Below are 57671 nucleotides of genomic sequence, written 5' to 3'. Positions count from 1 at the left end.
CTTCGGAAATGCCTTTAATCTCGCATAAGATCCGCTTGGCCTGATCGACCCATTTGCGCTCCTCCAGCTTGGAGAGGAGTTGTTCTCGTTCTTGCTGCCACTCTGTACGTTGGAAATAATGGTTCACGCCAAGAAGCAATGCGCAATGAATTTCGAGAGAGCTCATGGTGGAACCGATTAAACCGTCTATACCTGCATCCATTCTGCATTCATTAGAAGGAAATGTGTGAGCATCGCACCACCAGAAGAGAGGAAGGCTGCGCTGCGCCAGGATACGCGTACGCCAGGCTTCCACTTGATTCGGGCCTACACTTAATAATACAGCATCGACCTTCGGAATGATAAAGGAAACTTCCTTTATTGTGGATGCTGTATAGACGCGAAAGCCCAAATCTTTCAGCACTTCGTCAGGTGAGGATACACGGACACGGTCAGGATCGTTCTGCTGGATTGTAGACGCCGAGGAGGTAGCTGAGCGAGTTCGTTTCAACTCGTCGATCAGTATAAATGATTGCAACATTTGATTACCTCCATCGTTGTAAACATTATGAATCATGGCAACTTCATGTTAGGTTTATTCGTTGATTTGAATGATTGCACGGCATAACTATAGCATATGTATTCCTTTTTTGTCGATATAATAGAACAAATCTCACACAATAAAAATTTTGTGTTATGTTTATTGACATATCCCGAGAAGTCATACTATAATCAAGTTAGAAATCGGCACAATGATGTGCCACTTCCTCAGGCAATGGCGCCTATCCCCTTACAAATACGTAACCGGATAGGCGATTTATGTTTATTTCACGAAATATAATCTAACATGCCGTTCACGAAGATGTGGCGGCAGTGGCAAAGAGGCCGACGAACGTTCCGCGCTATGGCGGGGTCATGTTCGTCGGCCTTTTCTGTCCATCGGCAGTTCTTCTGGAAGATTAGGGTAGGAAAAAAAGAAGGCGCAAAGCCTCACAAAAGGAGAGAAGCACATGGTTGATCGGAAGAGTTTCTTGCAAGTGGGTCACAAAGGGTCTTTGTTCAGTTCATTCTTGTATTTTGACATGAGCTTCATGGTCTGGGTGCTTCTCGGTCCGCTGGCGGTTATTCTCGCTAACGATTTCCAATTGGATGCGGCGGAGAAAGCCAATCTCGTTGCGCTGCCTACTCTGGGGGGAGCGGTGCTCCGGCTGGTGCTCGGCGTCTTGACCGACAAAATCGGGCCGAAGCTTACCGGGCAGATCGGCTTGTCGCTGACGCTGGTCCCGCTGTTCTGGGGATGGCAGTTCGCTGACTCCATGGGCGATATGTATTTCGTCGCGCTGATGCTCGGCATCGCCGGAGCCAGCTTCGCGGCTGCACTGCCGCTGGCCAGCTCCTGGTATCCGCCGCAATATCAAGGTCTGGCGATGGGGATCGCCGGGGCGGGAAATAGCGGTACGATCTTCGCGACGCTGTTCGCTAACCGGATCGCACAGCATTACGGCGACTGGCACGTTGTTTTCGGTATCGCTATGATTCCGATTGTCATAACGCTCGTTATCTTCAGCCTCTTGGCCAAAGACAGTCCGAATAAACCGGCACCCAAAACGCTCGCTGAGTACGGTAAGGTGCTGAAGCAAAGAGATTCCTGGTTGTTCTGCATTTTATACAGCGTAACGTTCGGCGGTTTCGTCGGCATGTCCACATACTTGACCATTTTCTTCAACACGCAATATGGACTTTCCCCGGTTCGCGCGGCGGATTTCACAACGCTATGCGTGATCGGCGGCAGCTTCTTCCGTCCGGTCGGCGGCTGGCTGGCCGATAAGCTCGGCGGTATCCGCATGCTGATGGTCCTTTATGGTGTCGTCGCCATCATGATGGCAGGCATCTCGACATTGCCGGCGCTGCCCATCACCACTGTATTGCTCTTCATCGCCATGATGTCTTTCGGGATGGGGAACGGTTCGGTCTTCCAGCTCGTGCCTCAGCGCTTCAAGACGGAAATCGGCGTTATGACGGGGATTGTCGGTGCCGCAGGAGGTATAGGCGGCTACTTCCTGCCTAAGATTCTAGGAAATGTGAAATTAGCGACAGGTTCGTTCACACCGGGTTTCCTTATTCTCAGCGCTATCGCCGTATTCTGCATCATTATGATTGCGGTTGTTCAAGGGCAATGGAAACGCAGCTGGATTGGCGAAGGCGGCAAAGTTAAAGTCGCTCCTTCAAGCATTGACAGCGTGCATGCTTAAAGATTAGGATGCGCTGCCGGTCTTGGAACGTGTTCATCCTCAAGACCGGCAGCACCATGTAAAAGTTTTTGCTCATGCAGCCTGGCCGACCACACAGGCTGTATGGGCAAAGACGTTTACGACTTACCGTCTTTGGTAGTTCTATTTAGAACTACTCAAGCTCCATATCCCAAATCTGCCATTTGGGAGTCATCGCGAGAGCGCTGCTCCCAAGTGGACCTTTTTTAATGGATATGGCTGACCAAACATTGGGATATAGAGAGACATAATAGAGAGGAAGATGAGTCATGGCTCAAAAGGAAAAGTTAGTTTTAGTCGGTAATGGAATGGCGGGTGTTAATGCGGTTGAACATTTGCTCAAACTTGCACCCGATAAGTACGAGGTGACGATTTTCGGGAGCGAGCCTCATCCGAACTATAACCGGATCTTGTTATCCTACGTGCTGGCGGGGGATTCCAAAGTTGAGGATATCGTTATACATCCATACGAGTGGTATGCAGCCAATCATATTACCTTATATACAAATCAAACGGTAACGGAAATTAACACAACGGCCCAAACGGTAACAAGCGATAAAGGCGTAACGGTTGCCTACGATAAATTGATTTTGGCGACAGGGTCCAACCCTTTCATGATCCCGCTGCCCGGTGCGGACAAAGAAGGCGTGATGGCCTACCGGACGATTCGTGATTGTGAAATCATGATTGAATCCGCCAAGAAATTCAAGAAAGCGATCGTCATCGGCGGCGGCCTGTTGGGTCTGGAAGCGGCCAGAGGCTTCCTCAACTTGGGGATGAAGGTGGATGTCGTGCATATCGTCGACACCATCATGGAGCGGCAATTGGACCGTACCGCTTCCAAGATGCTGCAAGCGGCGCTGGAAGAGCAAGGCATCAACTTCCTGCTGGAGAAGCAATCCGCCGAAATCGTCGGCGACAAGCGGGTGACCGGCTTGAAGTTCAAAGACGGTACGGTGGCCGAAGCGGATTTGATCGTGATGGCCGTAGGAATTCGTCCGAATGTGGCGCTGGCGAAGGAATCCGGCATTGAGTGTAATCCGGGCATCATCGTGAACGATTATATGGAGACGAACGTTCCAAACGTGTACGCCGTCGGGGAATGTGCGATGCACCGCGGTGTAGCCTACGGGCTTGTAGCGCCGCTTTACGAGCAGGGCGCCGTGCTGGCGAAGCATTTGGCCGGCGTGGAGACGGGGCCGTACGAAGGTTCCGTTCTGTATACGAAGCTGAAAGTATCGGGGGTTGACGTATTCTCCGGAGGTCAATTCGTAGACGGGGAAGGCACGAAAGCGATTCGTATTCATGACGAGTTCACGGGCGTGTACAAGAAGGTCGTCATTAAGGATAACAAAATTATCGGCGCGGTGCTTTTCGGCGATACGGCAGACGGCACGCGGCTTATGCAAATGATTAGAGAAGAAACGGATGTCAGCGGTATGGCCAAGACATCGATTCTGACGGATTCGGCCTCAGGCGGCGGCGCCGCTTCCGGCGTAGCGGAGATGAAGGACGATGCGATCATTTGCGGATGTAACGGCGTTACCAAAGGAACGATCTGCTCCGCAATCAAAGAGCAGGGCTTAACCACTGTCGAAGAGGTGAAAAACTGCACGACGGCATCCCGTTCTTGCGGCGGCTGTAAACCGCTCGTCAGCGATTTGTTAGCTTTCACGTTAGGCTCCGCTTACGACAAAAATGCGGCCAAAGAATCGATCTGCTCCTGTACGGACCATACACGGGATGAAGTCGTCGAGGCGATCCGCACGAAAGGCTTGTCGCACGTGCGTGAAGTGATGAGCGTCCTCGGCTGGAAGAACGAAGAAGGCTGTTCCAAGTGCCGCCCGGCGCTCAACTACTACTTGGGCATGGTCAGTCCGGAAACGTACAAAGACGACAGCACATCGCGTTTCGTGAACGAGCGGATGCACGCGAATATTCAGAAGGACGGCACCTATTCCGTCGTTCCGCGAATCTATGGCGGCGTCACGAATCCGACCGAATTGAAGCGGATCGCCGAAGTGGCTGAGAAATTCAATGTTCCGACAGTGAAGTTCACAGGCGGACAGCGCCTTGACCTCCTCGGTGTGAAGAAGGAAGACCTCACCGCGATGTGGGAAGCGCTCGACATGCCGTCTGGCTATGCATACGGCAAAGCGCTGCGTACCGTCAAAACGTGCGTCGGCGAAACGTTCTGCCGGTTCGGCACGGGCGATTCCATGGCGGTGGGCATTGAGCTGGAGAAGCGATTCGAGCGCTTGAACACGCCGGCCAAGGTGAAGCTGGCCGTGTCGGGTTGCCCGCGGAATTGTGCGGAATCGGGCATCAAGGATCTCGGGGTCGTCTCCGTGGACGGCGGCTGGGAGCTGTATGCCGGTGGTAACGGCGGCGTGAAGGTGCGTGTCGGCGACCTCCTGACGACTGTGAAAACCGAGCAAGAAATTATTGAGTATACCGAAGCGTACCTGCAATACTACCGCGAAACCGGCAAATACGGCGAGCGCACGAGCGAGTGGGTACACCGCCTGGGTATTGAACATATTCGCGATGTCGTAAACAACGAAGAAGAACGCAAGGCATTATGCGAAAGAATGGATCTGGCGCTTTCCGTAACGAAGGATCCTTGGAAGCAGGCTATCGAAAGCAAAAAAATTCAACGTGACCTATACGAAGTCGTAGAGCTTTCCTAATAAATCACTCAGGAGGAGAAGACCATGAAAACACAAGAAGAGCAAATGATCTGGGTTGAGGCCGTATCTTACGAGGATTTAGCGGTGAATACAGGCAAAACGATCCGGTATCAAGGGGAAGAGGTAGCTCTCTTCAAAATGAAAAGCGGTAAAATTCAAGCGATTCAAAACCGCTGCCCGCATAAGGAAGGGGTGCTTGCGGAAGGGATCGTCTGCGACGATCATGTGTTCTGCCCGATGCATGACCGCAAAATCCATCTTCCATCGGGTCTTGTCCAGGCACCGGACACGGGCTGCGTGCAAACGTATTCGACCAAAATTCATGAGGGCTATATTTATATCGGATTTCCTGCGGAGAAAGAATTGGCCAGTTAATTAAATAGATAAGATGGGGTGGGGAGCAATGAAGTCAATGAAGTCACCGTTATTGACCGTTCCGACAGATCAACCCTCCTCCCATTGCTGCTTTTGCAGTATGCAGTGCGGACTGGAGATCATACCGAGCGAGAAAACGTCCGGTCTCGTTACCAAGCCTAGTCCGAATTTCCCGGTTGCGACCGGCCGCCTCTGCCAAAAAGGGCTGAATGCGCTGGATCACGTCTTTCATGCCGGCCGCATTACAGAGCCTCTCCGGCAAGCCTCGAGCGGTGCGGAGCGGTGGCAAGCCACGACATGGGAAGACGCCTATGCGGACATCGCCGGCCGCATCATGAGCCTCCAGGCCGAGCATGGCGCCGATACCGTCGGCGTCTACGGCGGCGGCTCCTTAACCAACGAGGTGTGTTACCTGCTGGGTAAATTTACGCGGGTAGCGCTGAAGAGCAGATATATCGACTACAATGGGCGTTACTGCATGTCTTCCGCAGCGGCGGCGTCCAATCAGGCTTTCGGGATTGACCGCGGGATGACGATGCCCTTAACTGAAATTCCGAATGCCAAATATATTATTCTTGCCGGCACGAACATCGCCGAATGCCAGCCGACCATGATGCCTTACTTGCTGGAAGCCAAGAAGAAAGGCGCCATCATCGTCACGATCGATCCGCGCAACACGATGACCTCGAAGGTTTCCGACATTCATGTCCGGCTGCAGCCCGGCTTCGACTCCGTACTTATCAATGGCCTGCTGCACGTCATGGTGGAGGAAAAGCTTGTGGACGAACGCTTCATTCGCGAGCGCACGTCGGGCTTCGAGCATCTGCGGGAAGCGGTCAAGGCTTACACGCCGGCCAGAGTGGAAGAGCTGACGGGCGTTCTGGAAGCTGTCGTACGCACTATCGCCCGCGGCTTTGCCAAGGCGGAGACGGGGATCGTGCTGACGGCGAGAGGGCTTGAGCAGCAATCCAACGGTGTGGAAAATACGCTGAATTATATTAATTTATCGCTGGTCACCGGCAAAATAGGGCGCACCGGCTGCGGCTATGGGGCCGTTACCGGCCAAGCGAACGGTCAAGGCGGACGCGAGCACGGGCAAAAGGCGGATCAGCTGCCGGGCTACCGGCTGATCGAAGATCCGGCAGCCCGGGCGCACGTCGCCAACGTATGGGGCATCGACCCGGACGAACTGCCGGGCAAAGGCGTTTCCGCTTACGAGCTGCTGCAGAAGGTGGATCAAGGCGAGATCAAAGCGCTGATCGTGCTCGGCTCCAATCCGCTCGTCTCTAGTCCGAATAACCGGATGGTGGAGCGGGCGCTCCAGAAGCTGGAGCTGCTCGTCGTCATCGATATGTTCGAAACGGAAACGGCCCGCTACGCGCATTATCTGCTCCCGGGTTCGTCTTTCGCAGAAGCGGAAGGGACGATGACGAATCTGGAGGGGCGCGTCTTCCATCGCCGCAAGGCGGTGGAGCTGCCGGGCAATTGCAGGCTTGATTACCGCATCATTTCCGAGCTGGCGGAAGCGCTGGGACGCGGAGCCTATTTCCAATATGCAAGCATTGAAGAAGTGTTCAACGAGCTCGCTGCCGCGACTGCCGGCGGGAAAGCCGATTACAGCGGCATCACGTACCGAAGACTGCAGGAGGAGAAAGGCCTCTTCTGGCCTTGCCCATCCCCCGATCATCCGGGAACACCGCATTTATTCGCCGATCGATTCCATCATCCCGACGGCAGAGCCAAACTCTTCGGCATTCAGCCGAAAATGCCGGCCGAGCCGATCGACAGCGATTATCCGTTCATCCTGACAACGGGCCGCTTGGCCAACCATTACTTGAGCGGCGTACAGACACGCCGCACGGAAGCTCTGCACAAGAAAGCTCCCGTCCCTGTCGCTGAGGTGCATCCTTGGCTGGCGAAGCGGATCGGGCTTGGCATGGATAACAAAATCCGCATTACAAGCCGCCGGGGCTCACTCGTTGTCGAAGTCAAAGTGACGGAAGGCATTCAACCGCGCACGGTATTCGTCCCGTTCCATTGGGGCGACGAGCATTCGATCAATGTATTGACGAATGATGCGCTCGATCCGACGAGCCGGATGCCGGAATTTAAAATATGTGCCGTACAAGTGGAACGTGCATAGACCGTACTCAGCTTAGTTGGCTTGGCCAAAGCACTAAGCTGGTGCGGTCTTTTTCTGCGCCGAGAAGCTTTAATGCTGCCTGCTCGGGCGCTTCGGTGATGGGGACGCCGTTCCATGCGTCGACCACGATTTTGCGCAGCTGATGCTGCTTGAGCAGCTGCCGGAACATCAGCTTCAGCTCCTGTGCGGTAGCGGCATCGTCCTGAGGCTGGTCCGAGCCTGATGCCAGCCGGTAGACACGTTTGCCGTTATTTTCGATCCAATACAGCCACTCGCTGCCCCTAAGGGCCAAGTAGTTGCCGCTCTTGCGCGAGAAGGCGATACCGGATAGCTCCGGCCATGGGACCAGCAAGCCGAAGGGGTTAGCCGGATCGACGGCGCTTACGAGCGTGAAGGCGGGAGGGCGGTCGGGCACCGGTTCGGCCTTCTGCTGCAGCTGGCGGATGAATGTTTTAGAGGCGAACTGCAGAGCGTGCAGGTCGGCGATAAACAGCCCCCGGACGACAAGTCCCCATTCCTCCAGCTGGCGCAGTGCCGTATGAATCGCTTCCCACGGATACGGACAAAGCGTGGAAACGAGCTCTTTGGTCACCAAGCCGAAACGCTCCAGCAGGTGGTGCGTCCACTGCATGGCGGACGACTGGCGGTCGAAAGCCGGGTTATGCCAGGTGCTGAGGGCATACCACCGGCCTAGGCCGGACTGGAACTTATCCCCCTTCTTCGAGGGGGACGGTCCGGTTGCGTGCAGCCGAAGCGGCGCGAACTGATCGTTGGCGGCATGACCGTCCCAGACGAGCTGAAGAAGCTCTTCCAACAGGACGGACGGAGTTTGGCCGGTTTCCAGACCGAGCTTGCTCAGGAAGACGGCGCCCTTATTCTGCAGGAGGCCGAGCAGCTCCGGGCGGGATGGCGGCCTATGCTGCATGGCGGCGAGCCAAGGCTCATAGAGCGCTGAGCTTTCCGTCAGGAAGAAGGCGATGCGCCCTTCTTTCTCATCGGGGTCCTTGCGCCCGATCCATAGGATTTCACCGGAGGAACATAAAGTGTCGAGATCCTGCTTGCGGTAGCTTATCTGTCTGGCGGGAAATAGCACGGATTCCCAAAGTGAGACCGGAAGGAACAGTCCTTGCAGATCGGCAATGATGTCCCGAAGCGCTTCCATGCCCGGAGTTTCTACGCGGTCTGTCAGCTTTCGCATAAGCGGCATACGTGTCAGCATGGCGAGCGGGGAGATAGCCGAGCTATCCCGTCTGAGAATCTGCAGCGACTGGCGCACCAGGCGCGAGGCGACTTTGGAGCTTGTCCACAGCTCTTCCGTGTCCGGATCGGCGAAAGGTGCGGCTTCAATGGCCCGGGCTTGGACCGCTTCCGCTATCCATGCATCAACAGAATCAGTATCCAGTCCATAGCGGACCTGAAGCTCCATCGCGGTGAAAGACATTCTTCCGTCGGCATATCTTTGGAAGATGAACGTTCTGGCAAGAGGATCTTGGGCCAAGTCTTTGTAAAACTCCTCTTCATCCCGGCATATATACCGGATTACGCCGGCTGTAGAGACAGCTGCAGTTCGGCCCTGCGCCGTCAACTCACGCATCCACACCTCGATTTGCCCCTCCGCCAACGCTCCCGCCTTAGCAAGCTCGGAAGCCGATGCATCGCCTCTCTCTTTCAAATAACGGTAGACTTCCTGCGAGGAAGCCCACGGTTCATCTGCGCTCGTGAGCTTGCTTGCTTCTTGGGCTGCGACTTCGGGATCGATGGCATTGCGCACGGTTGCCTCTCCGAAAATATCGGCCGCCATCTGCCTGCTGAAGCCCAATAACTCCACTTGCAGATCCTGTGATAAGGCATCGGATTCATATATTTTCTGCGCTACATAATCGGCTTGGAACTGTGCCGCCAGCGGTGAAGGGAAGTGATTGCGGTGAAGAGCGAATTCGATGCCGCCTGCTTCGATGTCGTGCAGAATCGTGCGCAGATGCTCGAGATCGACCTGCTCTTCCAGACATTCGCGCATCGCCTCCTGAAAAAGCGGAAACCGCTCTTTGAAAGGCAGCGCTTCCTTCATCAGTTCCTGCCCGCGCAACCGCTTCAGCCAAGCCGGCATCCGGGTAAAGCTGCGGGATAGCAGCAGGGACGTCTCAGCGAGCCGCTGAAATGCTGCGCCGAACATGCCGGATTCCGCGACCGCCCCGATTATGTGAGGCTCCGCCTCCTCATAAGTGAGCGACATGACGGACTGGATGACCGCTTCCTGAAAGCTCGGGAAGATCAGCTCGATACCGTTGTCTTTGGCATTCGTATATAGGGCTTGGTGGCCTTCACGCTCGAGCTGTTTCTCCAGCGCCATGAGCCAAGTGCGGTTCACTTTGCGCCCGAACAGGCTGTGCAGCACATAGTGGGTCTGATTCTGCTCATCGGCGAACGATTCGATGACGACGGTCGTATCGCTCGGAACCGTATTCACCGCGATTTGATTGCGGATGAGGCTGATCAAGGCGCGGCTGGCTTCCGTATCGAAAGCGTAGCTTTCCATCAGCCATGCTTGCACGTCAAGGTCCCCTTCGGTGTGTGATTGCGCATGCAACCGGTCACGAAGCTCGCGCCACAGCTGCCCCGTCTGAACGCCTAGCTGGAACGATTTCCCACCGGTTTCCCCGCGCCAGAAAGGGATTTCGCTGTACCGGTTCTCGGCTTCCTGGACATAGATCCGCTCAGGCCGTTTGCGCACGATGCGCCATGAAGCCGTTCCAAGCTGGAATACGTCGCCGACCGACGATTCGTGAATGAATTCTTCATCCAGCTCGCCTAGATGAAGTCCGGTTTCGTTATGGTGCACGGGATAGGCCGTGCTCTGCGGTATAGTGCCCGCGCCTGTCAGCGCGGCCATCTGGGTGGCCGCCACCCGTTCGAGGCGGCCGGATTCGCGGTCCCATGCGATAAGCGGGCGCACGAAGGGGTATAATCCCGCGAGCACCTCCAGCATCGCGAGCCAGCGCTCCTGCGGCAGCTCGCGGAAGGAGTCGCTCCGGGCGAGCAGACGCGCGAGGCGCGTCACATCCAGCTCGTCGCCCAAGGCGGTCATGGCGACGAGCTGCTGCGCCAGCACATCGAGGCTGCCGCGCGGGATGCGGATCGCCTCGATGTCGCGCGCGGCAATGCGCCGGCTGAGCACCGCGAGCTCCGGCAGCAGGCTGCGGCTGCGCGCAAGCAGCACGCCGCGCGATACGCTGCCGACGGCGTGGCCGGCGCGGCCGATCCGCTGGATGCCTGCGGCAGCGGTGAAGGGCGAGTCGATCTGGATGACCAGATCGACATGGCCGACGTCGATGCCGAGCTCCAGCGACGACGTGGCGACGAGGCAGCGGAGCTCGCCGGCCTTCAGCTGGCGCTCGACCTCGAGCCGGATCTCGCGGGCGACGCTGCCGTGATGGCTGCGGGCGATTTCATGACCGACATGGTCATTGAGCCGCAGCGTGATCCGTTCGCACAGCCTGCGGCTGTTCGCGAAGATGAGGACCGTGCGGCAGCCTTCCATGAGCTGCAGCAGGCGATCAACCAGAGGCGTCCAGACTGCCTCCTGGTCAGCTCCTGCTCCTGCCCGCGCCGGCTCCGGCATGGTCACCTGCAGCGCGTAGCGCTTCTCGGCGCGGCTCTCGATGATCGCGACGGGGCGCGGCGTGTCCGCCTCCCATCCGCCGAGAAAGCGCGCGACCCGCTCGATCGGCTTCTGCGTCGCGGACACGCCGATCCGCTGAACGGCTCGTCCGCACCAGGCGTCGAGCCTTTCCAGCGTCAGCGACAAATGCATCCCGCGTTTGTCCGCCGCGAGATCGTGGATTTCGTCGACGACGATTTGTTCCACGCTCTTCAGCATCTCCCGCGCCCGCAGGGACGTGAGCAGCAGATAGAGCGATTCCGGCGTCGTCACGAGCAGATCCGGCGGATGCTTGAGCATGGACGCCCGCGTGCTCTGCGTCGTATCGCCGGTGCGGACGCCGACGCGAAGCCCTTGCCAGTCTTCTTGGGTGTCGAGTGTGAGCGTGGCGACCAGTTCCTCAATCTCCCGCATGAAATGAAACAGATGGTCGTGTATATCGTTATTCAGCGCTTTGAGCGGTGTCACCACCAGCACGCGTACGCCGGCCGCATAGCTGTCGCCCTCGCGCTGCTTCTTATGCAATGCGCTGTCCATGCAAGGCAGCAGAGCCGCCAATGTTTTGCCTGAGCCGGTAGGGGATGAGATCAGAGTGTGGGTACCGCTGCGAATTTGTTGCCAAGCTTGCTTCTGCACGTCGGTCGGCTCGCCGAAGCGCGATGTGAACCATAATTGTAGAATTGGGTGAAAATGGGCCAATGATTCATCCCGTGCCTGTTCTTGTTCCTGTGCCATTCGAGCGTCGCTCCTTACATGCAATTTCTTCCAACATAGCATAATGGCGGTGCTTACGCCAATCGGTTGATAGTGAAAATTTTATCCGACACTACCCTCCTAAAAATTACCAAGTCGACGAACCCATTTGATGTAGTCATTCGCTAAGAAGGAGAGTGTGTGTAGCTTGAAGCTCAAAAAAATCATCGCGACAGGCCTTGCCGTTGTTACGATCATGGGGAGCAGTACAGCCGTTATGGCCAAAGACAATGGGAATGGCAATGGAAACGGCAATGGTAATGGCAATGGCAATGGGAACGCTTATGGCAAGTGGAAAGACAACGGGAAAGCTGAAATTCATCTCACGTTTGAAGATTTGAAGAATGCAGAGTGGGCCATACGCTATATTGCAAGTTTAGCTTCGAAGCGTGTATTTGAAGGTTATGAGGATGGTACGTTCAAACCGCATAATACCGTGACGCGGATAGAAGCGATCACAGCAGCCGTTCGTCTAATGGGACTTCGCAGCCAAGCGGAATCATCGGCCGAAATGAGCACACGACTCAACTTCAAAGATGCGGATAAAATTCCTGCTTGGGCCGTAGGCTATGTGGCCGTTGCGTTAGAGAACGATCTGTTCTCGGAAAACGACGACATGGTGCAGCCTTCGAAGGAAGCGGACCGGCTGTGGGCGACGACGCTTCTCGTCAAAGCCTTGAAGCTGGAAGCCCAGGCCAAAGCGAAAATGAATACGACGCTGCCTTTCAAGGATGCGAAGCAAATTCCGGCCGGCTCTGTCGGCTATGTCGCTGTGGCGTTGGAAAAAGCGTTGATCGACGGCTTCGAGGACAACACCTTCCGGCCGAATCAGCCTGTGACGCGAGCGCAGCTAGCCGCATTGCTTGATCGGACTGGCGGTCAATTGCCGGATCAAACGAACGGCACGATAACAGGAACCGTGAATAGCGTTACGGGTACTTCCTCCTTGGTGATGACAAGTTCGGGCATAACGACGACGTATGCTCTGCATCCGGACGTTTTTGTGTACCGCAACGGAACCAAGGTAAGCCCGTCGGCCCTGCTGGCTGGGGACGAAGTGAAAGTGCGCACTTTTAACAATCAAATCATCTATATTGAAGTGACCAAATCTGTACAAACGACAATCTACAGCGGCATTATCAGTGCGGCGGTAGCGAACAATACATTGACGCTGACGAAGTCTGGCGTTACCTCTACATTAGCTTTCCATCCGGATATCGTCGCTTACCGCAATGGGGTTCGTGTGAGTCCGTACGAATTGAAAATCGGCGATGAAGTGAACATCCGCACGTCCGAGAACAAAGTCATTTACGTCGAAGTGATCCGTCCGGTCGTACCTGTTTCCACCAGCGGCACCGTTGCGGCGGCCGTAAGCGGCAATGTGCTGAAGCTTACCAAATCCGGCGTGACTTCCGATTATACGCTGCATTCAGATGTCGTCGTATATCGTAATGGTGTGAAGGTTGCCGTATCCGCTCTGCAGGTTGGCGATGAAGTCAATGTGCGGACATCGGAGAATAAAGTGATTTTCATCGAAGTGACGCGCACGGCGCAAGCGATCACCAATAGCGGGACTATTACAGCCGCTGTCAGCAGTAATGTGCTCAAGCTGGTGAAAGATGGCGTGAATTATGAAATCGTCGTGCATCCGGATGCGATCATATACCGCAATGGAGTGAAGGTTACCGCTGCCGCTCTGCAGGTTGGCGATGAAGTGAACGTTCGCACCTCGGAGAACAAGGCTATTTATATTGAAGTGACTAAAATGGTGCAGCCTATCATAACCAACGGGACGGTTAGCGCCACTGTTGTCAATAATGAGCTTAGGCTCACGAAATCGGGTGTAACTACGACATTTGTGCTGCATCCGGACGTCATCGTCTATCGTAACGGAGTGAAAGCGGGTGTGGGTGACCTCAAAATCGGCGATGAGGTCGATATTCGCACCTCCGACAATAAAGTCATTTATATTGAAGTGACGAAAATGGTGGATGCGAATGTGTCCTTCGATGTGACCGGCAAAATGAAAGGAACGACCCTCAATTCGGCAGGCGGCCTGGCGACGATTTCAATTGAGCGATCCGTAAACGGCAGTGTGCAAACGGTGGTCTATCAAGTCGCGTCCACTGTCACGATCTCCGGCAACCTGTCCTTGTTTAAGGAAGGGCAGCAGATTCAGCTGAAAGGGACGAATAATGTTGTTACTTCGATTACGGTTAAGTAATGGCGCGTTGGGAGTAGGAGTAGGAGTAGGAGTTCCAGGTTAAAGTGAGAGAGCAGGTGTAGAAGTTGGGGTTGTCGAGGAAGAGCAAGGGTGAGTGTAGGGGGAGTAAGGCAGGAGTGAAGTAGGAGTGAAGTAGGAGTAAAAGTAGTATAGCAGTAGCAAAGCAGTAGTGAAGAAGGTGTAAGTAAAAGTAAGGGTAAGAGTAGGAGTAAGTGATCGAGAGCAAGAGTAAGTGATCAAGAGCAAGAGTAAGTGAGCCGAGAGCAAGAGTAAGTGATCGAGAGCAAGAGTAATGATAGAACGGGGCAGGTACAAGTAGATAGAGAAGCAAGTGGAGTATGGGAATTTCGGTTAGCTTACGTACGGGTAGTAGAAGGAGCTAGTAGAACGGTGGTATGGGAGTAGGTAAGTGCAAGGGTAGAAGCAGAAGGCAAGGACCAGAGCAAAGCATGGACAGAAGTAGGAGTAGAAGCAGGAGCAGCAGCAGCAGCAGCAGGAGCAGGAGCAGCAGTAGCAGTGGCAGCAGTAGCAGCGCAGCGGAAAGTAGGAGCAGAAGCAGAAACAGAAGCAGAAGCATGAACAGTAGCAAAAGTATAAACAGTAGCACATCAGAAGCAGAAGCAAGAGCAGGACCAGCACAAGCAAAAAGCAAGAGCAGGAGCAGCACAAGCGAAAGTAGAAGCAAGAGCAGGAGCAGCACAAGCGAAAGTAGAAGCAGAAGCAGGAACAAAGATAGAAGTAGAATGAATTAGAAGTAGAAGTAAAAGTAGAAGTAGACTCAGGAGCAGCAGTAGCAGCAACATCAGTAGCGGCAGTAGCAGCAGCATCAGTAGCGGCAGTAGCAGTAGTAGCAGCAGAAGCAGCAGAAGTAGCAGAAGTAGTAGCAGAAGCAAGGACTAGAGCAAAACATGGGCAGAGCAGGTGCCGCAGCAGCGAGTAAAAGAAGGAATAGAAGTAGAAGCAGACGCAGGAGCAGGAGCAGAAACAGAAGCAGGAGCGAGTAAAAACAGTAGCAGTAATGGGAGAAGTAGCAAGAGCGGCGCAGGTGCGAGGAGCAGGAATGGAAGTAGAACGACAGTGGAAGAAGTCCCATGCGGGGCTTCTTTTTTTTGTGGCTACCTGGTGATGCATGGGTCCGCCCCCGCTAACGGACTGAGCGGCCCTTATTCATTGGGAGAGGGCCACGTTACCAATGTAACGGACACCAGTGCCGTTATTTGACCTAGTTGAACCCATTCTCGCCTAGGAATTGGCGAAATAAGGTCGCTGCTGTCCGTTAGAAAAGAAGCGGGATGCATTTCGCCCATATAACGGCTGCTGTGTCCGTTAGAGCTGTCACAGAGCTCTAGTCTTAGGTCGATGACCCATACGACATGGTTGAGAGCACAGCGACAAGGAAATAGGATGCGCTATTTTACAAAAAACAGTTAATCAGCCGTCGAAGGGGAAATAGGATTCCTTATTTCATTCAAAATGGCATGCCTGAGGCTATATTCCTGCAAATAAGGCACTATATTTCCGCTTAGCCAAGAAATCAGCCGATTTTATCGCAAATAGAGGAACGTATTTCCGCGCGCGCGCACGCAAAAAAATTAGCCCTCAATAAAGGGCTAAAATAACGGCGATATCATTATCGTTAAATTCAAAGGCGCCTTCCGCTGATTTGGTGAACTGGTGGCCTCTAGACTCAATATATTGGCAGAGCCGGAGCAGAATGCCAGGTTCCACGTTCAGGAGTTGTGACAGGGAAAACACGTTTTTTTGTTCGGCGATCACGTCTATCATGCGGGGTAAAAGCCTCCTAAAGATGAAATGTACTTGCTCTTATCATAGTACATGCCTGAGATCGGTTGTTGTCGAAATGTTGGGTTAACAAAACGTTCACATAGTGCGGGAGATCTTGTCTGCAACATAAAAGCCCTCGAATCCTCCAATGGAGGCTCGAAGGCTTACATGGATCCCTCTGCTGACGGAATCAGATCTTTAATTCCCCAAGCTTGATCAGTTCTACAACCGCTTGTGAACGACCCTTTACGTTCAGCTTTTGCATGACATTCATGATATATTATCAAATACCAACACGGAAAATGCTTATTTATCAAGGGAAAGGTTGATTTCACGTGACCAGGAACACTCCATTCGCGGGACCGATCACACCAGAACGGCAGAAGTTTAAGTTTATGCTAAAGCGTAATGAGGCGTTACAGCGGCGTGGATTACTGAAGTTACATATGGAGCAGAAGTTGAAAAGGATGATGAGGGATAAGTAAAGGAGCTGGAGCGTATGGATTTCGATTTTAAAAAGTTAGCGGAATAGACTTCTCCTGAGTTTGTAGAACACATTCAATCCTGTTTTATGGGGGATACGTATGGAAGTAGCATAATATCATCAGAAGTGTTGAGGGATTCGGAAAGGCTCTTTAAGATCAGAATCTTGGAGCGTTGGATGACCTCTCAAGAAAAACATCCTGCATTTACGATTTATCAGTTTTGTTTCAGGTATAAGAACAAAAGTTTCGAAACAACATTCAATGCATCATTGAACGAGCTGAAAGAACACCTAATGTGGGCGGAAAACCAACTCGCAACGAAATGAAACGGTTTTAAAGTGGATTGTGTGTGTGTTGTTTGGTTTTTAACATGGTATATTTATAGCATAGGAAATCGAGATGAGGGCAACACCCGAATAAACAATTGGTAAGCAGGCAGCGCCGCTGCATTGGTGAGAGAAGTAAGCACCGATGGCCGCGCATAAGCCCTGCTCTTTTTATTTCAGCGGGGATCGTCGCCCTCTTTTTGTTTTCCTTAAATCGCAGCGATTGAACAAAAATCTATGGTTGCTTTTCAGACGAGTAAAACCAGCTCGTTGCGATATGCGGTCCTGTAAAAACCATCTCCGTGGGATGACTCAGGACCGCGTTTTATAAAACTGCATTTAGAAAGTGAAATGATCTCTTCGTTCCACTCTTTAAGTGCGGTTAATCACGAATTGGAGGTTTTTAGAGTGAACACACGCTTTAACTCTACAACACTCAGAATCGACGGAAAGGAAGTCGGGAAACTTTACTCGTACACTTATCTCAACATTAGCAATGACACCGTGATTCATTTTCATGACGGTTCTAGCATGAATCTTACTCGATTGTCTAAATTGATGCATGAGGCATTCTTGAATAAGACCTTGAGAGGATGATTAGATATGAATCCATCCAACAAACCGAAACGCGAGAAGAAGAAGCCAAAGCAGCTCAGGGAAGCTGAAAAAGCACATGATGCCGGCATTTATAGTGAGGGATATCGGCATGGTTATCTTATGGGTTTGGAAGAAGGTAAAAAGCAGGCTCTTAGAATGGCATCTAAGGAATCTTAATGGTTCGACAGTCGAATGTGCGTTCTGGACGTGAAAATGGCTAATAAGTGGCAATGTGGGCTTTATATGACGGATTGAATGGAGAGATCGAAGTGATGCCGGATAACTATAGCGGATTTATTGGTAAGGAAGTAGCAGATCGGATCTTAGCTGTGATTAAAGAAGCCAAAGGTGAGGTTATCATCCCTTTGAGTCACGTTGGCAAACTCCAGTATGGTAGGTGTCCGAGGTGCAACGCGTTAAAGCACAGAGAAGACTTTTGTGAGTGCCAATTCAGCGAACGATTCTTTAATGATCCGGTTATCAAAGGTGTTCTGCAAGCCATGTTTACACAGTTCGAAAAGGGCATCCATGAGTATGACAAACCTCTTTCTGCTTGCGGTGATAATGAGTACGACTGGAAGAATATGATTATTGAAGAACTGGTCGATGTCGTGAAATATCAGCAGAAGGAAATCATGCGGTTGGAAAGGTTGTTGAATCCGTGAGAAGCATATTAAATGCGTTAATTACATTCGCCGTATTTTGGGTTAGTTCTAACTATTTCAGCGAGCATGTTCACATTGACAGCACTAAAACCATGATCCTGGCAACCTGTTTCATGGTGGTAATAAGCTATTTATTCACTTGGTTATTCGTGATCAGCCTTCTAGCCATTTCTGTTGGAGTCGGATGCGTAACGAGTGTGATTCTATTCATAATCGGACTGGTTTTGACTCCGGTCAAACTATGGCTCTTGTCTGCGTATTTGCCGGGATTCGAGGTTAGCGGGTTTTGGACGTATGTGATCTTGAGCGTAATTCTCAACGTCTTTAAAATTCGTTCTCGTACAAAACAAAAGGATGGCGATAAGTCTTGAAGCTAATCTTCCTAGACATTGATGGTGTCATGAATCATAGAAATTACATGGTACGAAGCAGATTACACATGATGCAAGAGTTTTGTCCGGTTGCTGTTCGTAATTTGCGTGAAGTGGTTAAACGCACTGGCGCTAATATTGTTCTTTCCTCGACTTGGCGAAAAGGATTATCGATCAAAGAAATTAAGAAGCTGTTTTCTTGGTATGATCTCGACAAGTATGTGATTGGGAAAACTCCAGTATTGGATTGGGAGATCCGCGGCAAAGAGATTCAGTTGTTTATGGATGAATTCAAGCTGCAACCGATCGAGAGTTTCATTATTCTTGATGACGATGACGACATGGGCAAGCTGCTGCCGCATTTGATTCACTGTAAGAGTTATTCAGGGTTTGTCAGTGATGAGAGAAGAGAACAGGCGATATTACTGCTTGGTGAAGTACCGATCGAGCGGAAATGAAAAACCACCAGCGGGGGCTAGTGGTTAGGTGGTTGTCACTCGGTTACTTCTCTAATTTTTTTGAATATCACTTCATAAGCTATCGCTACTTCTTGAGCCAATGATTCATTCATAGCAGAAGATGTTGATTTATCTGTTGGATTAATTCTAGAAATTAATGATAATGTCAACTCTTTAGCGATTTGTGCTTGTGTTTCTCTAGCAATTAGTGCCATATCGCATTCCACCTCCTTGTCCTATTTTGGGAGTAATTTATTTCTTATCTTTAGGTGGGTTTGGATCGTTCCCATAACTGTTAGATTGTCCGATCTTCCCATCTTTGTTATGAATGCGATGCTCAGTTTGATCTTTAATTGCTTGCTCTCTGCCGAGTTTCTGAGCTTCAGCTTTTGTATCAGCGTGGCTTTTGACTTTGCCGCCTTGCTTGTTGTCCCATCCACCATTAGGGTTAGGGACTGTGTGAACTCCTGGGTTTTTAGGTGGGTTGTTTGGCATAGCAAAATCAGCTCCTTTTCAGTAGTTACATAACAATTTTACCCTCAGAATCTACCTTTTTGAAAGCGAACAATAGATTAACTTTAGATAAAGAAAGTGGAACGTAAGTTCGTAAGAACAAGCATTCGTGAGATCGAGTATCTCCAACATTCGAAAAACGGATGATTTTGACCGAATATGGACGAATTTGAAAACCGCTGATTTTTTCCTACATTATAAAATAATAAGGTCTTTTCTTTATACGTACTTAGTTACTGAGACGGTGTTTTAAAGATCCTTATGTTAATTCGACGAAGTTAAAATATATGGCCTTTTCGTAAGAAAAGGTCGAGTGAGGTGTGGAACGACGGTGAGTTCCACGGTCTTAAGGTCTTAAACAAACGCCTTAGTCACATGGGTGCTATAAAGGGAAGTAAATATGACGAGGCTCATTCTTTCGAGGATGGGCTTTTTGCTTTGCTGAAATGAGGTGATTAATGATCTTGATGAGTAGCAACAGAGGAAGGACTGAGGAAGATCGGTATTACGATAAGTTCAAACGTGATAAGGATTCCAAAGCTTTCTACAATTCAACAGACTGGCAGAAGGTCCGGAAGCAAGCTCTTACTAGGGATAACTACTTATGTCGAAGATGCTTCAGTAAAAAGAAACTGGTGCCGGCAGATATGGTCCATCACATCATACCTTTACGTGATGATCGTGAGAAAGGATTGGACCTTGATAACCTGGAGAGTCTTTGCAATTCATGTCATAACACAGTGCATGGTGTGAAAGAGAAAACAAAAGTAAAGACAAGAGTTGCTCGCATCATCCAGTCGAATGCGAATAGAGAATTGAGGTGATTATATGCATGTCGTCAGACGCGCTAGGAGCGCCGTACAGGCATGGAACCTGTCCAACGTTCTAGATGTCGAAAAGTTGTCCAATCCCCCCTCCTTTCGATTTTAAAATGATTTAAACGCTAAGACCGCGTGTCCACATTCGTTTTCGGCGCGGATAATATTTTCGTATGGGAGGGGGGGTTCAATGTTTAAACCCAAAGCCATAATTACGTCCGTCGCTGCCAGGGAGTTATTCAAAATTCTTGTCAGAGAACTCGAGATCGATAACAACCTAAGCGAGCGAACAATTATGCTGGTCGATAATATGGTGTTGCTTGAGCAATTGAAGCGAGCACACATTGAGGATATCAAAAAACGCGGCTCGGTTGAATTGTTCAAAAACGGCACGCAGGAAATGTACCGTTCAAACAAATCGGTCGATGCAGTTTTGAAGATTGTTGAGCAGCAGCGAAAGCTGCAAGCTGAGCTCAAGCTTACACCGGCATCAGATCGGAAGGTCGCGGGCCTTGTTAAGTCGGAAGGTGGCGACAATGATGGTGACAGCGACAAGCGAGACGAATTCGAAAAATTCTAAGCTTAAAACAACGGCATATGCGAGAGCGGTTGTTGCTCACTTAATCATCACATCGAAAAAAGTTTACCAGGCATGCCAACGCCATTTAAACGACTTGGAGCGGCAAGGGTATGAGAACTTTCCTTATATCTTCGATGAAGAGAAAGGCTACAGGCCAGTAACGTACATTGAGCAGTTCTGCAAACCATCTCAGGGCGACTTTGACCGGCTTGAACTGCAACCGTGGCAGCATTTCGTAATCGGATCCTTGTACGGCTGGGTTCATATGAATACGGGGGTTCGGCGATTCAAGGAAGGTTTGGTTTATGTCGCCCGGAAAAATGGGAAGACCACTCTGATCAGTGGCTTGTCTCTTTATGCTGCCTCAAAGGATGGCGAGAACGGCGCCAGAGTGTTCCAACTAGCCAATTCAAAAGAACAAGCTCGAGAGCTGTTCGATGAATGCAAGGCGATGGTCAAGGCATCCGCGCTTCTTGATCGTCACTTTGAATCAACGCTGCATGAAATAAGATATGGTAAGACGGTTTCTAAGATCGTACCGCTTGCGACCGACAGTAAAAAGCTTGATGGTAAGAATGCATCATTCGCCGTCTTCGACGAGATCCATGAATATAAAGGTTACAAGCTAATTAATGTTATTAAGAACAGCACCGGGGCTAGATCACAGCCGATGTTGATTTATATCACAACTGCAGGGTACCAACTCGACGGTCCACTCATGGATTATTACGAGAAGGGTGCAGATGTATTGAGCGGTGTTATTCAAGATGAGCGTACCTTTTACTTCATGGCTGAACTCGATGAGGATGATGATCTTAACAATCCGGACAACTGGATTAAGGCGAACCCTAGCTTAGGAACAACATTGAAAATTGATACGCTGATTGAGGAATGGGAAAGCCGACAGCACATCCCGGCAGAGCGAAACGACTTTATAACAAAACGCTTAAACCTATTCGTGCAAGCAGATGAGCAATCATTCATTGATTTCGAAGTCATCAAGAAGAACAACAAGGTCATCGATATACAAACGTTGAGAGGCCGTAGTTGCGTTGGCGGTTTCGACCTGTCACAAACAGAAGACTTCACAAGCGCGTGTCTCGAGTTCGCACTCGACGATGGACGCGTTTTTGTTTTGTCTCATTCCTGGGTGCCACAGAAAAAGGTGGATTTGGATAATGAGAAGCTACCGTTTAAGGAGTGGGAGGAAGAAGGACTGCTCACGATCTGCCCGGGTGCTTATGTCGATTACAAATACGTCTTTGACTGGTTTGTCGAACAATCGAAACTTTACCAAATCGATTTAATCACCTTTGACCCTGCCAATGCTTATCGGTTAGTAGAGGATCTGAAGGCATTCGGCTTTGTCTGCGAAATAGTCCGACAAGGTGCACTTACTCTCAATATCCCACTCAAAGATATTAAAGAACTGCTGCTTGATGGCAAAATCATTTATAACAACAACAAGCTGCTGCGTTGGTACTTGAACAATGTGAAATTGGTTGAGGATCGAAACGGAAATTGGTTACCTACAAAGCAAGGTAGATATCGTAAGATAGATGGTTTTGCCGCTTGGCTCAACGCACACACCGAAACGATCAAGCGTATGGCAGCACCTGAACTAAGTGGGAATGTTGACTTTGTATCTATCAAGGATCTGCTAAGGGGGTGATGAAAATTTGAATATATGGCAGAGAGCTAAAGTTGCTTGGCGTGTAATTAGGAATAGTTATAACGAAGTAACTGACGGTAACTTTTCAAGGTGGTTTCGTGGCGGGAAATCAATCTTCCAGTGGGGAACTAGTGGTAAATTAGCCAACAATGAGACGATATTTGCGGCTGTATCGCGACTCTCCAATTCAATGTCAACGCTGCCGTTGAAACTTTACCGCGACTTCAAACCGGTTCAAACAGATGTGTCGGACAAAATATCAAACGCGCCAAACAATAACATGACTAGCTTTGATTTCATTCGAATACTCGAGACGCACAGAAATGTACACGGAAATGGATATGCATTGAAGATGTATGGCAGGATGCAACAATTGGAGCAGCTTATCATACTGGATCCTACCTGTGTTAGTCCGATTATTGAAGTGGATTCTGGCGATTTATGGTATGAAATAGACGGCGAGAAGGGCCGTTATTACGTCCATAATCTTGATATGATTCACGTCAAGCACATTCATACGATTCAAAACGGTTATAAAGGCATCAGTCCAATCGACGTGTTGAAGAATACAATTGACTTTGACCGAGAGGTTCGTGAGTTTAGCTTAAGCCAGATGGAAGGTGCTATCCACGCATCATTCATCCTGAAATATGCAGCTCATGTCGGTAAGGAAAAGAAAGCTGAAGTAATCGCTAACTTCAAGGATTTTTACAAGGATAATGGCGGCGTGTTGATCCAGGAATCAGGGATTGAAATTGAGCCTATCGAAAAGAAATTTATCGATACAAAGGTGTTCGAAGTCGAAAAAATCACTCGATCACGCGTCGCTACAGTGTTTAATATGCCAGTTAGTATGTTAGGCGAGACTGAAGGTGCTAGTTACTCAAGCATGGAGCAAATGAGCCTTGAGTATGTCACATACACATTATTAGCCATTGTCCGACATTATGAACAGGAATTTAATAGAAAGCTGCTTACCCCACAGGAGCGCCGATCTGGACTTTATTACAAGTTCAATGTCGGTGCTCTTCTGCGTGCGGATATGGCTACTCAAATGGAGGCGTTCTTCAAAGCCATTCGTTCCGGTATCTACAAGCCAAACGAAGTACGCGCAATGTTGGAACAACCTCCTGAGCCAGGCGGAGAAAAGCTCTTTATTAGCGGTGATTTGTACCCGATCGATACACCTGTAGACCAACGAAATATCACGAAAACAAAAGCTGACTGATTACTTTGTGGAGGAGGTGATAATAAAAAATGAGCAAAAAGTTTTGGGAATTTAAAAACCAAACGACTGACGAAGCTGATCTTTACCTTTACCTTGAGATTGCGTCATGGGGCGGTGGTTATTATGCCCATTCTGCAAAAAGCTTCAAAGGCGAACTGGATGCGCTAGGTGAGCTTAAAACACTGAACGTGTACATCAATTCGCCCGGCGGCGACGTCTTCGAGGGAGTGGCTATCTACAACATGCTTAAGCGCCACAAGGCGCATGTAAATATCCATGTTGATGGGCTTGCGGCGTCAATTGCATCGGTCATTACGATGGCAGGCGATACGATCATCATGCCAAGCAACGCTATGATGATGATTCACAATGCATGGATGTACACCGCAGGAAACGCTAAAGACCTTCGTGAAGCCGCGGACATGTTGGAGAAGGTTGATACGTCGATCAGACAGTCTTACCTTACCAAGGCGGGAGATAATCTATCTGAGGACGATCTTATCTCACTTATGGAAGCAGAAACTTGGCTGACTGCGCAAGAGGCATTTGACTATGGACTCTGTGATGTAGTAGGGGAATCCAAGCAAGTTGCGGCTCATGCCAATAACAAACTCTTAGCTAAATACCGTAACGTTCCGGCCGCAATTATCCCAAAAGAGGAGCCCGCAACCCCTGAAAATAAGGGTTTGACAGAGCAACAGCGGCAGGATATTGCCAATATCGCAAGACTTGAATTACAAAATTTGAAATCATACCTGGGAGGTATTTAAATGAAAACTTTATTCGACCTTAAGAATGATCTTGTTACAATCGGCAATGCATACGCAGCTGCAAAGCAAGAAAAATTGACAGAAGCATCTAAGCCAGATGCAAACATTGATAACATTAAGGCGCTGGAAACAAAGGAATCTAACTTGAAAGCTCGCTTCGACATCCTGCAAAAAGAGCATGACGAAATGGAAGCAGAGCAACTGAAGAACCTTCAACGCAACCCAATTGAGAACGTTGCTGACCCTAAAGCAAAGGTTGCTGCGGCTAAAGCAGCCCTAATTCGTGCGGTCATCGGTGGTAAAACCGTATCTCCGGAAATCAAAGCCGCTCTCGGCGATGGAAACAGCACAGGTGGAGAGAAGATCCTTCCATCCACAATGTCGACTGAGTTGCTTCACGAGCCGTTCGTGAAAAATCCGTTGCGCAATGTTGCGACGGTGACAAGTGTCGCGAATCTCGAAATCCCGAAAGTAAACTTCACACTCGACACTAATGATGATTTCATCGCTGACACAGCAACGGCTAAAGAACTAAAAGCCGATGGTGACGTTGTAACTTTTGGCCGACACAAATTCAAGGTGTTCGTTCCGATTTCCGAGACGATCCTGGCGGCTACGGACACGAACCTTGTGCAAACTGTTGACCAAGCTTTACAAAGCGGTCTTGCTGCAAAAGAGAAGAAAGTTGCTTTTGCTACAACACCGGCCACGGGTGAAGAGCTGATGAGCTTCTATTCCACTCAAAATGGCATCACCGAAGTTGTGGGGTCTGACCTTTATAAAGCTATCAAGGCCTCGATTGCAGCTCTGCATGAAGATTACCGCGAAAACGCAAGCATCATGATGCGTTATGCGGATTATATGGATATCATCGAGACGCTGGCAAATGGCAATGCAACACTGTACAATGCGCAACCTGAGCAAGTTCTCGGAAAGCCTGTTGTGTTCTGCGATTCTGCAACTAAGCCAATTGTTGGTGATTTCCGTTATTCTCACATCAACTACGATCCACAAGTGTTATACGATCGTGACAAAGACGTTAAAACCGGCATTGAATTGTTCGTTCTTACAGCTTGGGTTGACCATAAAATCAAGCTGAAATCCGCATTCCGCATCGCGAAAGTGGTTGCTACGCCTTAATTAAGGGTGATTTTATGGAGCTCTCGTTGGGAGAATTGAAAGGATATCTGCGAATTGATGGGAGCGAGGATGATTTAACCCTCGCTCTCCTAATTGAAGCAGCTAAGGAGTATTTGAATAAAGCGGGAGTTGTTGAGCAGGAAGGGGCCAGTTACACACTGGCCATCATGCTTTACGTATCCCTCCATTACGAAAATCGGGATCCCTCAATGAAGATCGACAAGCTAAATTTCAGTTTGGAAAGCATCATCTTGCAGCTTAAAGATTGATGAAAGTAGGTGATTAGATGAAAAAATACATTGTTTCGGTCGAGTTTATCGAGAAAAGTAATGGTATTTACTACCCTGTTGACTCTATTTACGAAGGAAACGCCCAAAGGTGTAATGATCTTCGTGAACTTGGTTACCTTGGCGAAGAAGTGAAGGAGCAAAAAAGTCAGCAGAGGCAAGAAACTTCCAATACCGGTAAAGGTCCAGGTCGAGGTGGAGTCGATAAAAATGAATCTCCTCGGAACGATAATGAGGATGATGCGTCGAAATGATAAACGCCGGTAAGTTGAAGCAGACCATTACGATAAAAACTTTAAAACCAGGTCGGAATTCATATGGTGAGAGCAATAATGAATGGATTGACATCCTGACTATACGAGCCTCCAAAGAGCCCTTGTTAGGTAAAGAGTATTTCAGCGCTGCAGCGGTACAGAGTCTGGTTGAAGTAAAGTTCAGAACAAGGTACCAACCTGGAATGAACAATACCATGAGAATTCAACATGGCACTGAGGTCTACGAAATACTTTCCGTTATTAATGTTCAATCATTAAATCGCGAGTTGCTATTTTACTGTAAGTTGGTGATTTAGTGGCTAGACGAGGGGATATCGAGGGTTTAAGGCAGCTTGAGCGTGATATGCGGCGACTCGGTCAAGTGCCTCAGAAGGTGGCTAACAAAGCCGCTAGATCTGGGGCTGCGATAGCGAGGAAAGCGGCGAAGTCAAATGCTCCTGTAGATACCGGTCAACTCAAAAAGGGTGTCATCATGAAGGCAGAGCGCAAGGTGAAGCCGGGTAAAAAAGTATACGGAATTATGATCGATCCAAAGATGAACGACGTATTCGTTAAGCTATCAAAGACGAATAAACGATCATACTACCCAGCTTCGCAGGAGTATGGATGGACGACGAACGGACACTATACGCCTGGCTACCGCTATCTGAGACATGCCATTGAGAATAATGCGGACAAGATCGAATCCGAAGTCATAAAAGCAGCAGGAAAAGAAATCGATAAGATCCTTAGTGAGAGGGGGTAAGATAGTTGAGATTCGAGGAAGCTTTAGCTTTTGAAATTGAGTTAATACCTGCATTAACGAACAAAGTATTTCCTTTGGTTGTAAGTGCGGACAAGACGGCTCCATATGTGGCTTACGTCTCAAATGAAGGACTAAAGCTAAAAACCTTGGCCGGCTATATTAACAGCAAAAGCATATCTGCAGAAGTCAGCATTGTAGCTAAAACCTATCCGGATATGAAACAGCTTACTTCACTCGTCACTGAGGCCATTATCGGCTTTCAATCCCGGGCTATAGGTAATGGATCGCTTTATGTGCAGGATATTATCTGTTCTGAACCGCAAGAGGGTTATGATGTTGAACCAGAATTATACCGGTCCACCATTCCATTTCAAGTTTATATATAGGAGGTCGTTAATTTGACAGTTTATAGAGCATTAGGAACGCTCATGAAAATCGGTGCAAACTCCATCGCTCAGGTAACATCCATCACACCGCCTGTGATGACAGCAGAGACCATTGATGCTACTCATCTTGCAAGTAGCGGCGGCTACCGTGAATCTATCCCGGGTTTTAAAGAAGCCGGTGAGGTTAGCGTTGTCGGTTTCTTTGATCCGTCTGATTTACAGGGCCAAATGGCTCTATATAATGCATTCCAGAGCGGTACGATCGATACCTATACCATCCTTTTCCCTTCTGCCTTGGGAGCGTCTTGGACGTTTACAGGCGGCGTCACGGGTTTTAAAACAACTGGGGTTGAGGTAGACGGAGCGATCGGCTTTGAAGCCACAATCAAGATTTCCGGAGCTCCTTCGCTTGGCACTACACCAAGTGCTGGACTTTCCGCGCTAGCTCTCTCCGGTACAGGCGGTGCTTTGTCTCCGGCATTCGCGAATGGGAACTACAGTTATACATTCAGTGGTGTATCTGCTACCTCTGTAACAATTACGGCAACGGCAGCTTCGCACACGATTAAACTCTACATTGACGGCGTTTATTCGCAAGACCTTGTCAGCGGATCCCCTTCAGCTGCTATCCCATTGACATTAAACCAAGGTAAGAAACTGACGATCCTTGCAAACGAGACGGGCAAAACACAGAAGGTTTACGAAGTTGTAGTTGTAAAAACAACCTAGTGACAATTAATCAATCAGGCTAGGACTATAACCAGTTCTAGCCTTATTTTTATTATTTGGAGGATGAAATAACAATGGCTAATAACAACGATCTTGTAATCATTGAATTGGATAGACCGCGTGTATTGCGTTTTGGACATAAAGCACTCAAGCACCTTTCAGCATTGACAGGAATGACAATGGAGCAAATCGGCGACGGTGACCTTGATTTCGAACAGATTGAAAAGATTATATATTGTGGTCTCCTAGCAGATGATAAGGACTTGCAACTTGATGATATGGAGGACTTGCTTGATAAAGCACCTAATCCTCAATATTACATTGGCAAAATGACAGAGGCTCTTTCTGCAGCTTTCAAATCAGCCGACACCCAACCGGTGGGAAACGCTCAGAAAGCGAAGAAGTAGCCGAAGATAAACCCTTCGATTGGGAGGAGTCAATAAAGGCTGCCGCTTTCGCAGGAGTCTCGCTCTCTGAATACAACGAGATGACTCCATTTGAACTTGCGGTCTATATCCAGGAACGCAACAAGCAAGAGTCATTCATGCAAAAGGAACGGATTACAGCGGCTTATATGGGCGCTTACTTCGAACGAGTTAAAAAGATGCCGGATCTAAAGAAATTGTTTGACGATGGTCCGCAAGAACAGAAAAAGAAGGAACAATCAGGCGCCGATATGCTCGCGGAGGTGAAACGACTAAACGCGATGTTCGGCGGAACTGTAAATTAACTGGGAGCCTAAAGCGGGCTCTTTTTTTGTTATTAGAAAGGAGGTAATCCTCATTTCAGTCATTCGTAACCTAGTCATTCGTGCCGGCGCAGACTTTTCCCAGATGCGTAAAGAAATGCAGAGGGCGCAGAAAGACTTAAAGGATTTCGGCAGTAAAATGAAAACAGCCCTCGGCGGTATTGCTGCGGCACTAGGTGGAATCGCCCTTGGCGCAGGTCTGGGTTCCGCAGTAGAAGATGCGATCAAGTTCGAAGCCCTAATGGGAACCTTGAGTAAAACTCTCGGAAAGAGTATGGGCGATTTCGTAAAATGGCAGAACACCGTTGGTGATGCTATGGGATTCTCTAAGCTCTCTGCAGCGGAAATGGGAAATAACTTCTCTTTGCGCTTAAAGTCTATCGCAAAAGATGAACAAGACTTGCTGAAAAAGACGACGGATTTAATTAAAGCTGCAGCGATTATCCGGAGCAGAACCGGAATGTCTCAGATTGAGATCTCTGACCGTATGCGTTCTGCAATGAACCAGGAAGCTGATGGTGCGGATGAGCTCGGCGTAAACGTTCGTGTCGCAGCAATCCAGCAATCCCGGGCTTACAAAGAGATGGCGAATAATGCTCCTTGGGAAGAACTCAGTGAGGGAATGAAAAAGACCATCCTTTACTATCACATCTTGGATTCAACGACAGCTAACTTCGGAACTGAAATTGCACAAAATACCGCTTTGTTAAAGGGTGGATTCACGGCCGCGCTCGGAGATATGAGGTTAGCTTTAGGGCAGGCGTTCCTTCCCATTCTCAATATTGCATTGCCTTTGCTTACGAAAATGGCAAGGGCGGCTGAGGTAGCTTTTCAAAACGTATCTGCGTTCATGAGGGCCTTATTCCCTAAAGCAAACATCAAGGCAGGATTTGATCAAGCTGCGTCAATTGATGCTCAATCTGGCGCTGTAGACGGCTTAGGGGACTCGCTTGACGCGACGGGCAAGAAAGCTAAGAAAGCAGCAAACTCACTCGCAAGCTTCGACGAGATCAATTCCTTAGGTAGTGGAAGTAAAGATGATGAAGATGACGCTGCAGGAGACTCAGCAAACAGTGGTGTCGGGCTAGGGATGGGCGATGGGATCGAAGATGAAACGACTAAAATTTCATCTAAAATCCAAGAGATGGCTAACAAGGTAAAGCAGGCTTTTGGTGAGATGACTACATTCATCGTACAGCACAAGGAAATCATTATCGCTGCTCTTGGTGGTATAGCTACAGCCTTCGCAACGCTCTTAGTCATCAAAGGTGTAAGCACAACGTTCCAACTTATCGGTGCCGCCATTTCAGCGATCTTGAGTCCGATCGGTCTCCTTGTTATCGCTCTTGCAACATTAGCAGGGGCGTTTATCTATCTATGGCGGAACAACGAGGAGTTCAGAACTGGTGTCATTGCCCTATGGGAGGATATTAAAGTCAAGCTATCAGCAGCTTGGGAATGGATCGCAAAAGCGGCGGGAGTCGTCTGGGACGGTTTGAAAAGCTTTTGGGCATCAAATGGCGATGATATTAAGTCAGCTTTCGTAGCCTCTTGGGATGGAATAAAGACTTTCTTCAAGAACACCTTTGACTTCATTAATACAATTTCCTTAGCGATATGGGGAGGAATGCAGGCATTCTGGAAACGATGGGGAGATGATGTAACTAGGATCTTTACCTCAATTTGGAATACCATCTCCTCTTTGATGATTGATATCTTTACGTTCATCGCCGATCAATTAGGTGAACTGTCCGAATTCTGGAATAAGTACTGGCCGAGTATTGCTGAGGCACTGATTAATGCTTGGAAAGTCATTTGGTTCTTTTTAGAGCCATTTGTTGGTGCAATAATTAAAGGCCTCCAACTGGCTTGGGAAGCATTTGCAGATCTATTATCAGGGATCTGGGACAGCATCAAGAATATTGTCAGTGGCGCATTGGATGTCATCATGGGGCTTGTAAAGGTGTTTATCGGGGTGTTTACTCTCGATTGGGAAACTCTCTGGGACGGAATAAAACAAGCCACTAGTGGGGCGACAGACGCAATTCATGGAATCATTAAGCTGGTGTTCACGACCATCCTCGGAACTATCAAAGTTGCTTTAGAAGCAATACATGGCCTGTACAGTGGCATGATGGAGACGCTTCGTGACAATTCGAAGTCCATGTGGGAAGGCATCTCAAGTATAATCTCTAACGTTTGGGATGGGATTGTTAGAAATATCAAAAATTCAATCAATACTGTTACCGGGATGATAAACACCTTCATCGATAAATTCAACTCAATTAAAATCAGCGTTCCCGGGTTCACTAATCCAATCACTGGTGGCGTCATCGGAGGTTTTGAAATTGGAATGCCTCAGATCCCGAAACTCCCTATGCTAAAACGCGGTGGTATTGTTGATGGTGCCACGAACATGGGGAACTACATTGCCGGCGAAGCAGGATCCGAACTTATCATGCCGCTTGAGAATAGTGGATTTGTCGATAAGGTTGCCAGTGCTCTTGGTACCGCGGTCTTGACTGCAATGCAAATGAGTAATAACGGAAACAAAAACAATAGCGGCACTACAAACCTCATAATTGATGGAGTAAGTCTAGCGAGGGTTATTGCTCCTTATCTCAATAAAGAGAACATCAGAATTGGTGGCGGTATGATCACTACAAGTTAGGAGGGGTATAGGTGGCCGAACCGCTTTTAAAAATAGGTGGGGTCGAAATGCCGACCCCCTCTGAATGCACACCTGGAATTATGGATATCAAAAAGGCTGAACGTAACACCAATGGCACATTAATTTCAGAGTTGATCGCGACCAAAGCGAAACTTGATCTCACTTGGAAATTTGTAACGCAAGAGCAAATGACAAAAATTCTGAATGCTGTCGCTCCTAACTTTTTTGATGTGACTTACTTTGATATGAAGACGGGGGATTTTCGCACTGCAACATTTTATTGTGGAGATAGAACAGCTGGGATGATTGATTTTTTAGATGGTGTGCCTAGATATAAGGATTTGAAGTTTAATCTGATCGAAAGGTAGGCGCGGCATATGTACAGAACGACCCAAAATTTCAAGAACAACATATACGCGCCTGAAAGACGAACAGCTGGGCGCGTGACGTTCGATATTAGCGATGTTACCGCCTCCGGGGATGTCACCAATATCACGACTTCACCGGAATCACCGTTAAGTATTAAGACGCACCTCATCGACAAGAGGCGCAGCATGACATATAAGGCCGCAACATTGGAGAAGGACCGCTTCCGCTTGGACGGTTCTTTTTCATTTGCTGACGATGTGATCACGAACAATGAAGAAGTCGGATGGAGTAGTTTGTTTATCTCTTCCTCTGACGGCTCTTTTCTTAAAAATTTACTCGAAACTGACGGGAATATTGATGTCTTGGGTTCGTGGGTTGGTGCTAGTGGATCGACCGTTACACTGGATACATCGAAATTTGTGTATGGTTCTGCGTCGGCTAAAGCGGTGGTAATTGGGACCAATGCACAAATACGCAATAACCAAGGCGGCCCGGGGTATGCAATTAATAACACAAAGTACTATCTTCTCGTCGCTGAAGTTTGCGGCAATACCCCTCATGCGGTGGCTTGCTTCGAAAATGCTTCGGGTGGCGTTTCTCTGTCCTCTGGTCCTGCAATCGTGCCCACGGCAAACTTTCAAATCGTATACGCAACAATCTCACCCGCTCAATTCGGAGCTGTCACCGCTATCTACCCAGCTATAATAATGGGTGCAGCGCCTACCAACGGGCAAACGTTTAATGCTGACGGGTTCCGCATTTATGAGATTACAGCAGCAGAAAAAACGTATATTGACGGCTTGAGTTTATCAGCAGCCCAAGCGTACATTTCAGATAAATACCCCTACCATGAAGCATATCCTTCTATGACATTTGACTTCGGTTCAAACCACTCCAGCGCCGGGCTAACAGTCACCTTTGACCAAGTAATCGGAGAATATGCGACCGACTTTGACATGACCGCATATGACGCCGGGGGTGCGGTAATAACGACGAAATCAGTCACAGGTAACACCGATATTATCGCGGTCCCAATCGGGCAGCTTTACAACTACAGGAAGGTATCCGTCACAATCAAGAAATGGTCAAAGCCCTTCCGACGCGCCCGGGTGTTCGAGGTCGATTTTGGATTTGTGAAGCAGTACACGGATGACAATTTGATCAACCTTAGCTTGGTCGAGGAAATGGACTTGCTCACTGGCAAACTCCCTTCTGCTGAGTTCAAGTTCACGATTGATAACTCAGACCGACTTTTTAACATCTTGAACCCAACCGGGTTTTATAAATATTTGCAGCAGCGTCAGCAAGTCATAGGAGAGATTGGGCTTGACGTCGGGGGCGGTAACTTCGAATACATCCCCCTTGGTAACTATCTGCTTCAAGAATGGCAGAGCGACGAGGGCAGCTTAACAGCTACGTTTACGGCCCGGACCAATCTTGATAGCATGGCAAGTTTTGATTTCCAAAATCTCACCGCGTTCAATCAATCGTTGTATGATTTGGCGCTTTCTCTGTTCGTCTATTGTGGGATCACGAACTATTCATTAGACCCCGCTTTAAAGACAATAACGACAAATTCACTTGTAGAGAAAACGAACTTTCGCGACCTACTCCAAATGATAGCCATAGCTGGGGGCGCGAATATCTACGTCACCCGTGACGGTAAGATCACCCTGAAGTGTAACAAGACTCGCAGGGTGCGGTATATCCGGGATTGGATAAGTGGGGGAAGTAACGCAAATCAGGCTAACCACTGGATCGAAGTCCAAGCAACCAACACAGCAGGAACAAACGTGGCTCTTGGTAAAGCCGTAACAACCAATATAGTTATTGCTAACGGTTCTGTAGGGCTAGTAACGAATGGTGATACCTCAGCAGCAGCGGGCACATATCTAGGGGCGGACACCTCTCTTATCAATAACTGGGTGCAAGTTGATCTAGGCTCTGCTATGGATATAGAAACGGTCAAAGTTTGGCATTATTACGCAGATGGCAGGATATACAACGGGACCAAAACGGAAATATCGACGGACGGAGTGACTTGGAAAACCGTCTTTGACAGCTCCATTTCTGGAACCTATGCAGAGACAGCAGCCGGGCGTACCTATGCAATGGAGACTGTCCTTGGCGATATGACCCCGGTCGATTCAGCCGACTTTGACAATATGTATAATGAGCCTCAAATCGCCTTAGATAAAGCAATCAAGCGGGTAGAAGTGACATACTGGACCGACCTTTCAACGTCCGGTGTTGTCGGTGTGGATCACCCTATCAACAAAGTAGGCGACACCCTGAAGTTGGAAAAGAACACCTTGATCAACACCTCTGCACGCGCTCAGGCGGTCGCTAATTGGCTTATGGCGCAGTTAGCATACAGGGCAACCTATTCCGTTAGGTGGCGAGGAAACCCGGCCCTAGAGCTTAATGACGTTCTCTCAATGGAGAACACATACGGTAGCACAATGAGCGCCTACGTGACAAAGAATGAGATCGAGTACGCCGGGTACTTATCAGTAAAAACGGAAGCAAAGGGAGGGGTCAACTAATGGCGTGGATCACTCCCAAGCTCAATTGGACGGCAAATGATTACATGAACCCTGACGACTGGAACCGGATTGAAAACAACATCAAAGAGGTTGCCGACTATCTGAACAGCATCCAATACAATATCGTCGGCCTAGAGGAGAACCTATACGCCTTGTCATTCGACGGGGTAAGCGGTTATGTGAATTTCGGCAATACGATGCAATCACAGATAGGAAACTCCATGACCTTTGAATGCTGGGTTAAGGTCAAAGGAAGCACGGGGGGAACTCAAACAATATTGGGTAACTTCGACGCCGGGGGATTCGGTTTTCAATACGATAGCCCCGCTGCACCGAAAAGAATGCTTGCCATGATTAGCGTCGGCGGCGTATATCAAACGGCGGCGGGGTTAACAGACATTGTGCTTGATCGTTGGTATCATCTTGCATACAACACGACGGGCACTCAATTGAATTTCTTTGTAGACGGAAAAGTCGAGGCTACCATAAATTACGGCGGCGTCATTACTCCACCCGTCACAGGCGCGCCCTTGCTTATCGGAGGCAACCCGAACGGAACGGCCCCCGCACCTAATGAATGGTTCAAGGGTTGCGTGGATGACGTTCGGATTTGGAACTATGCACGCAGCCAAGCACAGATACAGGACAGTATGCGCCGCTTCCTGAAAGGCACAGAGGCCGGGCTTGTCGGTTACTGGAAATGCAATGAGGGCACGGGTACAAGCGTAGTTCCCACAACCGGGGTCGTATTTGGTACTTTAGTCGGCGGTGTATCATGGACCTCGGACACTCCGAAAGTCGGCATCGTGAAGAACCGGACGAACTACAGCATTGATTTTCTCTCGTCCATTAACCGGATCGAGCAAAATATTGAATATATCAAGAGCAACTTCATGACCCCGGCCGGGTACGGCGGCGCGAAAACTTGGGCGGTCGGCAATACGTTCGATTACAATGACGCGAATAGGCTTGAGCAGAATGTTAAGTTGCTTATTGATACTGGGGTATTAGTTTTCGAAAGTTTCAAATACTGCGGCACGTTTAACTGTGGGCAGACTGGGAGGTTGGCTTAATGGCTTACTCGCCAAGGGTATGGCTTGATAGGGCTGTACAATTCGCAAATCGTTATAGAGATCAAAACAACAACCAAATAACATTAACCGCTGATCCGGGTACAGTAACACAAGCCGGAACGCCTGTAAACGCAGCGAACTTGAATCAAATGGAGAATGCTATTGCCGCCGCTCATGTGACGGCTGACGGGGCTTTACAGCGTACAGGCGGTATTATGACGGGCGATATAAATGCGGATATATCGGGAAGTGTTGAAAGGCGAATTGGATTTAAAAATGGGGTTGATACGTCATATTTTTACTCCAATACACTCGGGGAGTATACGGGAGTTTATGGGAGTAAGGGCGGTGTATCTCGACATTTTTGGCAGTATATTTGGTCATCTAATACCTTTTTGATTGACGGTACAATAAAGTACCAAGGGGATAATCTGCCTCGTATGCGCGTCGCCTCTGGTGGTACTTACGTCGAATGGTGGAACGGTACAGCATGGCAAGGCTTAGGCGGGATTAAGAGCGTACAAAGGGGCGTTTCAGCAAGCTCAAACCTGACAATTACCATTTCAGCGGTTAACATGTCCAAGTCCTTTGTAACGTTCAATAACGTCGGTAACATGGCGACGGATGGATCATCGGTGTATAGGGCGTCGTTGACAAGCTCTACAACCCTTGTAATTGCTCCCGGATCAACTTGGACAGGCAACGCAAACTTTGCTTGGGAGGTTGTTGAGTTCTATTAAAGGCGGTGGGTAAATGAAAAGCGTTCAACGTGGCGTTTCGAGCTTCGCAACAGAATCAATTACAATCTCTGCCGTAAACGTGAACAAAGCATTTGTGAAGTTTAATAATACGGGGAATATGTATACAATTTCTTCTGGTAACTCCGTATATAGGTGCTATCTCCTTAACTCGACGACGATAAGAATAGAGCAAGCGGGCACTTATTCAAGCAACGCAAACTTTGCTTGGGAAGTCATTGAATTTTTCTAGGAGGAAAACCCAATGTTTAAATATGGACAAATCGATTTAGCAACCGGGGTATGTGTGAGCGTGTCCCACCTTTCCGGTGAAGTCGTTGCGGATCACATGATACCACTAACGGAAGAGGACAACGTGAACCCAGGAGATATTTATTCCAACGGCAGTTGGACGCCCGCGCCTCCTCCTGAACCGGTGGATCCGCAACCGACGCCAGACCAAATAAAAATAGCTCAGCTGGAGCAAGAAACAATCAATCTCATGCTTGCGCTAACTCAAGTATACGAAGAAAAAGAAGCCGAAAAGGCTGCTGCAGAGCAAGAAACCATCAACAATATGTTGGCCATCACAGAGTTGTACGAAATGATTTTGGCACTTCAAGGAGGCACGGAGTAATATGGTACAAATCTATTACAAGCTCATTCTGTTTGGAAAGAAAACGATCGACGAAGTGCCGTTGAATTTAAGACCAAAAGTTCAAGTTTTACTGGATCAAAACAATGTTTAGAGGAGCCATTATATGGCTTCTTTTTTTGTTGTTGGGAGGAGGTGAAGACACAATGGTCACAGTATACGTAACGCTAATCGTCAAGGGCTACAAAACATTCGAACAAGTTCCTGTTAACTTGAAGCCAGCTGTGGAAGCTGAACTCGCTGCTATGGACCTGGGAACTGACGGCAAGCCATTGGAATAATTGAATTATGCCCCGGTTTAGTCCGAATCGGGGCTTATTGTCTTTTTAGAGAAGGTGGTAATCATGGATAAAAGCATCGTTATTGAACCCATCAAAAATAGTGTTGACGTGCAGCTCGTAAAGGTCGAAACCCTCCTACATTTCGTTGCTCCTGTGCAAAATGTTGCTGAGCGGAAAGAGGTGGATTGATGGCACTAACCATGAAACGAGGAGACACAAGGACGGCCATTAAAGCGACTCTTATAAGCCCTAAAGGGACGCCGGTGAAATTGAATAATGCTTCGGTAAAATTCAAAATGGCGACATACAGAAAGGGTTTGCTCCTAGTAAATCGTGAAGCGGATATCCTAGTTGCTGACGATGGTATTGTATGTTTTGTTTTCGAGCCAGAAGAAGTAACAGCACTCGGGACAATGAAGGCTGAGTTCGAGGTTACTTATGAGGACGGAAGTGTCGAGACCTTCCCGAATCAAGGGTACATCTTAATCAATTTTGAATCTGATCTAGCGTAGGAGGTGGATTTAATTAATGCCTGATGAACTTAAACCAATGATTAAAATAGGCAACATCACTCCTCCTCAATTCTTGAATGAGCAGGGAGATTGGGAGCTCGTAAGGGGATCGGGTGGTTCTTACCGGATGCAGTCGTCTGTAGAAGTGTCAGATGAACCTTTCAGCGGCAGCGGCAACTTAACAAAAGAATTTACAAGTGAGATGACTGGGATCGAAATAAGTAATGATTCGGTACCTGGAACAGTTGGGGCAGCGGATCTAACTTTCACCATTAACGGTAAAACAAGAGTGGTTAAAGCTGGAGAAGTCGTGTCAGGACGATACAAACCTTTTACGGTCGTCACTATCAACAGCACGGTACCCTGGCGTGCTGAGGGTATACAAACAATTGGTGGATCTGTCGTAACTCAACCCCCAATCGACACCACTCCACCTGACAACGTCACCAATCTCACTACATCAAATCTCACTGCTACAAGCCTGACACTAACATGGAATGCTTCTGCTTCTAGTGACTGCACTGGTTATGATGTTTACCGCGGATCCACTCTACTCGCAACTGTAACGGATACAACCTACAATGTTACTGGGTTGACTCAAGCCACCCAATTCACATTTACAATCAAGGCAAAAGACGCAGCGAATAACATTTCGTCGGGAACTCAAACCACAGTTACAACTTCCTCAAGTGCTGACACTACATCGCCAGCGAACGTTACAAATCTTACAACGTCTAATATCACGCAGACCGGTCTAACACTGAACTGGACCGCTTCAGTATCGAGTGATGTAGCATCTTATGACATTTACAACGGAACCACATTCTTAGCCAATGTTACGGGAACGACCTACAATGTGAATGGCTTGGCTGCTTCTACAGCCTATACTCTTTGGGTAAAGGCTAAAGATGTGAGTGGGAATGCTGCAAGTGGAACAAGTGTGGATGTAACAACGAGCGCACCGCCGGCGGATACAACAGCCCCAAGCAATGTCACGAATCTCACGACAAGTGGATTGACGCAAACAGGAGTAACTCTCAATTGGACGGCAGCAACGGATAACGTCGCGGTTACGGGGTATGACATCTACAGTGGCACCAATCTAGTGACGACCGTGACAGGGACCACATACAACGTCACAGGGCTTACAGCAGGCACTCAGTACACTTACACAGTTAAAGCAAAAGATGCAGTAGGGAATGTGGCGAGTGGCACAAGCACAACGTTCACGACTACTGCAGCTGCGGATACAACGCCGCCTAGTCCCGTTACAGGGCTTTCAGCCGGAACTCCGACAGCAAACAGTGTGCCGCTTTCGTGGACTCTCTCCGTTAGTGGTGATGTGACGTCATATGAGGCGGCATACTCCACAGATGGGACGAATTTCACGGTGTCGAGCGGATCTATTAACCCATCTTCAAACAGCTACACGGTCGGAGGGCTTACCGCAAACACACTTTTTACATTCCGTCTTGTTGCTATAGATGGAGCAGGAAATCGCTCAACGGCTGTTACGGTGACAGCAACAACAGCCACTACGACCCCTTCTTTACTTAGCATTACGGATGACTTTAACCGTGCTGATTCTGCTTCCCTTGGAACTACTGCAACAGGCAGCAAAGTATGGTCCGGCGGCATTCAAATTATTGGAAATCAAGCAGGAAGTTCAACATCTTTGACGAGTACTGGGTGGACGTACGTTGACGCCGCTAAATCTGATAACCTGGAGATCAACGCGGAAGTCACAATTCCTTCCACGTTCTCAGCGACAATGGTAGGGATCTTGTTCCGTTATATCAGTGCAGGTAGCCTATACGCCTTTGGCTTCAAATCGGATACAAAGCTCGGCATCTTCACTACGAGTCCAGCTCCAACCGGTGGTGCAGAAACCGTCGACATTCCTGCTGACAAAACTATCGCAAGCGTGGCGGGTTCGACTCATACTCTGAAGGTTAAGTTGAGCGGGCAATTAGTGGAGTGTTTTATGGACGGGGTTCTGCAATTCTCCTTCCTCGACACGCTGATGTTTGCTGCAACGAAACACGGAATAGCTTTGTACGGTGCTACTGTTCCGAAGTTCGATAACTTTATCATACAAGAGGTTGTGGATCTTGAAGCTCCAAGGGTTTCTAACACTTTAATGGATGGAGTTTATCCCACCCCACAAACAGTCACTCTCTCGACCATCAATACAGAGACCGCTTCGATCTACTATACGACCGATGGATCTACTCCTGATAATACTAAGACACCGTACACGGCACCTATCTCAATCCCTACAACTACGACGTTGAAATATCGCGCGATTGACAGTCTTGGTAATGTAGGCGCGGTGTATACAAAGGTTTATACAATAACACCTATCGCTAGTGGAAGTGTGGTCATTGCAGACAACTTCGACCGTTCAGATTCCGCTACGACCTTAGGTACATCTTCTTCCGGCCACACTTGGACTTCTGGAAACGCCAACGGACTTGGGATCATCAGCAATGCTGCTTACTCTTCGTTCGCTGCAGGAACTCTTCTGAACTGGATCGATTCTGCGTATGCGAGTGGGCTCGAGCTGTCAGTCGACGTATCGGCTGACGTCGCAACGCAGTACGGGATAGTGTTCCGATACACAGATCCATCCAACTACTTGGAACTGGTGCGTAAGGGTACCGCCGGCACGCACACCATTCAACTGATTAAGCACGTTGCTAATATTCAAACGGTGATAGTGCAATCAGTACAAGCAGCGATCGCCGCACCGTACAAGCTGAGAGTAGTCCTTGAAGGTAAACGTATAAGAGGCTACCTTGGGTCGACATTAGTTATCGATCTTCAAACAAGCGTTTTGTTCGGAGCAACCAAGGTAGGGTTGGTATCTAATGGAGCGACCGATTCAAGGATGGATAACTTTGAAGTTAAAGTCATTTAGAAAGGAGGAAAGCTTGCATGATTAATAAGCCTCCAGGTCATTCACACGCCAACAAAGGAGATTTAGATAGGGTCGGCATTAACAATAACAACAAGCTTACGATAGACGGAGTTGAACAATCAGGTGGCGGGAATAGTCATACGCACCCAAATCTTGCGACGTTGAATAAGATAGGCGAGAGTGGGGGCATACCGACTTTTAACGGGGCACCGTTTGGCGGAGGGAGTGGCGGGGTTATCTTGGATAACTCCATCACAGCCCGTCAGACTCGCTTTCTGAATGAAGAGATATTGCAATGTTACAATAAGGCGACAGTCACGACGGATAGGCTTCTTGGGGCATCTACGGGCGTAGCGAACACATACACCGGGGCTTTCGTAACGGACTTCATTGAGGTCGTAGAGGGGCAAACATACCGTACTAACTTGACTTGGAGTAGTTGCTACTACAACGCAAGCAAGCAATTCGTTTCGGCCGTTACATTTGGTCCCGTTCCTTCGGGAATTGGCAATACGTTCACTGTTCCGGTGGGGGCTAAATATGTTCGGCTTTCTTCGACGACAAACGGGGACCTTATCAACCTTGGATACTTGAGTGAAAACATATATGTCACATCGGCCCTGACGTACGATACACGGCAATTGACGATAAGATCAGAGAACATACGGCAATCACTTGTTAAGGCTCTTAAACCGTCATACAGGGGGCTAAAGTACGCAGGAATCGGAGACTCAATTTCAAGCCCACCTGGAGCGTACCAAAAGACGGTTTGTGAGAACTTGAGTCTTGAACGCGTCACTCTGTTCGACATGAGCGGCGACCGCTATTGTGTAACGTCCGGTGGCATTACAGGGACGTTGTTTGAAACCTTGCAGAATGTAGTCACAGCCGCAGACGTTATCACTTTCATGGGTGGTACGAATGACATCGGTAATAAATCCCCCCTCGGCACATTTACAGATAGGGAAATCACAACGTTTTACGGAGCGCTGCATAAAACATTTAAACTCGCTATGGATAAATTCCCGAATGCAAAAATTGGCGTCATGTCACCAATTCAACGGACAGTCGTCTCACGTACAGACATGCTACAATACATCGCAATCATCAAAGAGGTTGCAGAGTATTACAACTTCCCATTCCTGAACCTGTACGCAGAAAGCGGCATTGTTATCGAGAAAGGCACAGATTTCATAAGCACTTACATGCCTGATGGGACTCATTTAAACGACGCGGGACATCTAATCATCGCCAAGCCGATTACAAGGTTTGTGGAGTATTTGCTAAATACATAACTTGTAAAATTGGCCTCCGATCCGATCGGGGCTTATTTCAATTCTGGGAGAGTGGAGCATGTATAAGAAAATATTAGCAGATGGATTAGGATTGCCGACCACACAACAAGCCGCAGCCCTTACGACATCAACGGGAATAATCGGTGCAATTCTCACTTATGCCTATGGGGGGTGGTCGGAATTGCTAAGCTTTTTCTTCTTGGCGATGGTGATTGATTATGTAACGGGCATTGGAGCTTCTATTAAAGAGGAAAAAGGACTGAGCAGCAAAGTTGGCTTCCTTGGAATCTTCAAGAAGTTCCTCATGGCCGTGGTGGTTGTGCTGGCACATAGGATGGATATCTTACTTGGCACCAATGTCTTAATGACGGGTGCTATTTATTTTTATCTAGCCAATGAGCTTATTTCGATCACTGAGAATTACGGTCGGCTGGGGCTGCCGATGCCTCCAAAGCTAAAAGAAATGATCCAGGTACTTAAGGCAAAAGGTGATGGGACGTCACAAGATAAGGATGTGTAGAAATGAAAGGATTCGACTGTGCAACCCCATTAACTGCGAAGACAGCTGCATTGTTTGCTGCAGATGGTTTTCAATTCGCTGCTCGTTATTTGGTCCCGGCTAGCAGTTGGAAAGCACTGAAGAGAGAAGAAGCTGAGGCTCTAAATCAAGCCGGCATCGATATCATTTCAGTGTTCGAAACAACTGCTGATCGAGCACTTGGCGGCCGTGCTGCCGGATTGGCTGACGGAGCAACAGCTGTTCAGGTGGCTAAGCAAGTTGGGCAACCGATCGGCAGCTGCATCTATTTCGCAGTTGATTTCGAGGCCAGGGCTTCTCAGATGGCAACAGTGATCGAGTACATACGGGCAGCAAGTGAAGCCACTCCGGATTATACAACTGGCGTTTATGGCTCATATGCAGTTATTGAAGCCGTATATGCATCCGGTGCCTGCTCGCGCTTCTGGCAAACACGAGCATGGAGTTATGGTAAAGTTTCTGACAAAGCCAATATTTATCAATACGATTGCGGGCCGCAAGGTTTGGGTCTGACGTTGAACGGTATCGGTGTTGATTTGAATGAAAGCTTTGGAAATGAAGGAGCATGGAACAATCTGAAAGTGAAGGAGGAAGAACCGATGCTTAAAGTCGAGGATGCAAATAAGGTCATCGATGTTTTAAAAGCTTTATATGGTTTATGTATTGATCAGTCTAGTAAAGATGAAGTCCATCGATTGGCAAATGAATTGCGAAGAGTATCAGGTCAGCTTCAATAGGTAACAAAAGTTTAAATTCCCTCATTGACATATAAGGTTAATGAGGGATGGTGACTATTTTAAGCTGTGCTAATTCATACAGCATTTTTTGTATTTTTTTCCGCTACCACAACTACAGGGATCATTTCTGCCGAGAGTTGTTTCCTTATTGTTTTTATTGTTTGATGTAGTTAAGTTTGAGTGCTTATTAGCATTGTTTTGTAATGAATATTTGGTAAACCTTTCTGCTAATGCCCTCCGTTTCATTTCTTCATCTTCTTTTATCATTTTTTTTAATGATCTTGCAGATGCCCGTTGAATCTCTGTAGAGACTTTGGCAGTACGCTTAAGATCCTTGAAAAACCCTTTAATATAGATTTCCCCATCTATAGTATTTTGCTCAATCAAAAGATCGAGATTAATTGTGCCGAAATTAGCCATATCAGGCAATACCAAAGGTGTTTTTCTACGTGTGGTTCTTTTTAAAATTTCAAAAACTCTACTATGGTATTCTAGTGGTACAGCATCGAGACCAGCAATAGCAACACCAGTACGCCAATCAACCCAATCAGTAGCTCTATATTCCGCGGTTAAGTATAACGAACTATCGGTAGGCATTGCGTTAAATCCATCGATTATTGGTTTTGGTACTTGCCTTCCATTTGGATTTTGAACAAAGGAAACAGGCGTGTCAGATTTTGCTTTGAAAGCATGCTTTACCCCGTTGATAAAACTGTCACTGAATAGTGACCTAACAAATTGATGTCTGTGACGATAAATTAGTACTCCATCTATTAATTCAAATTTACTCTTTTTCCAAAATGAGTTCTCCGTAAACATTCCACATTGAGGACTTATTAAAGCTGGAAGCACTTCATTAACATAATCATCCCAAACAATTGCAACAAGACGAACATCATCTTTGTATTCTTTCTTAGTAACATATTGTTTGAATTTATCTTCAGCACTTGTAAGAAATTCTTTTACTGTCAATATCCTAGGATCTGATACTTTATCCTCATCTGCTAGGTTACGGTTATGTAAATGAGATGTTACTTGAATCCCGCTCTGTCTAGTCACAGCATATTGATCAAGATCTGGGCTTTTAACTTCGACAGCATAATAAATATTATTCGCTTTAGAACGGAATTCAGGGTTTTTTGAGTTTAGGCTTACTTGTGGTTCAGATAAAAGATATTTAATGCCATCTTCCTTGTCAGCAAACGTAAGCGCTTCTTGTATTACAAGTATTTCGGCAAAGTTGGAATAGATCTGATGAATTTGAGAAGTTTCTGAAATACGATTAATCATTTTAACAGCAAATCCAATTGATGATTTTTCTATTTCTACAAGTACTTCAACTAGCATATTAACAACGGGATGCACTAAAATTCCATATTCAGGCATACTGAATTCATGAACACAATGGCTCAAGGAGTGGCCTTGTTGAGGGATTTTTTTTTTTAAGTACAAATGGATATCGCTATGTTTCAAAGTTAATTACACTCCTGGAAAAATATATTATTAACTCACTCTTTATCGATATATAAATCTCATAAATCCCCCACTGGCCGTAAATGGCTGGCGGGGGATTTTTTCGTTTTATTTAAGAATAATTTCTGTTTCTTTATTATCTGCGAGTCGAGTTAAATTCTCACCAAGAACATATTTAACAAGAAGTTTGATGTTTGTAATATCCTCAAGCTTACTGCTTTTTACAGGGAAGATGATTTTCCCTTGTTTAACGACCTTACCATTGAACTCAGAAGTAATACGTTCATCACCAGATAATGTATCTTCAATTTGCTCTTTAGTATTGAGCACGACAGTGGATTGATCTACAAACCATTCCACTTTATCATTTGAGGTGTTTTCGACAGTAACATCAAGAATAATGGCGGCTTTCGCTTCAGAAAATGAATACTCTTTATATGCTGGATCAAGAGTTACTTTAGATATATCCATAGTCATAGGTCCATTTGTAACATTCACTTTAACATCGTAGGACTTCGCTGGATTCGCAGCTTTAACCGGACTGTATCCTTGACCTGTGATTTGAATTTCCCGCTTTTCTCCGTCCCACTTAACCTCAGCTCCGAGAGTTTCGCTAACAACCCTCAAAGGAACATAACTGGATCCGTCTACTACCTGAATGTCCGAATTGATCAATTTCCCGTTAATAAATAATTTAATATCAGAAGCAGCATATGCCCCGACTGCGACAGAAGCCGCGATGATTCCAGATAGTCCAAGTGCAACTAATAGTTTCTTCTTCAAGTGAATTCCTCCTCATTTTGTATCCCCATCATTTCTGTAATACCTACGCCAAATCCTACCAAATAGTTTCATTAAATTTACATTTAATCCTCTGTTCGCATTTTCCGTTCCCATAAAATTTCACTTGCATAACTATTACGTCCGCGGTGTATAATACTAAAACACGAATGAATGTTCCCATTTTGAATGAATTGAGGTGTTCTATGGGGTTTACAACTAAAGAAGAACAAGATGACATTACCACATTTATCTTACTCCCAATGATTTTAGAGATGATCGATAATTGGATGACTTTCCCTGAGAGTACACCGCTCAAACACTTGCATCCAGATCAGTTCCAGCAATTGCTTGATATGATTATGATTGATCACGTTGAATCTAAGAAACGCCTCAAAGATGCTGATATTAAAGTTGTGAAGGCGTGGAAAGTAGGATCGACACTTGATTATAAAATTTACGTTCGGCGATTTGAGGAGAGTTTTGGCATTTGGAAAGGATATGCAAAAGCAGAGATGTCAGTACGGTTAGGAAGGTATGTAGCTCGACTGGATAAAAGTAAATTCAAGCCAATAGTCGCGGACCCAACTGAGAAGAAAGAGTTAAACGTCGATCGTAAAATGTTTGTTAATTTTGATTAATAGGAGGCATTTCTGGTGGGTAAGAAATTAGAACATAACGGTCTATGGGAATCGAGTCGGATGATGCTACCCCAACATAAAGAAGCTGCGATAATTAAACGTAAAGAAAGTCAACGTCTCCCGCGGCCAATTCGTGACGATCAGGGGATACAGATCATTTCAGCTACGTTGAGCCAATCGCAGATATACAGGAAGCCGATCGTTCTTACTTTATACGATGAGTATGAGACGAAGGAGTTAACCGGAATTGTGACTCGCAGCCAACGTAATGAATTTCGATTTGATACAGAAGACCCGTTTACTGGTGAGATAAATTGGGATTGGATCAACTACAGTGATGTTCTTAGAGCCGAATTAAGCAAAGAATGGACAGAAGATGAAATGATTGATCCCTAATTTCTAGGGCATAAAACAATACAGAGGATAATTGGTAGTAAAAGAGGGCATAATAAATAAAATTCTAACCCTGCCAAAAATAATTTCGTGATTTATTGTTTATACTTGCAAATTACGAAGTACTCGCATATGCTGGGTGAAATGAACTAACCTCGGCTCAACGGCCGAAGTAAACACATTTAATATACTTGTCTTACGTACCAAAAATCGCAACACCGGGACTGGAGAGGTAAATTGAATGTTATATCCTTCAATCGATAAACTGCTTGATATCGTGGATAGCAAGTATTCGCTAGTTGTAGCTTCTTCCATGAGAGCAAGATCATTACGTGACGGTGCAAAATCAAATTTGAAAGGTCAAAAGTCTGACAAACATGTGGGAATTGCACTAGAAGAACTTTACGGCAACTATATCAGTTATGAGAAAATCTTGACTGAGATAGTCGATAAGAAAATAAACAAAGGTTAGTAGCAAACTAGCGTCATCGGAGAAATCCGGTGGCGTTTTTTTTTACCAAAAATCCTCGACAGAAACATCGTATCCCATCTTACGAAGTGCCCCTACAAATTTAATCCTCGTTCTTGCATGTGGGTGGTAATCCTCATTCCCACAAAGTGCTGCCATTGTCATTCGATCGATACCCGCGGCTACCCTCACTTTCTCTTGAGTAAGTTTATTGTTATCCAAAAAACTTCCCGCTTTTGTTCTTGGCTTTCCTAATCCAAACATATTATCCACTCTCCTTTTATATCACCAGAGTGGACAAAATCTATGAAAAAGATACAAGCCTTTTCAAAATTACTTACAACATGCCCAAGCATAGGCCATATACCTATATTGTCAGACAACAAAGAGAGGATGATGACGATGGCAAGAGTGGTGCATCAAGAGAACAACTTTATCAAGCAGGCAACGCGTATGGGATTAGAGCAAATGTTGGCGGATGTTAATTTGCTTTTATCAATGGAGCTTACTGAAGGTCAGAAGATTACTAACGAGGAGATTAAAGCACAAATTCTGAAGCACCTGGATGAATTGAAATGATGAAAGAAAAGCGATTTACGTTTCGCGTTAAAGGTTGGTTGCTGGAGAAGTTGCTCAAGGAAAAGAAACGTGATGTTTCAAAGATCGTTCGTGAGGCATTGATAGCGCACTACGGAGGCGAGTCAAAGTGATTATTCCACCACAAGTTTTATCGATCGTTGGGATAGCGATCATCGGCCACATCGGAAATAATCTTATCGTTAGCATGGGTGGCAAAAACTTCGCGATATTCTTCACAATTATCTTGGATGTGGCGGCTGCCGTAGTTAGTTTGAAATGGGTATGGGATAAGGTCGGGGAAATCGCCCACACATTCGGAGTGATGTTATGAAGATCGCTCTAGTTCCTAGGGTGTGTTCGCAGCTTGTTGACCAATCGAATTGTGCAAAGGCAATTGAATTATGCGGAGTTGACACGAATCCTGACGTATGCACCGCTAAATTAATTGGCAAAGCGTTTGCTGATCCGGAACCATTTGTAGTTACAAAGGCATTATACGGGTTTGGTCAATCCACTTATCACTTTACCATGCGACATGGCCACAATTACTTGCATTCCTTAGTAAAAGATCTAATTCAAAATATTGGTGGAGATGGGCAGATTGGCGTCGTGGGAAGATTTATCTCAGATGTGCTAGGGGTGCAATAAATGATTAGCCTGTTCACTGGCTTCTGTATCTTTGCCGGCAGCGTTCTAGCCTATGCTTCAATACCGAGCAGCCCCAAAGAATGTGTACCATCTCGAAGTGCGAAGCTGATCAAAAGGGAGGATGGTAAGGATGTTTTTATTACCATTAGGCGCAGGAATGATGGCAGCATCAGCGGTTTTACTAACGAAATTTCGCTTAGACAAAATGAAAGAGGAATCGAATCATTACCATATCACCATAGAGGATGAACCAGATACCATAATCCCTTTCAATCGTTTATCTGAGAAGCAAGAGAGCAGCAAAGAGCAATTTAAGAATATGCTTCGAACTGAGTTCGATATTGATTGGCCGCCGTCTGATAAGTTCAAAAAGTAGGTGTCAGCATGAAGAATACTCTCGCATGGACAATTGCAGTAACCGGCATTACCGCTGAAATATTTATTGCAACATTAGATTTTTGGTTTGATGTTCCACACTTCATTTTTCATATTGGCGACGACATGCATTTTACTAGGAGGTAATGTTTATGAGTTGGCTTGTAAGAATGCTTGCAAAAGCTTCGCGCGTTGATATGACGGAAGTTATGAATCAACAGACTGCAGATGATGTCATTCACATCATTAAGGAGCTGCTGCTTTGATGTCTGGTCCGTTAGGTGGCTTGCTTAAGTTCTTCGCGAAGGAGATCGGCAATAAAGGAGGTAGAATAGTCGCCAGAGATATCCAAGCGGCTGAAAGTTCTTTCCGATGGACGCATGCAGATAAGATTGCTGATCTCAAAACCGATGTCGGCCTTTCTCCTTCATATGTCGAAGAGTTAATTGATAAAAGCAGCAAGGTTGAGGACCTGGATAAAATCTATAGGTACCTCAACAAACCAGGTAATCATTACGATAACTCATCGCTCCATAGTTTGTATCAGAAACTCATGAATAAAGTCATTGAAGTCGACAACCAAAACACCATGCGTGAAATGATTCGTGTGTTCAAAGAAAAAGGAATGTCGATGATTGATCATCTAGATTACTTCGTATGAGGTGGAATATGAAAATTGGTAAAACGGCTTTCGCTTTAGCTGCCGTCACGGTTTACATCGTTTGCCCGGCATACCGCTATTACATTATTGGGTCCTGGATCGGCTACAAGATCATGAACGATAAACCCCGTTTCCGTGTGGTGCCCAAAGACTCCAAAACTTATAACCGATTGGTGGGGAAACCGGCATGATCACTCTGTTCAAAGTCTTGTTTCTTCGCGAGCATCACGAAGGAGTAACACACGGGAAATTGTCCAACGCTTATAAATGGCAATCATTATTTAAGAACCGGTGAAAGTCCGAGCAACATTCTCGGCTTGTTCCCGGTGAAAGTCAGGGGTGAATGGTACAGGGAGGTAATTCATTGCTTGTTCGGCTTAACTTATGTGACATTCACCCCTATTAATTTTTTCGTATCCTTTCGTTTCGTTCCACTCAACTCACTTATTCGCGCATTGCGCTCACTGGAGGTGCCGCCATTATGGCCGATCCATTCTGGCAAGATCAACAAGGTTCAACACCAAATTCAAATTGGTTTAAAGATCACCCAAAAACTACGCTTGTACTTCTCTTATCTGCAGCTTTAGTCCTCGTTCTCGTAAGCATATGAACTACACACAACGCATTCTTCGAATACTCAATAAGCCATTGCTAAAAGACATCAAGGAAGGGCAAAAGGGTTGGACGTATTACAAGCATAGAAGGGTCATATGCGGGTGGGAAATCGGATTCCATGTACCGCTAAACTCGTCCTATGAAGAGGCTGAGAAATACCTTCCTGCGCTTATAGCGACGTGTGGGAAAGAAGTTGAGTTAATCAACTTCAAGGGGCTGCTCGTCTGCAGAATCATCGAAAAAGATTGGCCGTTTCCTTTGCGCTTTAAGAAGGAGCACTTGAAGCAGAATCAATTGCTTATTGGCTACGATCGGTTAATGCAACCTGTTTACCATCCCCTTAATGTTCATATTCTGGAGGGCGGTGCGTCCGGTGCAGGAAAGACGGATTGGCAGAGATGGATTGCATATCAACTTCTTTTGCAAGGTTACGAAGTATACATCTGCGACATGAAAGGATATTCCTTCTCACCTTTTGAGGGGCTTGTAACGGTTGCGGATGAACTTAAATCCAGCAGGAAGATACTTGTGGGATTGGTGAAGGAGCTCGAGAGGAGAAAGGCCGTAATTCAGTCGAGGGAGTTTGGGAATCGTGAAGAGACTGTTGCTGCTTTCAAGCCGATTGTTGTACTCATTGATGAGGCGGCTGACCTTTCGCCAACCCAGTACGCCGCGAGAACTATGGATAAGGAACTAGCATTCGATTGTGATTATGCAATTGGATTCATCGGTCGAAAAGGACGTGAACCTAAAGTGTTTTGCATCTACGGAACACAGCGGCCGGATGCTAGAGTGATCAATAAGCAATTCAAAGATAACGTTGAAGCTTCCATTGCATTCCGAACTAAGGATCACTTCGGGTCCCAAATTATCATTGATCGTCCTGGAGCTGAGAAGATTAATCCTAAGGATAAGGGGCGTTGCATCTATTCCCACGGGGAAGATATTTTAGTTCAGACTCCATACATTGGCGGCGATAGAGAGTGGGAGAGATTGTTGGCGCCACTCAAGAAAGGAATGATCATCGAGAATGGCAACTCTGAGCGCACCAACAAAGAAAGAAATTATACTGAAGGCTCTTTCACAAGTTCCAATAGCTCGCACGGATCAGATAGCAAAACTGTTCAACTTAAATTCCAGCCCACTAAAGAAAGCTTCACAGAACCTTCAGGAACTGCTTCAGGAAAAACTAATCGAATGGGAATGGCACAGACGCGCAAAAATATGGCGTCTAACACGAAAGGGCCTGCAGATGATGAATGGGTCTAGGCTGCCGTGTGAGCACGTTGAGCACGCTTTGGAAGTTGGGGAGATATATTTCACCTTGCAGCCGTTTCAATGGCTCTACGAATACAAGCAGGAGTTCAGTTTTGCAGGCAGGTCGTTAGTGTGGAATCCAGATGCCGTATTTGCTTTTGTGACGCCAGAAGGGAAAAAGAAGTTGGGTTGTGTGGAGGTCCAGAGAACACCTTTAAGTGTGAAGCAGTGGCAAAGTAAATTCTCTGTTTATAATTCGTTTTTTGAGGAGGCTTATAAATCAGCAGAGTTTCAAAATTGGCGGTCAGGAGCAAGCTCCAGCGCAATTATGCCTCACTTATATGTGATCTCCACTCAGAAGAATATCGAGGGTTTGAATATCGCAAATCGGGAATTGAAGGTCATTTCTAGTGTCATGGAGTTGCAATAAAGAGATGAAAAGCTTATTCGACTTAAGTTGATTCTAAAAGGAATTGTTCGGAATACGTTGAAGTATTAGATAAAGTTAGATTTAGGAAATCAGGAGGAGATTGGGTTGGTCGGTTTTTTTACACTATTATTATTCGTTTGTTTTATCGCAATTATTGTTGGGTTGATTAAACCGAAAGCCGTTATTTTTTGGGGGAAGGCAGAAAAAAAGACTCGAGGGAAGGTGTTGCTCACCTACATTCTGGGTATGATCGCATGTTTCATACTTGTCGGAGTTAGCGCACCTAAGACAGACAGTGAACCTGCATTATCGCAAAACAAGGATGCAGTCACAGTAAAGTCAGAAGAAGAAAAAGATAAAAACCCTACTTGGAATGTTAAGGATCTGCACGCAGACAAAAATGGTAACTTAGCACTTGGGGTTAAAATGCTGAAAGCAACTGGCGATATACCTCAGGGAGCTGAAGTTCCAGCTGAGGATGTATTAAAGACCCCATGGAATTACTATGGCAAACCGATTAAATTTACAGGTACAATTGGCATCGTGCAAGACTATCCTCCTGGTAGCGATTTTGTTAAATCTGGAGTACTTTCACAAGTTGTTTTCACTGCTACGGATGGTACTATCATTGATTTATTTTCTACAGTCGCAAGTGGAAAACTGAAGGTAGGGAATCAACTAACATTAGTCGCATATCCTGTAGGTCATGTGGAAGTGGAGAATAAGCTTGGAGGTAAAACAACTCAGCTCGCTGTTGTTACTAACAAGGTTGAATAAAATAAAGCAAAATGCAACGTGTGAAAGCCCGAGGAAAGAGGACTCGGGCTTTTTCCTTCAAGTACCAATAGTCATGTATAGCTCTAAGGTGTACGATTATTATGGGTGATGAAGATAATGTTTATTCCTCCAATGCTTCTCCAATATGCCAAAAACAATGAACCGTTTGATGGAATTTCCACATTAGCAGAACTGAAGTGGGACGGCATTCGATTGATAGTTTCTAATATGGATGAACTCAACTTATATACAAAGAACACCAATGCAACAGTGAAATACCCCGAGCTGCACAATCCGCCAATTCCGAAGGGAACGATATTGGATGGTGAAATTGTAGTTCTTGATGAACTCGGGCGTGCAGACTTTGAATCAACGAACGCAGGATTCAGATCCAGCAAGAGGCGTAAACCCGTTGTATTTATGGCTTTTGATATCTTGTACCACCGCGGCATAGATGTGACTGGATTGCCGTTAGTACAACGTAAGAAATTGCTTGAAGAGACACTTGAGGAGACAGAGCATTATAGAATTGTTCGACCGATAAAAGGTAGTGCAAAGGATTTCTTTAAGATCGTATGTCAGCATGGGCTCGAAGGTATTGTGATTAAGAAGAAAGACTCGAGGTATGAAAAGGGAACGCGTTCTTGGTCGTGGCAAAAGGTAATCAATTATCAGAATGCCGAGGTCTACATAACTGGGTACAGCAAGAAGGAATACTCTTGGTTGCTTGGATATCCGGAAGGAGAACGTATACGGCCGATCGGCACTATGGAGCTCGGAATCACTCAGTCTGCTCGTGAATCAATGTGGCCTGTGTTTCAGTCGTTTAAGAGTGGTGAGAGCAAGGATCATGTTTATGTGAAGCCGGTTGTACGCTGCAAAGTAAAATATCGCGATTGGTATAAATCAGGGGCGATGCGTTTGCCGGTGTTTGAGGAGTTTATTGTATAGGGGATGAATTATATGGAGTATCGTGTAAGACACATGGAGACCGGCAAAGAGAAGATACTTAGTCACTTAGATGTGAATGATATGGACTACAACGATGCAGGACAGGTTGTAATTTTTGATACGACATTGCAAGCCTACCTTCTAATTGATGAAGAATAAATAAAAGCCCGGGGATTCTTTCCCTCGGGCTTTCGCATTGTCCGGTGCTTCCGGTACGAAAACATATTAACATCTTCTTCCAAACTTGTCTATTGTTTTTTCTTATGCATAATAACGTTTTAGATAATCGTCCCATTCGATTGACGTCTGCGTTTCCGCCAGCACATCAATCAAACGGCTTCGGTCCCAGAGTGTCACGCCGAGTTTCCGCGCTGTCTTGACGGCAGGTGCCGTTAAGGTGGAGTTCGTGACCACCATAGCCTCATCGCAATCATAGAAGGATTTACCCGCAAACACTTCCTGGACGGCTGATACGCCAACCGTCCCGCTATATCGTTTGCATTGGACGGCGATTTTTCTTCTTGCTTTCTCGATGATTAAGTCCACGCCGTCGTCGCCGCTGGCCGGCGTTAATTGCACATTGTACCCTTTGCGTCGGAATATATCCGCTAAAAAATGCTCAAATTCCACGCCTTCCATTTGGTCTACCTCTTGGATGTCGGAAGCCACCAGCAAGTATTCTTCGAGAATCCGCTTTTTGTATTTCGTAACCTCTGAAATTTGCCTTTCTGCCTCGTCTAAAACACGATTCTCTATTTGCTCTCGAACAGGAGGGATGGGTTCGGGAATCAGTTGCGGTTGGAGCATTTTAGTTTCATCTTGACGCCAATAAAAAATAAACACAATCAAAAAATAAATGCCTGCTGATATCCAATAATCAGCACCTAACAAACTACTGTCAAATGAAGCTGTAAAGGTGAAAAATCGATGCAATAAACCTTCCGCAAGCGCGAGTGAAAGACTTATAAGAAATGAAAAGAACCAGCCTATCAAAATAAATGATAACCCAGTAAACAACAAAACACGTAGAAATTTCTTCGCTAGGTATTTGACGCGTTCTGAAGCGAAACTGTCTTTGTATTTTCTCATGATGGCAATGTTTTCACCTTTTATGCTTTGAAAAGTAGCGCGGTGTTTCAGTTCTTCTGTCTTATAGATGCGGTCGATCTCACAATCCACGCAGAACGCCACGATTTTGTTGTTCTCGATTTTCTCGAACAGCTCTTCACGGTGTTTTGAGCAAAGCTTAGACAATCCAACTTCCCCTCTTTTCTTTTTGAAGAATTATCGTTATATATATTGCTTTTGCATCGTATAGAATGTGAAGGATGATCGGAATAAATAAGCTGCCTGTTGTGAAATACAAATACCCCGTGATAGCCCGAATATCGTTGAACTGATTATACCACTTAATCCCTGCATAAAGTGTCCAACACAGAAAATCACCGAGATAATCACCAATGCCCATAACTCCGATAAACCCAAGCTTACCGCGTAATGCTGTAAGAAGCTAATTTTGACCGGATTATGACATTTATGCAAACGAATGTTCTGTTATATTGAAGGGGAGCTTGTATACGTTTATTGCCGAAAAAAATACATACCAGGGGATGAATTATGCACAAAGAGAAGAAGATTAATGCATCAATTAACATGGCAGTACTTCAAAACGTAAATGTTCTTCAACTGCCACTTGGGAATATCTGCGGAATATATAATGAAATTTGCAGTGGTTGTTACCAGATATTTCTTAACAATCTTGAGGAAGATCATGAAATGTGTGACAGGGCTTTAGTTATACTTATGAAACACCACAACAGTAGCCAAAAAGGTATGACAAAGGTTTTAACCATAAACGATTTACTTCCTATGCGTTATTGAACTATTATTTTGCTTTAATTGAACAGTGATTTTATTTTATGTTTTCCTTGATGACGTAATTTACAAAACCCACCATTTGTTGGTGGGTTTTGCTTGTCATTGAACTAACGTTCCTCGTTAGTTTTATAATCAGGACTATAAAAAAACATTTTCGCTATGTTGCTATATCACTGGCTAATTTTATGTAATGAAACTCTAACGGCTCTTGGACCCTTTGTACTATCATATGCCAACTCAAACCTCACTCGAGTCGATTCCCCATTTATTAAAGAGAACCTTTCTTCTGCATTTCCCTGAAAATCGCTAATGTGAAAAAATATATCCTCCTTAAGATTAGGAGTTTTACCAGCTACCAACTCAGTATGTTTCAGAATAAAACCAAATCCTCTGTCTTTGTTAAAGTCTTTTACATGACTGAGGTAATAAATCCATTTCCCCTTATTTTCGACAATATTATGGTTTTCAAACTCCCCTTCAAATTTACCTTGACGTGTATAGAGGGTGCCAAGTCCATGATAAAGACCGTAATGGTACCCCCCACTATAGGAAAGTTTATGTCCGTAATAACCCCAATCTTTCTCAGGATTATATGAGACACCAGACCCATGAAAGGAATCATTTTGCCATTGCCCTTGATATGCTATATTCCCATCCTCAAAAAAAGATGTTCCAACACCGCTTTTTTTATCTTCTACCCATTCCCCACAATATTCTTTCACTGACCTTGCTTTATCATAATAATCAATAACTCTGAAAGAACTACCATGACCGTGCCTTTTATCGTTAAGCCAGTATCCATCATATATTACATGACCGTTATCGTATTCTTTCCCCCGACCATTCCGTTTTCCGTCTTTTATGCCGCCCTCATAAATAATAGTACAACCTGAACCTGATACTGAAGGCGAATCAATAACTTTTAATAAACGGTTGTTCTTTTTATCAATAAAACTATTTTTTTTAAAGTTACCCGAAAGTAAATCTCCGGCTCTAAGCCTGTATACACCTTTACCTTCTATATTTCCTTGAAGCCATTGCCCTTCATATTGAACTAAGCCGTCGTCATAAAATGTTTTTCCAATCCCATTGCGTACTCCATACTGAAATTCGCCTTCATATAACAATTGGGTAATAACTTTATCATATGTTCTCCTACCGTAATAGGCTTTTCCTTCACCATTAAATATTCCGTCTATAAAGTTTCCTTCGTATTTGGTAAGTAGGAAAAGAGCACCCGAATTACTTCCGTGATCCCCCAAAAGATTAGTTTTTTCCCCTGGTTCTAATTTAAGAAAATCGTAAAATTTTCTATACAATGCTCGAATATCGGTTGTCTCAAGGACACCATACCCATGAAATTTATTATTTTTCCATCCCCCATTATATGTTCCTATTTGACCTTTAATGGGAGGGCGGGTCCAAAGGTCTTTATCTGGTTGGAATACAGTATGCTCCATAATTACCGCATCCACCCATTCCCCGTCTTGCAAATTTCCTTCAATCCAACATTTACTTTTGTTATCATTACTATAAGAGCCGTAAATCATGATAATTGTTTTGCTACCAATATTGAGTACCTCTAAGTGGTCATTATCTCTAGGCACCATTATTTTCTTATCACTTACTCCTTTAGTATGATATGAATTATTCCTGTAGCCAATTTCATCCGAAAATATATTTCGAATTTTTTCGAAAAAACCCATTAACATTCCACCAATCTTTTTGATTTTTCAAGACATACCAATAATCGTATTTTTGGTATTTATACCATACACTGATAGTGTTAAACTGCCCGTTAGCTTAACGCTAACGTCAGACTAGTTCAAGAAAATTCTTTAATAAAAAAGGTGAGTCATTCCATTAAAGGAGACACACCTTTTAAAAATAAATTACTTAATGCTGCATTTCATGAAGACGATGTATTCAAAATAATTGTAAATTACTTGTTCTTCCTCTTCGATTCACCAAGTCTCTCCAAGAAAGTAACCTCCATAATCCGCAAAGTATGCTCCATCATCTTTTCGTCAAGATCAGAACTTTTCCTCAAGATATCTTCCATCTCAATCAAAAATTTTCTTCTTTTAATTTCATCCTCATCAGGTAATTCATTACTTTTAACAGTTGGAGTCGGATCTTCGGTTAGTCCAAGTAAAAAGTCTGAACTCGTTTTTAGTGCAGTGGCTAATCTACCTAGAACATCACTTGGTGGAATGCTTACATTTCTTTCGTATGATGATAAAACCCCTCTGGTTACACCTACTAAATCTGCACATTGTTCTTGCAGCATATCAAGTCTTGCTCTGCGTTCTTTAATCCGATCGCCCAATGACACTACAATCACCCTTTGCTATATTCATGTTTATGTAATTCAAAATTACATAAATTTATATTGCGAAATTTTAAAATGCGTGGTATATTCGATTTACAAACAGGACAGGAGGTGAAAAATGGAAATGCTAAGAGCTCCCAGAAGGTCTAAATCAGCTCCGAAGAAACAAGATAGAACTCAAAAACCGCGGCAACGGTTTCGAGAGTTACGTCTTTCTAAGGACATCACTCAAACCAGAATGGCATCCGACCTTCGCGTTACAGATATGACTATTCGTTCGGTTGAGAATGGCACTAACGACCCAAGTTTAATTATGTCTCTTATCTACACTTTTTATCTTGGGGGCACTTTCGAGGAATTGTTTCCCGACCTTGTAGAAGAAGCGAAAATGTACTACCATTCGTTACA

At 46.4% G+C, this 57671-nt stretch carries 65 protein-coding genes and 1 pseudogene (2 of these 66 running past the window's edge); 54 read left to right on the top strand and 12 right to left on the bottom strand.

Translation table 11 applies throughout. The features are described from left to right. Positions 1–520: the 5' portion of an ANTAR domain-containing response regulator gene (locus tag J2X61_RS24255; protein WP_310191398.1), read on the bottom strand. The gene continues 128 nt to the left of window position 1, outside the view; only the first 520 of its 648 coding nucleotides appear in the window; its start codon is at positions 518–520; the stop codon falls past the left edge of the window. 469 nt (positions 521–989) lie between these two features. Between J2X61_RS24255 and J2X61_RS24250 the strand changes: the two genes are divergently transcribed. The 4 genes from J2X61_RS24250 (at position 990) to J2X61_RS24235 (ending at position 7457) form a co-directional block, all read left to right on the top strand. After that, complete coding sequence (locus tag J2X61_RS24250; RefSeq protein WP_274470776.1) at positions 990–2231, top strand: nitrate/nitrite transporter; 1242 nt, start codon at positions 990–992, stop codon at positions 2229–2231. A 287-nt stretch (positions 2232–2518) separates the two neighbouring features. Continuing rightward, entirely contained in the window at positions 2519–4939 is a 2421-nt protein-coding gene (gene nirB / locus J2X61_RS24245; RefSeq protein WP_274470775.1) for a nitrite reductase large subunit NirB, read from the top strand. Positions 4940–4963: 24 nt separating this feature from the next. Then, positions 4964–5314: a nitrite reductase small subunit NirD gene (gene nirD / locus J2X61_RS24240; protein ID WP_274470773.1), complete on the top strand. Its 351-nt coding sequence runs from the start codon at positions 4964–4966 to the stop codon at positions 5312–5314. Positions 5315–5342: 28 nt separating this feature from the next. Then, entirely contained in the window at positions 5343–7457 is a 2115-nt protein-coding gene (locus J2X61_RS24235) for a molybdopterin oxidoreductase family protein (protein WP_310191395.1), read from the top strand. Between the two features lie 7 nt (positions 7458–7464). Here J2X61_RS24235 and J2X61_RS24230 read toward each other — a convergent pair whose 3' ends face one another. Continuing rightward, complete coding sequence (locus tag J2X61_RS24230) at positions 7465–11850, bottom strand: DEAD/DEAH box helicase (RefSeq protein WP_310191393.1); 4386 nt, start codon at positions 11848–11850, stop codon at positions 7465–7467. Between the two features lie 166 nt (positions 11851–12016). On the opposite strand from J2X61_RS24230, the gene J2X61_RS24225 reads away from it, so the two are divergent. Then, positions 12017–14092, top strand: coding sequence for an S-layer homology domain-containing protein (locus J2X61_RS24225; RefSeq protein ID WP_310191390.1), 2076 nt, complete (start codon positions 12017–12019; stop codon positions 14090–14092). 1599 nt (positions 14093–15691) lie between these two features. Here the strand turns inward: J2X61_RS24225 and J2X61_RS24220 are convergent. Next, the gene (locus tag J2X61_RS24220) at positions 15692–15877 is read right to left on the bottom strand and encodes a hypothetical protein (RefSeq protein WP_274470769.1); all 186 of its coding nucleotides are present in this window, start codon (positions 15875–15877) and stop codon (positions 15692–15694) included. A gap of 190 nt (positions 15878–16067) precedes the next feature. Further along, a pseudogene (locus tag J2X61_RS24215) lies at positions 16068–16157 on the bottom strand (helix-turn-helix domain-containing protein); the annotation flags it as partial. Between the two features lie 1134 nt (positions 16158–17291). Between J2X61_RS24215 and J2X61_RS24210 the strand changes: the two are divergent. Genes J2X61_RS24210 through J2X61_RS24200 form a run of 4 tightly spaced genes read left to right on the top strand, consistent with a single transcriptional unit; the run spans position 17292 to position 18779 of the window. Next, positions 17292–17462, top strand: coding sequence for a hypothetical protein (locus J2X61_RS24210; protein ID WP_310191388.1), 171 nt, complete (start codon positions 17292–17294; stop codon positions 17460–17462). 47 nt (positions 17463–17509) lie between these two features. Further along, positions 17510–17950: a hypothetical protein gene (locus tag J2X61_RS24205; RefSeq protein WP_310191387.1), complete on the top strand. Its 441-nt coding sequence runs from the start codon at positions 17510–17512 to the stop codon at positions 17948–17950. Then, positions 17947–18321, top strand: a complete 375-nt coding sequence (locus J2X61_RS36470; RefSeq protein ID WP_396135492.1) for a phage holin family protein — start codon at positions 17947–17949, stop codon at positions 18319–18321. The genes J2X61_RS24205 and J2X61_RS36470 overlap by 4 nt, the downstream gene beginning before the upstream one ends. After that, on the top strand, positions 18318–18779 hold the full coding sequence (locus J2X61_RS24200) for an HAD domain-containing protein (protein ID WP_310191385.1): 462 nt from the start codon (positions 18318–18320) through the stop codon (positions 18777–18779). The genes J2X61_RS36470 and J2X61_RS24200 overlap by 4 nt, the downstream gene beginning before the upstream one ends. A gap of 35 nt (positions 18780–18814) precedes the next feature. Here the strand turns inward: J2X61_RS24200 and J2X61_RS24195 are convergent, their stop codons facing one another. Both J2X61_RS24195 and J2X61_RS24190 read right to left on the bottom strand, forming a co-directional pair. After that, positions 18815–18994, bottom strand: coding sequence for a hypothetical protein (locus J2X61_RS24195; RefSeq protein ID WP_310191384.1), 180 nt, complete (start codon positions 18992–18994; stop codon positions 18815–18817). Positions 18995–19031: 37 nt separating this feature from the next. Next, positions 19032–19274, bottom strand: a complete 243-nt coding sequence (locus J2X61_RS24190) for a DUF2188 domain-containing protein (RefSeq protein WP_310191382.1) — start codon at positions 19272–19274, stop codon at positions 19032–19034. Between the two features lie 476 nt (positions 19275–19750). Here J2X61_RS24190 and J2X61_RS24185 point away from each other — a divergent pair, with 476 nt between their 5' ends. The 28 genes from J2X61_RS24185 to J2X61_RS24060 all read left to right on the top strand — a co-directional run bounded on the left by J2X61_RS24185 (position 19751) and on the right by J2X61_RS24060 (position 43004). Then, positions 19751–20116, top strand: coding sequence for an HNH endonuclease (locus tag J2X61_RS24185; RefSeq protein ID WP_310191379.1), 366 nt, complete (start codon positions 19751–19753; stop codon positions 20114–20116). 184 nt (positions 20117–20300) lie between these two features. Beyond that, positions 20301–20690, top strand: a complete 390-nt coding sequence (locus J2X61_RS24180; protein ID WP_310191376.1) for a P27 family phage terminase small subunit — start codon at positions 20301–20303, stop codon at positions 20688–20690. Then, the gene (locus J2X61_RS24175; RefSeq protein ID WP_310191374.1) at positions 20650–22362 is read left to right on the top strand and encodes a terminase large subunit; all 1713 of its coding nucleotides are present in this window, start codon (positions 20650–20652) and stop codon (positions 22360–22362) included. The genes J2X61_RS24180 and J2X61_RS24175 overlap by 41 nt, the downstream gene beginning before the upstream one ends. A 7-nt stretch (positions 22363–22369) precedes the next feature. After that, complete coding sequence (locus J2X61_RS24170) at positions 22370–23590, top strand: phage portal protein (RefSeq protein WP_310191372.1); 1221 nt, start codon at positions 22370–22372, stop codon at positions 23588–23590. 29 nt (positions 23591–23619) lie between these two features. Next, on the top strand, positions 23620–24360 hold the full coding sequence (locus J2X61_RS24165) for a head maturation protease, ClpP-related (protein WP_310191369.1): 741 nt from the start codon (positions 23620–23622) through the stop codon (positions 24358–24360). Next, the gene (locus J2X61_RS24160) at positions 24361–25500 is read left to right on the top strand and encodes a phage major capsid protein (RefSeq protein ID WP_310191365.1); all 1140 of its coding nucleotides are present in this window, start codon (positions 24361–24363) and stop codon (positions 25498–25500) included. A 14-nt stretch (positions 25501–25514) separates the two neighbouring features. After that, on the top strand, positions 25515–25769 hold the full coding sequence (locus J2X61_RS24155) for a head-tail connector protein (RefSeq protein ID WP_310191362.1): 255 nt from the start codon (positions 25515–25517) through the stop codon (positions 25767–25769). Between the two features lie 17 nt (positions 25770–25786). Then, entirely contained in the window at positions 25787–26041 is a 255-nt protein-coding gene (locus J2X61_RS24150; RefSeq protein WP_310191360.1) for a hypothetical protein, read from the top strand. Next, entirely contained in the window at positions 26038–26358 is a 321-nt protein-coding gene (locus tag J2X61_RS36465) for a phage head closure protein (RefSeq protein ID WP_396135490.1), read from the top strand. Before J2X61_RS24150 ends, J2X61_RS36465 begins: the two co-directional genes overlap by 4 nt. Then, positions 26358–26807 (top strand): HK97-gp10 family putative phage morphogenesis protein, encoded by a 450-nt coding sequence (locus tag J2X61_RS24145; RefSeq protein WP_310191357.1) that lies wholly within the window; start codon positions 26358–26360, stop codon positions 26805–26807. Before J2X61_RS36465 ends, J2X61_RS24145 begins: the two co-directional genes overlap by 1 nt. 5 nt (positions 26808–26812) lie before the next feature. Beyond that, positions 26813–27193 carry a DUF3168 domain-containing protein gene (locus J2X61_RS24140; RefSeq protein WP_310191354.1) on the top strand — a complete coding sequence of 127 codons (381 nt, stop codon included), beginning with the start codon at positions 26813–26815 and terminating at the stop codon, positions 27191–27193. Between the two features lie 12 nt (positions 27194–27205). Beyond that, the gene (locus J2X61_RS24135) at positions 27206–27922 is read left to right on the top strand and encodes a phage tail tube protein (protein ID WP_310191352.1); all 717 of its coding nucleotides are present in this window, start codon (positions 27206–27208) and stop codon (positions 27920–27922) included. Between the two features lie 74 nt (positions 27923–27996). Further along, complete coding sequence (locus J2X61_RS24130; RefSeq protein WP_310191349.1) at positions 27997–28329, top strand: hypothetical protein; 333 nt, start codon at positions 27997–27999, stop codon at positions 28327–28329. An 80-nt stretch (positions 28330–28409) separates the two neighbouring features. Beyond that, positions 28410–28652, top strand: a complete 243-nt coding sequence (locus tag J2X61_RS24125; RefSeq protein ID WP_310191346.1) for a hypothetical protein — start codon at positions 28410–28412, stop codon at positions 28650–28652. A gap of 103 nt (positions 28653–28755) precedes the next feature. Beyond that, complete coding sequence (locus tag J2X61_RS24120) at positions 28756–31341, top strand: phage tail protein (RefSeq protein ID WP_310191344.1); 2586 nt, start codon at positions 28756–28758, stop codon at positions 31339–31341. 11 nt (positions 31342–31352) lie between these two features. Beyond that, a complete protein-coding gene (locus J2X61_RS24115) occupies positions 31353–31709 on the top strand; it encodes a DUF6711 family protein (RefSeq protein WP_310191341.1) in 357 nt (118 codons plus the stop codon). A gap of 9 nt (positions 31710–31718) precedes the next feature. Then, positions 31719–34256: a discoidin domain-containing protein gene (locus J2X61_RS24110; RefSeq protein ID WP_310191338.1), complete on the top strand. Its 2538-nt coding sequence runs from the start codon at positions 31719–31721 to the stop codon at positions 34254–34256. Then, entirely contained in the window at positions 34256–35329 is a 1074-nt protein-coding gene (locus J2X61_RS24105; protein ID WP_310191335.1) for a LamG domain-containing protein, read from the top strand. Before J2X61_RS24110 ends, J2X61_RS24105 begins: the two co-directional genes overlap by 1 nt. Beyond that, positions 35329–36069, top strand: a complete 741-nt coding sequence (locus J2X61_RS24100; RefSeq protein WP_310191332.1) for a hypothetical protein — start codon at positions 35329–35331, stop codon at positions 36067–36069. The genes J2X61_RS24105 and J2X61_RS24100 overlap by 1 nt, the downstream gene beginning before the upstream one ends. A 262-nt stretch (positions 36070–36331) precedes the next feature. Continuing rightward, the gene (locus J2X61_RS24095) at positions 36332–36703 is read left to right on the top strand and encodes a hypothetical protein (RefSeq protein ID WP_310191329.1); all 372 of its coding nucleotides are present in this window, start codon (positions 36332–36334) and stop codon (positions 36701–36703) included. Position 36704: 1 nt separating this feature from the next. Continuing rightward, positions 36705–36815 (top strand): CD1375 family protein, encoded by a 111-nt coding sequence (locus J2X61_RS36460; protein ID WP_396135489.1) that lies wholly within the window; start codon positions 36705–36707, stop codon positions 36813–36815. A 52-nt stretch (positions 36816–36867) separates the two neighbouring features. Further along, a complete protein-coding gene (locus J2X61_RS24090; RefSeq protein ID WP_274466337.1) occupies positions 36868–37002 on the top strand; it encodes a CD1375 family protein in 135 nt (44 codons plus the stop codon). Positions 37003–37065: 63 nt separating this feature from the next. Next, positions 37066–37191, top strand: coding sequence for a hypothetical protein (locus tag J2X61_RS24085; RefSeq protein WP_310191326.1), 126 nt, complete (start codon positions 37066–37068; stop codon positions 37189–37191). Next, entirely contained in the window at positions 37191–37514 is a 324-nt protein-coding gene (locus J2X61_RS24080; RefSeq protein WP_310191323.1) for a BppU family phage baseplate upper protein, read from the top strand. Before J2X61_RS24085 ends, J2X61_RS24080 begins: the two co-directional genes overlap by 1 nt. Before the next feature lie 16 nt (positions 37515–37530). Further along, entirely contained in the window at positions 37531–40434 is a 2904-nt protein-coding gene (locus J2X61_RS24075) for a fibronectin type III domain-containing protein (protein WP_310191319.1), read from the top strand. Between the two features lie 17 nt (positions 40435–40451). Further along, on the top strand, positions 40452–41729 hold the full coding sequence (locus tag J2X61_RS24070; RefSeq protein ID WP_310191316.1) for an SGNH/GDSL hydrolase family protein: 1278 nt from the start codon (positions 40452–40454) through the stop codon (positions 41727–41729). Between the two features lie 58 nt (positions 41730–41787). Continuing rightward, positions 41788–42249 carry a phage holin family protein gene (locus J2X61_RS24065; RefSeq protein WP_310191313.1) on the top strand — a complete coding sequence of 154 codons (462 nt, stop codon included), beginning with the start codon at positions 41788–41790 and terminating at the stop codon, positions 42247–42249. 2 nt (positions 42250–42251) lie between these two features. Continuing rightward, a complete protein-coding gene (locus J2X61_RS24060; protein ID WP_310191311.1) occupies positions 42252–43004 on the top strand; it encodes a DUF1906 domain-containing protein in 753 nt (250 codons plus the stop codon). A gap of 69 nt (positions 43005–43073) precedes the next feature. Here J2X61_RS24060 and J2X61_RS24055 read toward each other — a convergent pair whose 3' ends face one another. Continuing rightward, positions 43074–44477, bottom strand: coding sequence for an SEC-C metal-binding domain-containing protein (locus J2X61_RS24055; RefSeq protein WP_310191308.1), 1404 nt, complete (start codon positions 44475–44477; stop codon positions 43074–43076). Between the two features lie 108 nt (positions 44478–44585). Beyond that, complete coding sequence (locus J2X61_RS24050; protein ID WP_310191306.1) at positions 44586–45260, bottom strand: stalk domain-containing protein; 675 nt, start codon at positions 45258–45260, stop codon at positions 44586–44588. A 167-nt stretch (positions 45261–45427) separates the two neighbouring features. Between J2X61_RS24050 and J2X61_RS24045 the strand changes: the two genes are divergently transcribed. The 3 genes from J2X61_RS24045 to rpoZ all read left to right on the top strand — a co-directional run bounded on the left by J2X61_RS24045 (position 45428) and on the right by rpoZ (position 46763). Further along, complete coding sequence (locus J2X61_RS24045; RefSeq protein WP_310191303.1) at positions 45428–45898, top strand: YhjD family protein; 471 nt, start codon at positions 45428–45430, stop codon at positions 45896–45898. A gap of 15 nt (positions 45899–45913) precedes the next feature. Next, positions 45914–46294 carry a YolD-like family protein gene (locus tag J2X61_RS24040; RefSeq protein WP_310191300.1) on the top strand — a complete coding sequence of 127 codons (381 nt, stop codon included), beginning with the start codon at positions 45914–45916 and terminating at the stop codon, positions 46292–46294. Positions 46295–46532: 238 nt separating this feature from the next. Next, positions 46533–46763, top strand: coding sequence for a DNA-directed RNA polymerase subunit omega (rpoZ, locus tag J2X61_RS24035; RefSeq protein WP_310191297.1), 231 nt, complete (start codon positions 46533–46535; stop codon positions 46761–46763). 42 nt (positions 46764–46805) lie between these two features. On the opposite strand, the gene J2X61_RS24030 is transcribed toward rpoZ, so the two are convergent. Further along, on the bottom strand, positions 46806–47024 hold the full coding sequence (locus tag J2X61_RS24030; RefSeq protein WP_310191294.1) for a transcriptional regulator: 219 nt from the start codon (positions 47022–47024) through the stop codon (positions 46806–46808). Positions 47025–47066: 42 nt separating this feature from the next. Here J2X61_RS24030 and J2X61_RS24025 point away from each other — a divergent pair, with 42 nt between their 5' ends. The 12 genes from J2X61_RS24025 to J2X61_RS23970 all read left to right on the top strand — a co-directional run bounded on the left by J2X61_RS24025 (position 47067) and on the right by J2X61_RS23970 (position 53212). Continuing rightward, positions 47067–47339: a hypothetical protein gene (locus J2X61_RS24025; protein ID WP_310191291.1), complete on the top strand. Its 273-nt coding sequence runs from the start codon at positions 47067–47069 to the stop codon at positions 47337–47339. Next, complete coding sequence (locus tag J2X61_RS24020) at positions 47336–47470, top strand: hypothetical protein (RefSeq protein WP_310191289.1); 135 nt, start codon at positions 47336–47338, stop codon at positions 47468–47470. The genes J2X61_RS24025 and J2X61_RS24020 overlap by 4 nt, the downstream gene beginning before the upstream one ends. Continuing rightward, positions 47467–47670: a hypothetical protein gene (locus J2X61_RS24015; protein WP_274466320.1), complete on the top strand. Its 204-nt coding sequence runs from the start codon at positions 47467–47469 to the stop codon at positions 47668–47670. Before J2X61_RS24020 ends, J2X61_RS24015 begins: the two co-directional genes overlap by 4 nt. Beyond that, complete coding sequence (locus J2X61_RS24010) at positions 47667–47987, top strand: hypothetical protein (protein WP_310191285.1); 321 nt, start codon at positions 47667–47669, stop codon at positions 47985–47987. Before J2X61_RS24015 ends, J2X61_RS24010 begins: the two co-directional genes overlap by 4 nt. A gap of 130 nt (positions 47988–48117) precedes the next feature. Beyond that, a complete protein-coding gene (locus J2X61_RS24005; protein ID WP_310191282.1) occupies positions 48118–48363 on the top strand; it encodes a hypothetical protein in 246 nt (81 codons plus the stop codon). A gap of 264 nt (positions 48364–48627) precedes the next feature. After that, complete coding sequence (locus J2X61_RS24000; protein WP_310191279.1) at positions 48628–49023, top strand: hypothetical protein; 396 nt, start codon at positions 48628–48630, stop codon at positions 49021–49023. Positions 49024–49031: 8 nt separating this feature from the next. Further along, positions 49032–49214: a hypothetical protein gene (locus J2X61_RS23995; RefSeq protein WP_310191276.1), complete on the top strand. Its 183-nt coding sequence runs from the start codon at positions 49032–49034 to the stop codon at positions 49212–49214. 415 nt (positions 49215–49629) lie between these two features. Continuing rightward, a complete protein-coding gene (locus J2X61_RS23990) occupies positions 49630–50907 on the top strand; it encodes a hypothetical protein (protein ID WP_310191273.1) in 1278 nt (425 codons plus the stop codon). A gap of 28 nt (positions 50908–50935) precedes the next feature. Beyond that, a complete protein-coding gene (locus J2X61_RS23985; RefSeq protein ID WP_310191271.1) occupies positions 50936–51325 on the top strand; it encodes a hypothetical protein in 390 nt (129 codons plus the stop codon). A gap of 105 nt (positions 51326–51430) precedes the next feature. Next, the gene (locus tag J2X61_RS23980; protein WP_310191266.1) at positions 51431–52102 is read left to right on the top strand and encodes a hypothetical protein; all 672 of its coding nucleotides are present in this window, start codon (positions 51431–51433) and stop codon (positions 52100–52102) included. A gap of 132 nt (positions 52103–52234) precedes the next feature. After that, positions 52235–53053 (top strand): ATP-dependent DNA ligase, encoded by an 819-nt coding sequence (locus J2X61_RS23975; RefSeq protein WP_310191263.1) that lies wholly within the window; start codon positions 52235–52237, stop codon positions 53051–53053. Positions 53054–53065: 12 nt separating this feature from the next. Next, positions 53066–53212, top strand: a complete 147-nt coding sequence (locus J2X61_RS23970) for a hypothetical protein (RefSeq protein ID WP_310191260.1) — start codon at positions 53066–53068, stop codon at positions 53210–53212. Positions 53213–53314: 102 nt separating this feature from the next. On the opposite strand, the gene J2X61_RS23965 is transcribed toward J2X61_RS23970, so the two are convergent. Further along, positions 53315–54307, bottom strand: coding sequence for a restriction endonuclease (locus J2X61_RS23965; RefSeq protein ID WP_310191257.1), 993 nt, complete (start codon positions 54305–54307; stop codon positions 53315–53317). 399 nt (positions 54308–54706) lie between these two features. Between J2X61_RS23965 and J2X61_RS23960 the strand changes: the two genes are divergently transcribed. Beyond that, complete coding sequence (locus J2X61_RS23960; protein WP_310191254.1) at positions 54707–54934, top strand: hypothetical protein; 228 nt, start codon at positions 54707–54709, stop codon at positions 54932–54934. A gap of 167 nt (positions 54935–55101) precedes the next feature. Here J2X61_RS23960 and J2X61_RS23955 read toward each other — a convergent pair whose 3' ends face one another. Both J2X61_RS23955 and J2X61_RS23950 read right to left on the bottom strand, forming a co-directional pair. Continuing rightward, on the bottom strand, positions 55102–56637 hold the full coding sequence (locus J2X61_RS23955) for a cold shock domain-containing protein (RefSeq protein ID WP_310191251.1): 1536 nt from the start codon (positions 56635–56637) through the stop codon (positions 55102–55104). Between the two features lie 236 nt (positions 56638–56873). Next, a complete protein-coding gene (locus tag J2X61_RS23950; protein WP_310191248.1) occupies positions 56874–57266 on the bottom strand; it encodes a helix-turn-helix domain-containing protein in 393 nt (130 codons plus the stop codon). 115 nt (positions 57267–57381) lie between these two features. Between J2X61_RS23950 and J2X61_RS23945 the strand changes: the two genes are divergently transcribed. Next, on the top strand, positions 57382–57671 hold the 5' portion of the coding sequence (locus tag J2X61_RS23945) for a helix-turn-helix transcriptional regulator (protein WP_310191245.1). 22 nt of this gene lie beyond the right edge of the window; the window shows 290 of its 312 coding nt (coding positions 1–290); it begins with the start codon at positions 57382–57384; its stop codon lies off the right edge, out of view.

The organism is Bacillus sp. 3255 (assembly GCF_031456485.1).
In the GTDB taxonomy this organism is placed as follows: domain Bacteria; phylum Bacillota; class Bacilli; order Paenibacillales; family NBRC-103111; genus Paenibacillus_E.
The sequence above is the reverse complement of the archived record's forward strand: the minus strand, read 5'-3'. Positions and strand labels throughout refer to the sequence as shown.

Bases quoted from the DNA above. Each gene is read 5' to 3' on its own strand.
- J2X61_RS24095 (WP_310191329.1), top strand. From the start codon at position 36,332: ATGTTTAAATATGGACAAATCGATTTAGCAACCGGGGTATGTGTGAGC.
- J2X61_RS24155 (WP_310191362.1), top strand. From the start codon at position 25,515: ATGGAGCTCTCGTTGGGAGAATTGAAAGGATATCTGCGAATTGATGGG.
- J2X61_RS23990 (WP_310191273.1), top strand. From the start codon at position 49,630: ATGAACTACACACAACGCATTCTTCGAATACTCAATAAGCCATTGCTA.
- rpoZ (WP_310191297.1), top strand. From the start codon at position 46,533: ATGTTATATCCTTCAATCGATAAACTGCTTGATATCGTGGATAGCAAG.
- J2X61_RS24125 (WP_310191346.1), top strand. From the start codon at position 28,410: ATGACTCCATTTGAACTTGCGGTCTATATCCAGGAACGCAACAAGCAA.
- J2X61_RS24025 (WP_310191291.1), top strand. From the start codon at position 47,067: ATGAAAAAGATACAAGCCTTTTCAAAATTACTTACAACATGCCCAAGC.
- J2X61_RS24120 (WP_310191344.1), top strand. From the start codon at position 28,756: ATGCGTAAAGAAATGCAGAGGGCGCAGAAAGACTTAAAGGATTTCGGC.
- J2X61_RS24180 (WP_310191376.1), top strand. From the start codon at position 20,301: ATGTTTAAACCCAAAGCCATAATTACGTCCGTCGCTGCCAGGGAGTTA.
- J2X61_RS24220 (WP_274470769.1), bottom strand. From the start codon at position 15,877: ATGATAGACGTGATCGCCGAACAAAAAAACGTGTTTTCCCTGTCACAA.
- J2X61_RS24210 (WP_310191388.1), top strand. From the start codon at position 17,292: ATGAATCCATCCAACAAACCGAAACGCGAGAAGAAGAAGCCAAAGCAG.
- J2X61_RS24160 (WP_310191365.1), top strand. From the start codon at position 24,361: ATGAAAACTTTATTCGACCTTAAGAATGATCTTGTTACAATCGGCAAT.
- nirD (WP_274470773.1), top strand. From the start codon at position 4,964: ATGAAAACACAAGAAGAGCAAATGATCTGGGTTGAGGCCGTATCTTAC.
- J2X61_RS24130 (WP_310191349.1), top strand. From the start codon at position 27,997: ATGGCTAATAACAACGATCTTGTAATCATTGAATTGGATAGACCGCGT.
- J2X61_RS23975 (WP_310191263.1), top strand. From the start codon at position 52,235: ATGCTTCTCCAATATGCCAAAAACAATGAACCGTTTGATGGAATTTCC.
- J2X61_RS24065 (WP_310191313.1), top strand. From the start codon at position 41,788: ATGTATAAGAAAATATTAGCAGATGGATTAGGATTGCCGACCACACAA.
- J2X61_RS24060 (WP_310191311.1), top strand. From the start codon at position 42,252: ATGAAAGGATTCGACTGTGCAACCCCATTAACTGCGAAGACAGCTGCA.
- J2X61_RS24195 (WP_310191384.1), bottom strand. From the start codon at position 18,994: ATGGCACTAATTGCTAGAGAAACACAAGCACAAATCGCTAAAGAGTTG.
- J2X61_RS24100 (WP_310191332.1), top strand. From the start codon at position 35,329: ATGGCTTACTCGCCAAGGGTATGGCTTGATAGGGCTGTACAATTCGCA.
- J2X61_RS24165 (WP_310191369.1), top strand. From the start codon at position 23,620: ATGAGCAAAAAGTTTTGGGAATTTAAAAACCAAACGACTGACGAAGCT.
- J2X61_RS24090 (WP_274466337.1), top strand. From the start codon at position 36,868: ATGGTCACAGTATACGTAACGCTAATCGTCAAGGGCTACAAAACATTC.
- J2X61_RS24185 (WP_310191379.1), top strand. From the start codon at position 19,751: ATGATCTTGATGAGTAGCAACAGAGGAAGGACTGAGGAAGATCGGTAT.
- J2X61_RS24000 (WP_310191279.1), top strand. From the start codon at position 48,628: ATGTCTGGTCCGTTAGGTGGCTTGCTTAAGTTCTTCGCGAAGGAGATC.
- J2X61_RS24075 (WP_310191319.1), top strand. From the start codon at position 37,531: ATGCCTGATGAACTTAAACCAATGATTAAAATAGGCAACATCACTCCT.
- J2X61_RS24250 (WP_274470776.1), top strand. From the start codon at position 990: ATGGTTGATCGGAAGAGTTTCTTGCAAGTGGGTCACAAAGGGTCTTTG.
- J2X61_RS24110 (WP_310191338.1), top strand. From the start codon at position 31,719: ATGTACAGAACGACCCAAAATTTCAAGAACAACATATACGCGCCTGAA.
- J2X61_RS36465 (WP_396135490.1), top strand. From the start codon at position 26,038: ATGATAAACGCCGGTAAGTTGAAGCAGACCATTACGATAAAAACTTTA.
- J2X61_RS24010 (WP_310191285.1), top strand. From the start codon at position 47,667: ATGAAGATCGCTCTAGTTCCTAGGGTGTGTTCGCAGCTTGTTGACCAA.
- J2X61_RS24235 (WP_310191395.1), top strand. From the start codon at position 5,343: ATGAAGTCAATGAAGTCACCGTTATTGACCGTTCCGACAGATCAACCC.
- J2X61_RS24030 (WP_310191294.1), bottom strand. From the start codon at position 47,024: ATGTTTGGATTAGGAAAGCCAAGAACAAAAGCGGGAAGTTTTTTGGAT.
- J2X61_RS23970 (WP_310191260.1), top strand. From the start codon at position 53,066: ATGGAGTATCGTGTAAGACACATGGAGACCGGCAAAGAGAAGATACTT.
- nirB (WP_274470775.1), top strand. From the start codon at position 2,519: ATGGCTCAAAAGGAAAAGTTAGTTTTAGTCGGTAATGGAATGGCGGGT.
- J2X61_RS24080 (WP_310191323.1), top strand. From the start codon at position 37,191: ATGGCACTAACCATGAAACGAGGAGACACAAGGACGGCCATTAAAGCG.
- J2X61_RS24070 (WP_310191316.1), top strand. From the start codon at position 40,452: ATGATTAATAAGCCTCCAGGTCATTCACACGCCAACAAAGGAGATTTA.
- J2X61_RS23955 (WP_310191251.1), bottom strand. From the start codon at position 56,637: ATGGGTTTTTTCGAAAAAATTCGAAATATATTTTCGGATGAAATTGGC.
- J2X61_RS24150 (WP_310191360.1), top strand. From the start codon at position 25,787: ATGAAAAAATACATTGTTTCGGTCGAGTTTATCGAGAAAAGTAATGGT.
- J2X61_RS24005 (WP_310191282.1), top strand. From the start codon at position 48,118: ATGTTTTTATTACCATTAGGCGCAGGAATGATGGCAGCATCAGCGGTT.
- J2X61_RS24085 (WP_310191326.1), top strand. From the start codon at position 37,066: ATGGATAAAAGCATCGTTATTGAACCCATCAAAAATAGTGTTGACGTG.
- J2X61_RS24020 (WP_310191289.1), top strand. From the start codon at position 47,336: ATGATGAAAGAAAAGCGATTTACGTTTCGCGTTAAAGGTTGGTTGCTG.
- J2X61_RS23995 (WP_310191276.1), top strand. From the start codon at position 49,032: ATGAAAATTGGTAAAACGGCTTTCGCTTTAGCTGCCGTCACGGTTTAC.
- J2X61_RS24230 (WP_310191393.1), bottom strand. From the start codon at position 11,850: ATGGCACAGGAACAAGAACAGGCACGGGATGAATCATTGGCCCATTTT.
- J2X61_RS24045 (WP_310191303.1), top strand. From the start codon at position 45,428: ATGAATGTTCCCATTTTGAATGAATTGAGGTGTTCTATGGGGTTTACA.
- J2X61_RS24190 (WP_310191382.1), bottom strand. From the start codon at position 19,274: ATGCCAAACAACCCACCTAAAAACCCAGGAGTTCACACAGTCCCTAAC.
- J2X61_RS24175 (WP_310191374.1), top strand. From the start codon at position 20,650: ATGGTGACAGCGACAAGCGAGACGAATTCGAAAAATTCTAAGCTTAAA.
- J2X61_RS23960 (WP_310191254.1), top strand. From the start codon at position 54,707: ATGGCAGTACTTCAAAACGTAAATGTTCTTCAACTGCCACTTGGGAAT.
- J2X61_RS24105 (WP_310191335.1), top strand. From the start codon at position 34,256: ATGGCGTGGATCACTCCCAAGCTCAATTGGACGGCAAATGATTACATG.
- J2X61_RS36460 (WP_396135489.1), top strand. From the start codon at position 36,705: ATGGTACAAATCTATTACAAGCTCATTCTGTTTGGAAAGAAAACGATC.